This is a genomic window from Leclercia sp. LSNIH3 (genome assembly GCF_002935105.1).
Classification (GTDB): Bacteria; Pseudomonadota; Gammaproteobacteria; order Enterobacterales; family Enterobacteriaceae; genus Enterobacter; species Enterobacter adecarboxylatus.
Genome location: NZ_CP026387.1, coordinates 3,438,701 through 3,496,051, shown reverse-complemented (window position 1 = coordinate 3,496,051; position 57,351 = coordinate 3,438,701). Strand labels below are relative to the sequence as shown.

Genomic DNA, 57,351 nt, shown 5'->3' with positions numbered 1-57,351 from the left:
GGTTTTTTTGGTCGCTATGTAGGGGGTAGCTTGTTCTATACGAGACATGTTTTACCTCATTATTCGAACAACGTGAGTCGTTTTAATTTCGTGTTCAACGTCAATATATCGGCTTGCATTTGAAACACCATGCAATAAAACTCATTTATTGCTGAGATAAATTTGATTCGCGATATACGTCATAAAAATAACGCGGAAATTTGCCGGGATATAATGCGCAGAAAAATGTGGCGGGGATCATGTTTAATCCATTCAGCCCGAATAACATTGCTGGCACCAGGCCAGAATGCTATGTTTTTTTACCGCAACAGATTCAAGGAGAACGGGTTATGCCCGCGCAGGATCGCCAGACGCTACCCTTACCCTCGCTGCGAAATATTCAGTCTTTCCTGGCGGTCGCCAATGCCCTGAGCATTCACCAGGCGGCCGAGCAACTTAACGTCACACCATCGGCGGTGAGCCACCAGATTGCGGCGCTGGAAGCCTGGCTGGGCAAAAAGCTGTTCATCCGCAGCGGCAAAGGCGTACTGCTTACGCAGACCGGGGAAAAGTACCTCCGTGACGTGTCGGCGGCCATGAGCGCGATTGGCCGCGCCACCGAGCAGGTAATGAAGGAAGCGGATAACCCGGTGCTGCGCATTCACTCTTCCCCCACTTTTGGCCTGACATGGCTGCTGCGCCGTCTGGGCAAGTTTCGCGCGCACTATCCTGATATCACCGTTAACCTGACCTGCTCGTATGAAAACCTGCAGTTCGCCCGGGATAACATCGATATCGATATTCGTCACGGCATCCCGGACTGGGACGCCTATCGGGTGATGACCATTAAAAACGATGCGCTGGTGGTGCTGGCCTCGCCGGACTATCTGCGCGAGCACCCGGTCGCGTCACCGCAGGATCTCCTGCAACAGGCGTTGATTTCCTCCACCAGCACCCTGGTTAACTGGGAAAAATGGTTCGCGTGGCACAACATCGACAGGCCCTGGCTCAACTTCAGCCTGAGCTTCGACCGTTCCTATATGAGCTTTGAAGCCGCCCGCATGGGACTGGGGTTTATTCTGGAAAGTAAAATGATGGCCACCGACCACCTGAACGACGGTTCGCTGGTAGAGGTGTTTCCCGCCGAGCCGGGTATTGCCATTAACGCGCATCATCTGGTGATGCCGCATATGAATGAGCGCAGCTGGAAGATCCAGCAGTTTGTCGAGTGGATTGACCGGGAGCTGCGATTATCGGGGTATCACCTGTAGCGCCAATACGGCCTGTTCCTGTGTGCACAGGGAGGCCGCATGTTTCCCCTCACCCCAACCCTCTCCCCAAAGGGGAGAGGGGGCTGACCGTGCCAGTTTTTTGTGGGGATCCCTCGGCCCACCTGAGTCGCATGTTTCCCCTCACCCCATCCCTCTCCCCAAAGGGGAGAGGGGGCTGACCGTGCCAGTTTTTTGTGGGGATCCCTCGGCCCACCTGAGTCGCATGTTTCCCCTCACCCCATCCCTCTCCCCAAAGGGGAGAGGGAGCTGACCGTGCCCATTTTTTGTGTGAGGATCCCTCAGCCCACCTGAGTCGCATGTTCCCCTCACCTCAACCCTCTCCCCAAAGGGGAGAGGAGGCGACCGCGCCCAGTTTTTTGTGGGGATCCCTCAGCCCACCTGAGTCGCATGTTCCCCCCCAACCCTCTCCCCAAAGGGGAGAGGGGGCCGACCGTGCCCATTTTTTTTGTGGGGATCCCTCAGCCCACCTGAGTCGCATGTTTTCCCTCACCCTAACCCTCTCCCCAAAGGGGAGAGGGGGCCAACCGTGCCAATTTTTTGTGGGGAGCCTCAGCCCACAGGGAGGTCGCATTTTTCCCCTCACCCTAACCCTCTCCCCAAAGGGGAGAGGGGGCCGACCGTGCCCATTTTTGTGTGGGGATCCTCAGCTCACCGTGCCCCAGACGAGGTTGCCGTTATGGAAGGTGGCGGTACGCGGGGAGATGCGCGCCACGGCCTCGGCGGAACAGGAGGCATCCACCAGCACAAAGCTGGCGGCATCCTGGGCTTTCGGCCATACCCGCTCGCCGTTGTCGTTCAGCGGCAGCACGTCGCCGGTCGCTATCCCTAATGCGCGAGAAAGCGTCTGCTCGTTCGGGCGGATATAGAGCTGGGCATAGAGGTTGGCTTTTTCCAGCATGTCGCCGAGGCCATACGGCGACCAGTGGTCGATCACGCTGTCGGTGCCGGTCATGACAAATACGCCCTTATCGCGCAGCTGCTTAAGCGGCATATGCAGGGTGCCAATTGGCACCGTGGAGGCGATAGTCACCTGCTGCGCCGCCATGCGGGTGGCGATCTCATCCACCTGCTGCTCGTTCATCGTTGCCAGCGCAAAGGCGTGACTAATGGTCAGCTTGCCTTTCAGCTCGGGGGTTTTCTCCACGGTCTGCACCATGTAGTTCACCGCCGCCACGCCCGCCGGGCTGGTTTCGTGCAGGTGGATATCCACCCCTTTGTCGTAATCCAGCGCAATCTGGAACATGAGGTCGAGGGATTTCTCCATCGCGCCATCGACGCTGGTGGGATCCAGCCCGCCGACGTAGTGCGCCCCGGCCTGCATCGCTTCGCGCATCAGCTTTTCAGCGTTCGAGAGCAACAGCCCGTGCTGCGGGAAGGCGACAATTTCACAATCGAAGCCAGGTTTACGCCGGGCCAGTACCGCCTGTAAATTTTCCAGGTTTTTCAGCCCGGAAACCGGTTCGATATTGCAGTGGCTGCGGGCGATGGTGGAGCCTTTCGACTGGATCAGATCGATTAACTTTTCTGCCCGCTCCTGAGTGTAGGGTTGCAGTTCCGGGAGCAGCTTCTGCTCAAGGCGGATCATATCCTGAATAGTGGTGCCCGCCGGACGGTTAAGCGAGCGCCACGGGCCGCCGTAGAAGGTTTTATCCAGATGGATGTGCATGTCGCGCATCGCCGGTAGCAGCAGCTTGCCGCCAGCATCGTAGTGCGGCAGCGTGGCGTCGGCGTGGCTGTTATTGTCCAGCAGCGCGGCGATTTTGCCGTCCTTGATCTCCAGCGTTTTCAGCTCGGTGCGGGTGCTGACGGCCACGTTGCCGTCAAAGTTAAACCCGGCCTCCAGCAGCACGTTGTCCAGATAGTAGTGTGTCGCGGTGATGTTCATCGGTTTGCCCGTCTCGCAGATCGGTTTCGCTGTGTCAGCAGCATACGCGACGGATCCGGTCGCGCCAAACAGCGCGCAGGCGGTGGCAGCAGTAGCGATTTTGCCGCTCTGGCTGAGAAACTCCCGGCGGCTTTTATTCTCTGTCATTGTCTCTTCCTTTTACTTACCTATTCACAACCAGCGGGCCGAAGCCCGCCGGAGTTAAGTCATAACACTCACAGCGGGCTGAAGCCCGCCGGGGTTAAACCACAACACATGCCGCGAGCTGAGCCCGCCGGAGTTATGTTTCAACACACACAGCAGGCTTAAGCCCCATGGAGTTAAGCCACAACACACGCAGCGGGCGGAAGCACACCGGGGTTAAGCCACAATATGGGTACCGGTTTCCCCGCGCAGCGCTGCGGGCAGACAGTCCGGCGAGGTGATGATCACCCGCGTGCCGCCGTGGTACAGGAATGCCAGGCTGGCAACGATTTTCGGCAACATGCTGCCTGCCGGGAAGTGACCCTCTTCCATGTAGCGCGTCATCTGCGCCACGTTCACCGTCTCCAGCGCCTGCTGGTTGGGTTTGCCGAAGTTAATGCACACTTTCTCCACGCCGGTGGTGATCACCAGCACATCGGCGCGGATCTCCCGGGCCAGCAACGCGGTGGAGAGATCTTTGTCGATCACCGCATCCACGCTCTGGTAGTCGCCCTGCTCGGTACGCACTACGGGAATGCCGCCGCCGCCCGCGCCGATCACCACAAAGCCTTTTTGCGTCAGGGTCTTGATGGCATCGGCTTCGACGATGCACACCGGCTGCGGCGAGGCCACCACGCGGCGGTATCCGCGGCCCGAATCTTCGACGAAATGCCAGTCGGGATGGGCCTGCTGAAGCGCGTCCCGCTGGGCTTCGCTGAAAAACGCGCCGATGGGTTTGGTGGGATGGGTAAAGCCGGGATCGTTTTTATCCACCTCAACCTGGGTGACCACCGTCACCGCCTTTTGCTCGCCGCGGGCGGCAAGGCGGTTGTTCAGCGCCTGCTGGATCAGGTAGCCGATCCCGCCCTGGGTATCGGCCACGCAGTTTGCCAGCGGGGTGAGCGGCAGCCCTTCCCGCTCGTGGGCAATTTCGGCCCGGCGCAGATCCAGCCCCACCTGGGGACCGTTGCCGTGGGTAAGCACGATGTCATAGTCGGAGGCCAACATTTCCAGCACCGACTCCGCGACCGCTTTCACCGCCTGCGCCTGGTGTTCAATCGACTGGCTGGCGTTATCTTTGATAATGCTGTTGCCGCCGATGGCGACGACCATGAGTTGTTTCATACGTTTTCCTTCGTAACGGTGCGGTCTGGGCCCCTCACCCCTGCCCTCTCCCCATAGGGGAGAGGGTGTAATCGTTCCCTCTCCCCTGGGGGGAGAGGGTTAGGGTGAGGGGTCGCTTTTAAGCTTCAGAAACCGGTGCCGCCGCGCTCGCCGCTTCGCGGCTATCCAGCACATGCTTCACAACAAACATGCCGCTCATCATCAGATAGGCCAGCACGAAGGTCAGGGAACTGCCTTCGGCGAAGCCGACCACCGGGGCGTGGATCACCCCGAACAGGGCCAGCAGCGCACCGACGGCGGCAGCGATGGCACCGCGCAGCGGTTTATTGATGATGGCGAAGATGGCGATACAGCCCCACAGCATGCTGGCGAGGGGGGCGCCATTGCCGAGGTGCATCAACCCTTCGTAGTAAATCCCTTTGCTGTGCAGCACGTCGGTGCCGATTTTTGCCGCGTTGGTGCCCGCCGCCCCCATCACGCTGTTCATCATGGTCAGCGCCCAGTTGGCGATCCACGGGAACAGACAGATGAAGATAACCGGCACCTCCACTTTTGGCGTTTCCCTCACCACCTGGTTGGCGGTGACCACCCCGATAAAGACCAGAATCGGCACGATGGCGGTCATCGGGATGATGGCGAGCATAAAAGCCCCCAGCCCGAACAGCGGCACGATGAACATGGTCACGCCGGAGGCCAGCGTATAACCGATGCTCGCCCCCATCGCTTTCCAGCCCGCGTGGCCGACGTAGACCGTCACCGGGAATGGGTTACCCATCAGGCAGCCCAGCATGGAGGCCAGACCGTTGGCCAGCATCACCTTGCGGGTCGGGTACTCATCCCCTGCCGCGTGGGCGCTCTCGATGTTCTCGAGGTCAAAGATGTAGTTCGCCAGCCCCAGTGGAACCGCCGACGCCAGATACGGCAGCGCGTGCGGCAGCCCCTGCATAAAGCTGTCGATATGCACTTCCGGCGGGTTAAAGCCGAAGGAGGACATCGAGGCTTTGATCGCCTCCGGGCTTTGCAGGCCGGAGATCCACGCCAGCGCCGTACCGGTGATCAGCAGCAGCAGACCGGTGGGGATGCGGGCGAAAATCGGCTTTTTGCCAAACCAGTTGATGAAGATCAGCAGCAGCACGATGAACGACACGGTCGGCGCTTCGAACGCCTGCAGCATCGGGTTCATTGCCAGCAGCAGCAAACCTAAACCAGACAGGCACGACAGCAGCACGGTGCGTGGGATCATCTTGCGGATGGTTTCGCCCAGGAAGGAACCGCCCGCGAGGATCATCGCCTCCACGAAGCACCACACCAGGCCGATCTGGATGGCGAAATCGGCATCGCCGGTCTGCTGATAGACCGGCATCAGCACCAGAAAGGTGACGGTGAAAATCGACGGGGCGCTCGGCCCCGACGGCAGTGCAGTCACGTCGTTACGCCCGGTCTGGCGCGCCATCTGCAGGCCAAACCACGCATAACAGACGCTCGCCACCAGTACCGCCAGCCCGAAGGCTGGCGCAATACGGCCATATACAATCTCTTTCGGGATGCCGACGACAAAAATGAGCAGCCCCATCATGGTCAGCAGGTTCGTCAGGTTGTTGGTCATCAACCCGAAGTACGCCGCCCAGTCACCTCTTTTCCACTCCAGTTTCATGCTTTTCATGGATGCTTACCTTATAGGATGTAGCGATCGCGGAAGGTCAACAGCGCCTTTTCAAAACAGCTAAACGGCGGGTGAACGATGCCCGCCCCAATCATGCCGATCCCGGCGTCTTTATGGGCGATGGCGGTGTTGATCACCGGCAGAATGCCGCTGGCGGCCACGCGGGTGATGTCGATCGCCGTCGGAATGCCCATAAACGAGAGCAGCGGGATGGTGACATTCGGGTTTTCGCCGAGGGTGATCTCACGCATCTGGCGTGAGAAGTCGATGGCTTCTTCGACCGTGCCGCCTACCAGGGCAACAATCGCCGGGGCCGTCGCCATCGCAAAGCCGCCGATGCCGTAGGTTTCGGTGATCGCGCTGTCGCCGATATCCAGCCCGGAGTCTTCCGGTTTGTAGCCCGCAAACATCGGGCCAATCACCTGCTGCGCCGGGCCGGTGAACCACTGCCCCGGCAGGCCGGAGATGCGCAGGCCAAACTCGTAGCCGTTGCGCGCCATGGTGGTGACCACGGTGCTGTACTCGATGCCGTGGGCGGCATCCAGCGCGGCTTTGCACATCGCCATCCACGTCGGGCCGGAGAAGTAGTCGCTGCTGGCGACGAACTCAAACACCTCGCGCTGCTGTTCCACCGGATAACCGGCCTGGATCAGCCCCGGCGTCAGCGCCTGAATCAGCAGCGTGGTGCCCGCGTTGTTGCGGTTGTGGCACTCGTCGCCCATGTGCAGCGCCTGAGCCAGCATTAAACGCAGGTCGATTTCGCCGATGATCTTCATGGCATCACGCAGCATCGGGCCGAGCACTTCGCGCATCCAGTTCAGGCGGTCGATCACGCTCTGGTCGTTGGCACCCATGCGCAGGATCTTCGCCATCTGCTCGCTGAGGTTGGTGAAGGCGCGGTTGCCGTAGGTTTTGTTCTCGACGATGTGCATAAACATCGACGCGGAGGTGACGCCCGCCATCGAGCCCACGCAGTCGTGTTCGTGGCATGGCGAGAAGGTGATCTCCCCCGACGCCGCCACGCGCTCCGCGTCTTCGATATCTTTCGCCAGCCCTTCAAACACCAGCGCCCCGGTAACTGCCCCTTTCATCGCGCCGCACATGTTTTCCCACGAGACGGGCGGACCGGCGTGCAGGATGGTGGTGCGGGTCATGCCGGGCACCACGTTGATCGCCTGGTCATACCCCACCAGCACCGGGTGGGACTGAATAATGCGTTCAAGGGCGATTTTGTTGGCGGCGGCAATTTTGTCGGCCAGGGTTTTCTCTGCCAGTTGATCCAGGGCATCGACCACCTGCATATTGCCCTGCCCCGGCGGGGTCCAGTCGAGGTGGGTGACCGGGACGTGCTGCTTTTTCAGGTCGTCGCTGAACATGGCGATACCGACGTTAATGACGTTCAGCGGCTGGTTAAATAAGGTAGTCATCAGGCTTTCTCCCCTTTGCAGACAAATTCACGTGCCAGTAATCCGGTGTTGGTACTGCTGCTGGCCCAGATCACCCCCGCATCGGTCAGCAGCTGGCACTGTTGGGTCAACGACGGGGTATCCTGGTCGGTGCCGAGCACGTAGCCCAGGATCTCAAGCGGCCGGTTGTCGGCACGGGCGATCGCCTGGGCCTCTTTGATCGCCTCGATCATCACCCCCACCGGATCGTCATGCGCGCCGAAGCCGAGCACGAAGTCCATCACGATCACCCCCACTTCGGGATCGCGCGCCTCCTGCAGCAGGCGGCTGATACGGTTGGTCGGGTCGATCATCGGGTGCGGCTTGCCGTTGGTGAAGTCATCATCACCAAAGTCGAGGAAGGTGTGCGCCTGGCTGACGTTAATATCCGCCAGACGTTTAGCCGGATCGGGCTGAATGTTGCTGTACACGTCGTCGTATTTTTCCAGCGCGGCGAACATCGCTTCGTCGCACAGGGTGCCGCCGCAGAACAGGCCGCGAATGTACTTCTGCTGCGGGGTCAGACGGGCACGCACCTCCTCAATCAGCGGCCAGTTGAGCGGGTGCAGATCGAGCGATTCTTGTTTAATGCCGGTGAGCAGAACGGCTTTCAGCGCCGCGTCTTTGGTGCCGCGGGCGAACTGCAGGCCGTTTTCATCGGCAGGCGGTTCATTGCGGCCGAGGAAACAGGCGATGACGGGCTTACGACAGGCGCGGGCGCGGGCCAGCACTTTTTCGGCTACCGCAGGCGCAGGGGGTTTTGAGATCAGAACGATGACCTGCGTGGCGTCGTCGGCTTCCAGCATTGCGATGGCGTCGAGCATCATCAGACCGCCGATTTTTTCACTCAGATCGCGACCGCCGGTGCCGATCAGCTGGGAGATACCGCCGCCGAATTCGTGGATGCGCACGCTCAGCTCCTGGCTGCCGGTGCCCGACGCGCCGACGATACCAATGGTTCCGCGACGCACCGCGTTGGCAAAGCACAGCCCTGCCCCGTTAATGATGGCGGTGCCGCAGTCCGGCCCCATCATCAACAGCCCTTTTTCGTGGGCCAGCTGCTTGAGTGCCAGCTCGTCGTCGAGTGAGACGTTATCCGAGAACAGCATGACATTAAGGTTGTTCTCCAGTGCCTGGCGCGCTTCGCGGGCGGCAAAGGTGCCGTTGACGGAAATCACCGCCAGGTTGGCGTCCGGGCGATGTGTTTTGGCGCTGGCGAGGGTGGCATAGCGCGCTTCGTGGCTACCCGTTTGTTCTTTACGGGCGAACAGGGCTTCGATGGCGGCCAGGGTGTCGTCGTTGGCGGCCTCGCCTTTAATCACGATCATCAGATCGCCGTTTTTGGCGTCCTCTAATTCCGGCGTCAGCAGGCCGAGATTTTTTAGGACGCCTTTATTCATTTCGGTGGCCATGGCGACAAAGGCCTGTTCGACACCGGGCAATTTATTCGCTTTGGTAGAAACCGACATCAGCGAAACAGAATCAAAATACGTATTCTTTTTTATCACGATTTTGGTGGGCATTACGTCCTCCTGAATGCGGGCAAAAGGGGGCCACATCAGGCCCGAAGGCATGATGGAAAAGGCTATTTTTATTTCAGGCCAGCCCGAAACGGCTGGCCGGGGGTATTACGCGCCGGCGGCGATCAGCAGTTCGGCAATCTCGCTGAAGCCTTTTTCCCGCGCCAGTTCGAGGGGGGATTTGCCGTATTTATCGGTCATGTGCGGGTTGGCGCCGTGGTCGAGCAGCAGCTTGACGATCGCCTGCTGGCGGGGACCGCCGTCATTCAGGACGATGGCTTCGAGCAGCGGGGTCCAGCCTACAAAGTTGGTATGGTTAACGTTGATGTCGGTGTGGGCCAGCAGCTCCTGGACCACTTCCAGATGGCCTTTCTCGCTGGCCGGGGTGATCCCCACACCGCCGAAGCGCGTAAGACGATCGAGATCCGGATTGGCTGGCAGCACCAGGCGCAGCAGAGTGAGATCGTTGGTCAGGCAACTGATCAGGAACGGGTTGAAACAGGTCTGATCCTGCTGGTCGATATTCGCCCCGGCGGCAATCAGTAATTCCACGCAGGGATAATGTTTATTCAGGCTGGCAATAATAATGGCGGTTCGTTTCTGACGGTTGGTGGCATTAATATCCACCCCTTTTTCCAGACAGGCTTTTAATGCTTCGGCATTCCCCTGTTCGGCAGCGAGCAGAAATTCGGTAACGAGTTCATTGCTGGACATATCCACACTCCTGATTTTCCTTTCTGATGGAGTGAGCATAGCAACGGCCTGGTCAGAAAAGAATCCGCTTAAAAATGATTCATCGACAGCGAATTCATTGTTGAGTTAAATTTAACAGTCCGGTCAAAATGTGCGTCTGTGCAACCTTTTCCTTATGTTTTACCGCTTTTTAAGCCCTTAAGCTGCATTCTTCTTATGTTTACGCAGCCCTTGCGCTGTGCGGCTCGCAGCAAATTTCCAGAACTGTGACCGGCGTCAAATGAGTTGTAACCGCGTTGTTAAAATATGTTCAAAACTGATGGGTGCCAGGAGCCATGATATGAATTCCATCTTTACCGAAGAGAACCTGCTGGCCTTCACCACCGCGGCGCGATTTGGCAGCTTTAGCAAAGCCGCGGCCGAGCTGGGAGTCACCACCTCGGCCATCAGCTACACCATTAAACGTATGGAGACCGGCCTCGATGTGGTGCTGTTTGTACGCAATACCCGCAGCATCGAGCTGACCGAATCGGGGTTCTACTTCTACCGCAAAGCCATAGACCTGCTGAATGACTTCTACGCCATCAAGCGCGGGATCGACACGATTTCCCAGGGGATTGAGACGCGGGTGCGGATCTGCATCATCCAGTTGCTCTATACCCCGCGCCACACCGCACGCTTATTGCAGGTGCTGAAAAAGCAGTTCCCGACCTGCCAGATCACGGTGACCACCGAGGTGTATAACGGCGTCTGGGATTCGATCATTAATAATCAGGCGAATATCGCCATCGGTGCCCCGGATACCCTGCTCGACGGGGGCGGGATTGATTACACCGAAATCGGCGCGATCCGCTGGGTGTTTGCCATCGCCCCGGAACACCCGCTGGCGCTGGCCCCGGAGCCGCTGGCTGAGAGCCAGCTGCGGCTGTACCCCAACATCATGGTCGAAGACACGGCGCATACCATTAATAAAAAAGTGGGCTGGCTGCTGCACGGCCAGGAGGCGATCCTGGTCCCGGATTTTAATACCAAGTGTCAGTGCCAGATCCTCGGGGAAGGGATTGGTTTTTTACCGGAGCATATGGCCAGAGAGGCAGTGGAGGCGGGGCTACTGGTCACGCGGCGAATCAACAACCCGCGCCAGGACTCGCGCATGCTGCTCGCCACGCAGCATGCGGCTACCGGTCAGGTCACCCGCTGGATCAAACAGCAGTTTGCACCCCAGGGGGTGTTGACCGGGATCTACAGCGATTTACTGTGGCGAACTTAGCTGCGGCTCTGCACCCAGAACGCATGGATAAGGCCAGGAATGTAGCCCAGCAGCGTCAGGATGATGTTCAGGATAAACGCCCAGCCAAAGCCTTTGCCCAGCAGTACGCCAAGGGGCGGTAAAATGATGGTAATTACGATACGCCAGAAACCCATAAATTCTCCATGCAAGCAGTCAGGTCATTGTATAAAAAGAGGTTTTAACTCTAAGCGTAGTGAGTCTACGCACAGCTGCCAGCCTTCGCGTGAAGTTTTACCCTCTTTTACCCTCTTTACACAGGTTTAGGCTGGCGATTTAGGAGTATTCCGCGCGTGGCGCTGTACCGCGGCCTGCGCCTGGGCTACTGTTAGGGACGAAACTATCATGAGGAGATAACTATGTTTTCTGTTGGCGATTATGTACAACCGCGTATGGGTGGTCCAAAACTGAAAGTGATCGAAGTACACGACGATCAGATTGTGGCAGTACAGGCGAGTAACGAAGAAGGGGAAAAATATACCCTGAAGGCAGCGGACGTATCGCTGTATAAAGAAGATGGCGATTTTGGCGTCTGCTAAACAGACGCGACCGGGCGGCGTTAATCCGCCCGGTTGGTACGGATTAAATCAGGAAATCATCCAGTGATTTTCCTTCCGCCAGGGCAAGGGTAATCGGCTTCGGTGTACGACCCTGACCGGTCCAGGTTTTCACCTGACCGTCGGTATCCGTAAAGCGATATTTTGCCGCACGCGCCTGGCGCTTCTTCGGCTGGGCCGGGGTGTTCAACAGGTTGGAACCCAGCAGGTCTTCTGCCGAAATACCGTCAGCTTTCATCTTCTCCAGCAGAGCGTTAATTTTCTGATTCTGCTCAGCGCGCTGCTGTTCAACTTCAGCCTGTTCATTACGCTTTTCTTCGGTGACGATGCGGAGCTTTTCGAGCATATCTTCCAGCACGTCCAGCGAGAATTCACGCGCCGTGGCGCGCAGAGTACGAATATTATTAAGATTCTGTAACAGCGAAGTCATATAAAATGAAAACCTTTTAAGTCGATAAAATAAGCAATAGCGGTCATGGTAATTCATTTGTTTATGAACATCCAGACGACAGTGCAGGAAAATATAATTTATCTCAAATTAAATGAAACAAAGAAATATAAAGTACGACCCCTTACTTTTTGTATGATTTATTCTTATAACCGGTTTAAGGTTTATTTAACTCCTGACCTTTTCCAGGGCTATTAACCCTTCAATTATTTTGATGGTATATCGAATATTCATTCATTCCTGCTGCATAAAGCAAAAATCCCTATTCCGCTATCTTTTGCTTCTCAACCGCAAACTCACAACATAACCCGCCAGCAAAGCGCAGGTGTTATCACGCCGGAACACAGCCCATGCCAGAGGCTGAAAAATAAAAATATAAGCCATTGTTTGTAATGTAAAAATTAAAAGACCGAAGAGAAAATGCCGCCGCGCTCACAAAACCGGTTCGTTTAGAGCATTTTCCCGACAAAACGTCTTTAAATAAAAATTTATCGCTAATTGTAGGTTTTAATGCAGAGAGATACGCTATACACGAAAAATAAAGCAACCTAAAGCACTAGCCTGTCCCGCTTTAGCCTCTCTGATATACGACCCTGAAGGAGTCAGAACATGTTCTCTCGGCAGTCTCGCCTGCGTCACGCGGTAGCGGATACCTTTGCCATGGTGGTCTACTGTTCGGTGGTGAACATGCTGATTGAAATATTCCTCTCTGGAATGACCTTCGAGCAGTCGCTTTCCTCCCGTCTGGTAGCCGTCCCGGTGAATATCTTAATTGCATGGCCGTACGGTTTCTATCGCGATGCGGTGATGCGTTTTGCCCGGCGCTATTCCTCTACCGGCTGGATGAAAAATCTGGCGGACGTCGTTGCGTATGTCACTTTTCAGTCGCCCGTTTATGTCGCGATTTTTTATTAACGGTGGGAGCCGACTGGCACCAGATCGCCGCGGCGGTAAGTTCAAATATCGTGGTATCGATGATGATGGGTGCGGTGTACGGCTATTTCCTCGATTACTGCCGACGTCTGTTCAAAGTCAGCCAGTATCATCAGGTCAAAGCGTAAGGCACGGCGACTGGCGAAAAGCCAGTCGCGTCGTTATTGCGAGTCGCCAAACAGGCCTTTCAGAAAACGTTCCAGCGCCATGCGGGAGCTGAAGCCATGCGGAATACCATAATGTTCCTGGTTATTGCCCCCTAAATAGAGCGGGAACTGTTCATAATGGTCGCTGGTTTTCATCTCTGAGGCAGGCTCCGCAAAGGAAAGACTTCTCTCTTTCAGCGTGGGATGAATGATCAGCGCCGTGCGCCCCATACGTGCTTCGCGGTTCACATAAACATAATTATCGCCACGACGGTACCCGTATGCTTTTTGGGTTACCACATCCACGGTAAATCCCGCTTTTTCAAGTTCGCGCGCAACCTCATCCGGTCGTAAATACATATTCTTTCCTCATTATCATTCCTGCCCGGCAACCTTACCGTATTCAGCAATAGCAGTGCTTTCAGAAAAATCCATAAACGGCCTGATAGGCCGTGACCGGCTTCAGATATTAAAAAGGTGGTCTAAACTGTTAATTACCGCAAATTCAAGGGAGAAGCATATGTTTAACCGTTCAAACCGAAACGATGTTGATGACGATGTTCAGGATATCCATAACGATGTCAGGAAATTAGCGGATTCGCTGGAGAGCGTTTTGAAATCCTGGGGATCAGATGCGAAGGGCGAAGCGGATGACGCCAGACGTAAAGCCAAATCGCTGCTGCGTGAAACCCGTGCGCGTCTGCAGGGTCGCTCCACCGGCAAGCAGGCCGCCTGTGATGCCATCGGCTGCGCTAATACCTTTATTCGTGAACGTCCGATGTGTGCAGTAGGTACTGTCGCCGCGGTGGGGATCTTTATCGGTGCACTGCTGGCTCTGCGCAAATAATCCCCGATTCCGTTCTATCGTCTTCGCCCCCATGCCCTCTGGTGTGGGGGTTTTTCTTTTTTAACCCCTGCGCGCGCCCTCTCCCGCTGAACGCATCCCCGGCAGTAAAATCCCGCATATTTTCCCATATCTTGTATGGTTGAAACTTATAGCAACTACATCTAGTATTTCCTTTAGCAAGAGAGACTCACGGTGACGCAGCAACTGGCGTCGGAATCCCATTCTAGATGTAAATACGAATCATGCGCATTATTATTTACACTCGAGCCGACTGCGTGCAGTGTCATGCCACCAAACGCGCGATGGAGAGCCGCGGCCTGGTCTTCGAGCAGGTGTTTGTTGATCAGGTTCCTGATGCGGCAGAGAGCCTTCGTGCCCAGGGGTTCCGCCAGCTGCCGGTGGTTATCGCCGGTGACACCCGGTGGTCGGGCTTCCGCCCGGACATGATTAACCGCCTGCCGCAGCCAGCACAGGCCGCCCGGGCATGAGCCTTCTCGTCTACTTCTCCAGCAGCTCGGAGAACACGCACCGCTTTATCGAGCGCGTGGGGCTACCCGCCGTGCGGATCCCCCTGAACGAGCGGGAGCGGATCCAGGTAGACGAGCCTTTTATTCTGGTGGTGCCCAGCTACGGCGGGGGCGGAACGGCCGGGGCGGTGCCGCGGCAGGCGATCCGCTTTCTCAACGATCCGCACAACCGGGCGCTTATCCGCGGCGTGATTGCCGCTGGCAACCGTAATTTCGGTGAGGCGTTCGGCCGCGCCGGGGATGTCATCTCACAAAAATGCGGCGTGCCGTACCTCTATCGCTTTGAGCTGATGGGGACGCAGCAGGACGTCGATAACGTGCGTAAAGGAGTGAACGAATTTTGGCAACGACAACCGCAGAGCGCGTAATGCAGCGATCAACCGATTTCCATGCGCTGAACGCCATGCTCAACCTGTACGATCGGGACGGGAAGATCCAGTTCAGCAAAGATCATGAGGCGGTGGACGCCTTTTTTAACGCCCACGTCTACCCCAACACCATGACCTTTGCCAGCCCGCAGGCGCGTCTCGATTACCTGGTCAGCGAGAGTTATTACGATCCGAAGGTCCTGTCGCGCTTCGATCCTGCCTTTGTGCTGGCGCTGTTTGCCCATGCTCACGCCAGCGGTTTTCGTTTCAAGACGTTCCTCGGCGCGTGGAAGTTTTACACCAGCTACACGCTAAAAACCTTCGACGGCAAGCAGTACCTTGAGCACTTTGAAGATCGGGTGGTGATGGTGGCCCTGACCCTCGCCCAGGGGGATGAAAACCTGGCCCGCCAGCTCACCGACGAGATGCTGGCAGGCCGTTTTCAGCCCGCGACGCCTACCTTCCTCAACTGCGGAAAAGCTCAGCGCGGGCAGCTGGTCTCCTGCTTCCTGCTGCGCATTGAAGACAATATGGAGTCGATTGGCCGCGCCGTAAACTCGGCGTTGCAGCTCTCCAAACGCGGCGGCGGCGTGGCGTTTTTGCTTTCGAACCTGCGGGAAGCCGGGGCACCCATCAAGCGCATTGAGAACCAGTCCTCCGGGGTGATCCCGGTCATGAAAATGCTGGAAGACGCGTTCTCCTACGCCAACCAGTTAGGCGCCCGCCAGGGGGCCGGAGCGGTCTATCTGCATGCCCATCACCCGGATATCCTGCGTTTCCTGGATACCAAACGCGAAAACGCCGACGAAAAAATTCGCATTAAAACCCTGTCGCTGGGGGTGGTGATCCCGGATATCACCTTCCGGCTGGCGAAGGAGAACGCCGACATGGCGCTGTTCTCCCCCTATGACGTGGAGCGCCTCTACGGTAAGCCGTTTGGTGATGTGGCGGTTAGCGAGCTGTATGACGACCTGGTGGCAGACGCGCGCGTTCGCAAGACCTGGATGAATGCCCGCGACTTCTTCCAGCGGCTGGCGGAGATCCAGTTTGAGTCCGGCTATCCGTACATCATGTTTGAAGACACCGTTAATCGCGCTAATCCGATTGCCGGGCGCATCAACATGAGCAACCTGTGCTCGGAGATTTTGCAGGTTAACAGCGCCTCAACCTATGACGAGGATCTGGATTACACCCGGACCGGGCACGATATCTCCTGCAATCTGGGTTCGCTGAACATTGCCCATACCATGGACTCCCCCAACTTTGGCCGCACCGTAGAAACCGCGGTGCGCGGCCTGTCGGCGGTATCGGACATGAGCCACATCCGCAGCGTGCCGTCGGTAGAGGCCGGGAATGCCGCCTCGCACGCGATCGGCCTCGGGCAGATGAACCTGCACGGCTATCTGGCGCGGGAGGGGATCGCCTACGGCAGCCCGGAGGGACTGGATTTCACCAACCTCTATTTCTACACCATCACCTGGCACGCCCTGCATACCTCGATGATGCTGGCGCGCGAACACCGTCAGCGTTTCGCAGGCTTTGAGCAGTCGCGCTATGCCAGCGGCGAGTATTTTAATCAGTATCTGGAAAACGACTGGCAGCCGAAAACGGAGAAAGTGCGCGACCTGTTTGCCCGCGCTGGCGTTACCCTGCCGACGCGCGAGATGTGGCAGCAGTTGCGTGACGACGTAATGCAGTACGGCATTTACAACCAGAACTTACAGGCGGTGCCGCCGACCGGCTCTATCTCCTATATCAACCATGCGACCTCGAGCATTCACCCTATCGTCTCGAAAATTGAGATCCGCAAAGAGGGCAAAACCGGGCGCGTCTACTACCCTGCCCCGTTTATGACCAACGACAACCTGGCCCTGTATCAGGATGCCTACGAGATTGGCCCGGAAAAAATTATCGATACCTATGCCGAGGCGACGAAGCACGTCGATCAGGGGCTGTCGCTGACGCTGTTCTTCCCCGATACCGCCACCACCCGCGACATCAACAAAGCGCAGATTTACGCGTGGAAGAAAGGGATCAAGACCCTGTACTACATTCGCCTGCGCCAGCTTGCGCTGGAAGGCACCGAAACAGAAGGCTGCGTGTCCTGCGCGCTGTAAGGAGAGAGGATGAAACTGTCACGGGTACAGGCCATTAACTGGAACAACATCGAAGACGACAAAGATCTGGAGGTGTGGAACCGCCTGACCAGCAACTTCTGGCTGCCAGAAAAGGTGCCCCTGTCTAATGACGTGCAGGCATGGGCCACGCTGAGCCACGCCGAGCAGCAGCTCACCATTCGCGTCTTTACCGGTCTGACGCTGCTCGACACGGTGCAGAACACCGTGGGTGCCCCGGCCCTGATCGCCGATGCGCTGACGCCGCACGAAGAGGCGGTGATGTCGAACATCAGCTTTATGGAGGCGGTGCATGCCCGCTCCTACAGCTCGATCTTTTCGACCCTTTGTCAGACCAAAGACGTGGATGCCGCCTACCGCTGGAGCGAAGACAGCGAAGCGTTGCAGCGCAAAGCCCAGCGGGTGCTGGAACATTATCGCGCCGATGAACCCCTGAAGAAGAAGATCGCCAGTGTTTTTCTGGAGTCGTTCCTCTTCTATTCCGGCTTCTGGCTACCGATGTACTGGTCGAGCCGCGGCAAGCTGACCAACACAGCGGATCTGATTCGGCTCATCATCCGGGACGAAGCGGTACACGGGTACTACATTGGCTATAAGTACCAGAAAGGGCTGGAGAAAGTGAGCGAGGCCGAGCGCGAGGCGTTAAAAAACTTTGCGCTGGATCTGCTGATGGATCTCTATGATAACGAGCTGGCCTATACCGACGAGCTGTATGCCGGAACGGGCTGGGAAGAGGATGTGAAGGCGTTCCTCTGCTACAACGCCAACAAGGCGCTGATGAACCTGGGCTACGAGGCGCTGTTCCCACCGGAGATGGCCGAAGTGAACCCGGCGATCCTCGCGGCGCTGTCACCCAATGCCGACGAAAACCATGACTTCTTTTCGGGGTCGGGGTCGTCGTATGTGATGGGAAAAGCGGTCGAGACCGAGGATGAGGACTGGAATTTCTGAGGGTTATCCAGAATCTGGCTTAGCGAGATGTTGATCGAATGTAAATAAGTGACTAACATCCGTCCTTTCGGATAAAGAAAATGTCTGTCACCGATTCACTTCTCGCTTTCTCCTTCGCCGCCTTACTGCTGACGCTTACCCCCGGTCTTGATACCGCCCTTATCCTTCGAACGGCCTGCGCCGAAGGGGGAAAGAAAGCATTTCAGGCGGCGCTCGGCATTGATGCCGGCTGTTTCATCTGGGGGGCGCTTGTCGCGCTCGGGGTGGGCGCGCTGCTGGCCTGGTCCGAACTGGCGTATACCCTTCTGAAAATCTGCGGCGCGGCTTACCTGAGCTGGCTGGGCTTACAGCTGCTGATGCGCCCCCGATCGTCATTCACTCAGAACGATGAAACGCCCGCTTCCCGGAGCAACTGGTTCGTAAAGGGGATGCTGGGGAACGTACTCAATCCAAAGATGGGCATTTTTTACGTCTCGTTTTTACCGCAGTTCATCCCGGCCGGGCATTCGCCTTTCATCTGGACATTTATTCTGGTCAGCATTCATGTGCTGATCGGCACCCTGTGGTCGGTGACGCTGATCCTGTCCACACAGCTGGCCTCCGGCCTCCTGAAAAAGAAGCGCGTCATCATGGCGATGGATCGGGCCACCGGCGGGCTCTTTTTATGCTTTGCCGCCAGGCTTGCTTTCAGCAATCGGTGAGGCAATGCCGTCCGGTTTAAACGTAGCGATTTATTTATTACGCCCGGCAAAAATAAACGCAGCGCGGCCAGGCTAAATTCAGGCAATAAAAAACCCGCTCAGGGCGGGTTTATTTTTATCAGCAGAGATTAACTGCTCAGGCTATTACCTTCATCGCTATCGTAATAACTACTGATAATTAACGCAGATTACAGAACTGTGACGTTTCCGGCAGCAGGACCTTTAGCGCCATTTTCAATGGTGAAGGAGATTTTCTGCCCTTCATCCAGAGTTTTGAAGCTGTCGCTCTGAATCGCAGAGAAATGTACGAAGACATCTTTGCTGCCGTCATCAGGGGTGATAAAGCCAAAACCTTTATCTGCGTTAAACCATTTTACTAAACCAGTCATTTTATTAGACATAGATAATTCCTTAATTATGAGCCACTTAATCGCGGCAGTGATGGCCTGTATTGAGAGAGTGTCTTACCTGGCACTTAGGAGGAGACTCATGAAGAAGGGTATCTGTGGATAACACCTGAAATGAGGACTGCTTTGCTAAAACTGCTTTCGTAAGGTCTGTTTTCCAAACCGATGGCGCTATTAAGACACAGAAAAATTAGCTAAGCAATGTTTATATTATTTATTTTACCCATTCAAACACCCGGATGGCTGAACGGCTGATAAACGCCTTCGTTATTTTATTTTTCCTGACATTCTGATTGCGCGAATATATTCTCAGCTAAAAAATGCGTTGTCTCTTTTTTAAATTTAATGTGGCCCACAATCAGCGAGATATCTTTTTTTCCTGGCGGCAAAAGCAAAAAAAAGCAGCCCCGAAAGGCTGCTTTTGCAGGGTCTGGCATTACCCTCTTGCCAGCTCCTTCAGGTGCTTTTTCAGCCTGTGATATTCATCAATCACGTACTGCTCGGCACCCTGCTGGTCGGCAATCGGCTCCACGCGCACGGCGCAATACTTATACTCCGGCGTTTTGGTAATCGGGCTGAGGTTCTCCGTCACCAGCTCGTTACAGGCCCCAATCCACCACTGGTAGGTCATGTACACCGCGCCGATATTCGGGCGATCGCTCACCTGCGCGCGGGTAATGACTTTGCCTTTGCGCGACGTGACCCACACCAGGGCTTCGTCCTCAATGCCGAGGCGCTTCGCGTCGGCGGTATTGATCTGCGCATAGCCCGGTTCATCGGCCAGCGCAGCCAGCGCGGCACAGTTGCCGGTCATCGAACGGCACGAGTAGTGGCCGACCTCACGCACCGTCGAGAGCACCAGCGGGTACTCCTCGGTGAGCTTGTCGATCGGTGCCACCCAGTCACAGGTATAGAGTTGCCCCAGCCCGTTCGGGGTAGAGAACTCTTTCTCGAACAGGTAATCCGTCCCCTGATCGGCCTCTGACTCGTCGCGGCACGGCCACTGGATGTAGCCCAACTCGCCCATCTTCTCGTAAGTGGCACCCAGGAAATCCGGGCACAGATGACGGAGTTCATCCCAGATCTGCTGGGTGTTGTCATAGTGCATCGGATAGCCCATCCGGGTGGCGATCTCGCTGATGATCTGCCAGTCGGTTTTCAGGTCCCACTTCGGCTCTACCGCTTTGAAAAAGCGCTGGAAACCGCGGTCGGCGGCGGTGTAAACCCCTTCATGCTCACCCCAGGAGGTGGACGGCAGGATCACATCGGCGGCGGCGGCGGTCTTGGTCATAAAGATATCCTGCACGATGACCAGCTCCAGCTCTTCAAAGGCCTTACGCACCGCAGACAGCTCGGCGTCCGTCTGGAGTGGATCTTCCCCCATGATGTACGCGGCACGCACTTCGCCGTGAGCGACCCGGTGAGGCAGCTCGCTGATGCGATAGCCGGTATGGGCAGGCAGAGACGCCACGCCCCAGGCTTTGGCGAACTTGGCCCGGTTCTCCGGGTTGTTGATGTACTGATAGCCCGGATAGGTATCCGGCAGCGCACCCATGTCGCACGCGCCCTGCACGTTGTTCTGACCGCGCACCGGGTTAACCCCTGCGTACGGCTTGCCGAGGTTACCCGTGAGCAGCGCCAGGCTGGTCAGTGAACGCACGGTTTCCACGCCCTGGTAGAACTGGGTCACGCCCATGCCCCACAGAATGGCGGCGTTTTCCGCAGCGGCGTACATTCTTGCCGCCTGACGGATCTCCTGGGCGCTCACCCCGGTGATGGCTTCCACCGATTCCGGCGTATAGCCTTCGACGATTTTGCGATACTCCTCGAAGCCTTCAGTACGCGCTGCCACAAACGCCCGGTCGTACAGCTGCTCTTCAATGATCACATGCCCCATCGCGTTGAGCAGCGCGATGTTGGAGCCGTTTTTCAACGCCAGGTGCATATCGGCAATGCGCGCGGTTTCAATTTTGCGCGGATCGCAGACGATAATCTTCGCCCCGTTGCGTTTGGCTTTGATCACCCGGTTCGCCACGATGGGGTGCGAATCCGCCGGGTTATAGCCAAAAATAAAGACCATATCGGCTTTTTCTATACCGACAATGGAGTTACTCATTGCGCCGTTACCGACCGACTGGTGCAGACCTGCAACCGATGGGCCGTGTCAGACGCGCGCGCAGCAGTCGACGTTGTTCGTGCCGACTGCCGCGCGGGCAAATTTTTGCATGATATAGTTGGTTTCGTTGCCGGTGCCGCGCGATGACCCGGTGGTCATGATTGCATCCGGGCCGTGTGCGGCTTTGATCGCGTTGAGTTTCGTGGCAACGTAATCCAGCGCTTCGTCCCAGGAGACGGCTTCCAGCTTGCCGCCGCGCTCGCGACGGATCATCGGCGATTTCAGGCGCGGGGTCAGGATCTGCGTATCGTTGATAAAATCCCAGCCGTAATACCCTTTCAGGCAGAGATCGCCCTGATTGGTCTTACCCTGTGCTGCTTCAGCCTTGACGACTTTGCCGTTATTGACCACCAGGTTGATTTTGCAACCCGATGCGCAATAGGGGCAAACCGTGACGACTTTCTTCATCGGTAGTTACTCCGTTAGTAATATGTCCTCAGCGGTATGCATGAAGTGTGCCAGCAAGCAGTTATAAGTTAAGCTGCTGAAAAATAAGAGAAATAGCGGAGGGATAGTGCGGTGCGCTGTCCATTCGTCAAAAATGCCATGACGAACGGACAGCGATGACGAGTAGCGCCTAGCGAACCACCAGCGCGTCGTAGCCTTTGAAGCGGTAGTTAATCAGCGAGGCGATCCAGCAGACGATAAACAGCCCGACCACGATAAACCCGGCGTTACCCAGATTGTCGTTCAGCGCTGCCACGCTATTCCACAGCCCGCCCGTGAGGCCAAATTTATCGGCCAGCAGGCCCAGCGCTTCCAGCCCGCCGATAAACAGCGCCACCACCACCGACGTGCCGGTGATGGTGATGTTGTAATAGAGCTTGCGCTGCGGCTTGTTGAAGGCCCAGCCATAGGCACCCACCATAATCAGGTTGTCGAGGGTATCAATCAGCGCCATGCCGCTGGTAAACAGCAGTGGGAACACCATGATCGCCCACACCGACATCCCGCTGGAGGCACCGGCTGCGGAGATCCCCAGCACCCCGATCTCCGTGGCGGTATCAAAGCCCAGACCAAACAGAAAGCCCACCAGATACATATGCCAGCTGCGGGTCACCAGGCGGAACGCCGAGCGGAACAGCCAGTTCATCACCCCGCCGCGGGCAAACGACACCGTTTCCGGCACCTTCTCACCGCGCTTCATTTTATTAAAGCTGCCCCAGACATCGCGCAGGATCACCAGGTTCACCAGCGCCATCGCCAGCAGGAAAAAGGCCGACACCGCCGTGCCGATCATGCCGCCGGTTTCGTGGAACCATTCCATATTGCGGCTGAAGGCCGTGGCGGTCGCCGCGATGGCGATGGAGGCCAGCACCACGATGGTGGAGTGACCCAGCGAGAACCAAGCCCCAATTCCACACGGGCGTTTGCCCTGCTGCATCATCTTGCGGGTAACGTTATCGATGGCGGCGATGTGGTCGGCATCCACCGCATGACGCAGGCCGTAGCACCAGGCCAGCAGGCTGGCCGCCATCAGCGACGGGGTGGTGTGAAAGAGGTAAAACGCCGTCCCCCAGGCGACAACATTGGTGGCGATCAAAGCCAGCATCAGCGCCATGGCTTTAGGGTGGTTATTGAAGTATTTGATAAACATCGTGATATCCCGATTTAAGAAAAAGACGCGGCAGCGATCACCGCCTGTCCAAATGCAATCGCGCCGTCTCCGGCGGGCAGCCGCCCGGGAAACAGCACGGTAAAATCGCTCAGCCAGAAATGCAGACGTTCCCGCAGGAGCCGGTTATGCAGGACCCCGCCGCTGCAAACGACGGTGTCGAGGTTGCGCATCCGGGCATGCGACGCCGCCAGCGTTGCCAGCCCTTTTGCCAGCGCGTCGTGAAACGCCCAGGCGCGTTGTTCGGCACTGGCCTGCCAGCCCAGCCACTGTTGCCAGAACGTCGCCATATCCAGCTCGCCGTCGCGTACCGGCAACGTGACCGGATGGCTGACCGGCCCGCCACGCAGCGCCAGAGCCTCCAGCCGACAGGCGGCCTCCCCCTCGTAGCTGAGCTGCGCCGGGGCGCAGCCTGTTGCGGCGGCCACGGCATCAAACAGCCGTCCGGTGGATGAGGCCGTTGGGCAATTCACCCCCCGCGCGATCGCCCGGGCCAGCGGCTGCCAGGGTTTATCCCGCAGCGCATCGGCCTCGGGCAGGGTCTGCCACTCGGGCACAAACGCCTGCCACTGGGCCAGCAGGTTGCGCCACGGCTGGCGCGCCGCCAGATCGCCGCCGGGCAGCGCCACTGCGGGCAGGCCGCCGAGCCGGTCACTGCGACGGTAGTTGACCCGCAGGCACTCCCCGCCCCACAGTGCGCCGTTTTCCCCCTGGCCGATACCGTCCAGCACCAGGGCGATCACATCCCCACCGTCACGCTGCCAGCCGTGTTCCGCCAGGCAGGCCGCGGCGTGGGCATGGTGATGCAGCACGCGATAGTGCGGATATGACATCTGCTCCCCCAGCAGGGTGGAGCGATAGCCGGGATGGGCATCGGTCACCACCCCCTCCGGGATAAACTGCCAGAGATCCTGCAACGCGTTCAGGGCCTGCTGCCACTGGCCCAGCGCGTCGTCATCCCCCAGATCGCCCAGATGCTGGCTCAGGATCGCCTCCCCGCCGCGCACCAGGCAAAAGGTGTTTTTCAGATCCGCCCCAAGACATAACAGCGACGGCACAGCGTCAAAACCGGGCGGCAACGGCAGCGCATCCGGGACAAAGCCCCGGGAGCGGCGCAGCATTTCCCCGCTGGCGCGCAGCACCGAGTCATCCATGCGCTGGACGATCTCGCGGTTATGCAGCAGCCAGCCGTCAGCAATGCCGGCCAGATCCTGTAATGCCCGGTCGTTGGTCAGCGCAGGCGGGCAGCCGTTGAGATTGCCGGAGGTCATCACCAGCGGACGATCCAGATCCTGCATTAACAGGTGCTGGAGCGGGTTCGCCGCCAGCATCACCCCCACCTCGTTCAGCCCCGGGGCGATGGCCTCGCAGCAGGCCAGGAGCCGCTTATCCACCAGCACAATCGGCGCGGCCGTTGAACGCAGCAGCGCCTGCGCCCCGGCGGGCAGAGTCCGGGCTAATCGCTCGGGGATCATCACCGCCAGCGGCTTCGCCGGACGCTGCTTGCGCTCGCGCAGGCGGTTGACCGCCTGCGCATCGCTGGCATCGCAGGCCAGATGAAAGCCGCCGAGGCCTTTTATCGCCACGATCCCGCCCTGCTTAAGCATCGCTTCCGCGGCCCGCAGGGCGTGGTCTTTCTCTTCCCGCGCTTCGCCGCACACCCAGCTAAGCTGCGGCCCGCAGTCCGGGCAGGCCACCGGCTGGGCGTGAAAGCGCCGGTCGGCCGGATCGCGATACTCCGCTTCGCAGGCCGGACACAGCGCAAACGCCGCCATGGTGGTGGCCGGGCGGTCGTAAGGCATCGCCCGGATAATGGTGAAGCGCGGCCCACAGTGGGTGCAGTTGATAAAGGGATAACGGTAGCGACGCTCGCGCGGATCGTTCATCTCGGCCAGACAGTGCGGGCAGGTCGCTGCATCCGGCACCACCTGGGTGGTCATCTGCCCCTGCTGGCTCGGCAGAATGGTGAACGCCACCGGTAGCGGCGACCAGTGCCACGGCTGCTCGCTGATATCATCAATACGCGCCAGCGGCGGGCCACCGGCGGCCAGCCGGGTGATGAAGTCCTGCGTCTCACCGCTGAGACGCACCACCACGCCTGCCCCGTCGTTGCAGACATCGCCCTTCAACCCCAGTTGCCGGGCCAGTTGCCAGACCCAGGGGCGGAACCCCACCCCCTGGACTTTGCCGCGAATGCGCAGCAGCGTGCCGTTTGTACACATGCGTTAACTCTCTAACGCCTCGCGCAGGCGTTGTTTCATGGCGCTGTAAGTGGTCTGGGCATAGTTTTCGGCCCAGGATTGATCGGCAATGGTGTCGATCTTCACCGCGCAGTATTTGGTTTCGGGGGTTTTCGAGACCGGGTCGAGGTTGTCCTGGGTCAGCTCGTTGCAGGCCCCAATCCACCACTGATAGGTCATGTATACCGCCCCTTCATTGATGCGTTCGTTGACGTCGGCGCGGCTGATCACCTTCCCGCGGCGGGAGCTGACCCACACCAGCTGGCGATCGCGGATGCCGAGCTTTTCCGCATCCTGCGGGTTGATCTGCACAAAGCCCGGCTCATCGGCCAGGGTTTGCAGCGCCGCGCAGTTACCGGTCATTGAACGGCAGGAGTAGTGCCCCACCTCGCGCACGGTGCAGAGCACCAGCGGATAGTCGGCATCCGGCATTTCTGCCGGTTTGCGCCACGGGGCGGCAAACAACTGCCCTTTGCCGCTCGGGGTGTCGAAGCGGTTGTCCGCGTAAAGCCACGGCGTGCCCGGATGATCGAGTGTCGGGCACGGCCACTGGATGTGTCCCATGTCGCCCATTTTTTCGTAGGTCACGCCGTAGAACAGCGGGCAGAGTTCGCGCATCTCGTCCCAGATCTGCTGGTTGTCGCGGTACGCCATCGGGTAGCCCATCGCGGTGGCGATCAGGCTGATGATCTCCCAGTCGCGCTTGACGTTGCCCTTTGGCTCAACGGCTTTTTCAAAGCGCTGGAAACCGCGGTCGGCGCAGGTAAAGACCCCGCCGTGTTCACCCCAGGAGGTGGCGGGCAGCAGCACATCTGCCGCCTCGGCGGTTTTGGTCATAAAGATGTCCTGCACCACCACGAAGTCGAGCGCGTCAAACCCTTTGCGCACCAGGCCCAGATCGGCTTCGGTCTGGAGCGGGTCTTCCCCCATGATGTAATAGGCTTTGACCTTGCCCTCCAGCGCGAGGTGCGGCACTTCGGTGATCCGCACGCCGACCTGGTCATCCATCAGGGCGGGATCGACTCCCCACGCCCGGGCGAATTTCTCGCGTACCTGCGGGTCCGTCACGTTCTGATAGCCGGGGAACTGGTTGGGGATGACCCCCATGTCGCACGCGCCCTGCACGTTATTCTGTCCGCGCACCGGACCAACACCGCAGTGCTCGCGCCCGAGGTTGCCGGTGAGCAGCGCCAGGGTAGAAAGCCCTTTCACCACGTCCACCGCCTGCCCGAACTGGGTGACGCCCATCCCCCACATCACGGTAGCGGACGGCGCGGCGGCGTAGATGCGCATCGCATCACGGATCTCCCGGGCGCTGACGCCGGTAATCTCCTCGACGTTTTCCGGGGCGTACCCGCTGACCGTTTCGCGCAGCACGTCCAGCCCCTCGGTGTAGCGGGCCACGTAGTCGGCGTTATAGAGGTTTTCGTCCAGCAGGGTGTAGATGAAGGCGTTCACCAGCGCCATGTTGCAGCCGTTGTGGATCTGCAGATGCCGGTCGGCAATGCGCGCGGTTTCGATTTTGCGCGGATCGCAGACGATCACCCGCGCGCCGTTCTGTTTCGCTTTGATCACCCGGCGGGCGACGATCGGGTGTGAGTCGGCACAGTTGTAGCCGAAGATCAGCAGACATTTTGAGTTTTCGATATCGCTGATGGAGTTGCTCATCGCCCCGTTGCCCAGCGTCTCCTGCAACCCGGCCACGCTCGGCCCGTGGCAGACGCGGGCGCAGCAGTCAACGTTGTTGGTGTTGAGCACCCCACGGGCAAACTTCTGCATTACGTAGTTGGTTTCATTCCCGGTGCCGCGGGACGAGCCGGTGGTCATGATGGCGCGCGGGCCATAGTTGGCCTTGATTTCGCTCAGGCGACGGGCGGTATAGCGGATGGCCTCCTCCCAGGAGACCGGCACAAACTTGCCGCCTTTCTGGTAGCGGATCATCGGCTGGGTGAGGCGCGGCGTCAGCAGCCGGGTATCGTTGAGAAAATCCCAGCCGTAGTAGCCTTTCAGGCACAGCTGATTCTGGTTGGTAACGCCCTGCGCGCCTTCGGCACGAACAATTTTATTGTTATCGACGACAAGTTTTAATTTACAGCCCGCACCGCAGTACGGGCAGACGCTGGTGATTTTTTTCATCAGTAACAGACCTGCTAAAAGTGAAAAGAAGGCAGAGGCTTACAGCATCTGCGAGGAAAGTGTGTCCATCGCCGCACGGCGGCGTTTTTCCAGACTCAACTGCTCAAGCTTCTGCCTGTCGATACAGACGATGGCATTGGTCGGGCAGGCCTGAATACAGGCGGGGCCGTCCGGCTGGTGGTAGCAGAGGTCGCACTTGTTGGCCTCGGCCTTTTCGGACATCACATTCAGCCCGGCACCGATGCTGCGCACAACCGGACGCAGCACAACTTCCATCGCGCCGTACGGGCAGGCCACCACGCAGGTTTTGCACCCGATGCAGCGCTCCTGGTGGACGTGAACAAAATCGTTATCGCGGGTGATCGCCCCGTTCGGGCAGACGCTGGCGCAGGGGGCGTCTTCACACTGGCGGCACATGGTGGCCGTGGAGACGTTGACGCCTTTGATGACGTGAATGCGCGGCAGGAAGTTCTGCGGGGTTAGCGAGGCGCAGTCCTGGGTGTCGTGGTGCGACACCACGCAGGCCACTTCACAGGTACGACAGCCGATGCATTTGCTGGCATCGGCGATGATGAAACGGTTCATCCTTAATCTCCGGGAATGATGGTTAGCTTGCCGGAGGTATGCATGAATCGGGCCAGAAATTAATATCTTGAAATTAAAAGGTTTTATTTGGAGGGGTGGGTGTCATCGACATAAGTGACGATGACAGTGTTGACGGGTTTGCTGTAGGGGGTGAAAGCGCCGGGAAGATTATTCATTTGAAAAGCGACGTCATTGGCATGGTAGATCGGGCAAGCAAAGCACCCCCAGCATGGCCTTTCTGGAAGGATGCTCGCAAACCTTAAAGTAACCTTATGTAATTCAGGGTTAAGACTTTTAATCCCGAAATCAGGCTCGTAAAGTGACGGCGTTGCGGCACATCCGCAATCGGGCGTAGGAACCCGTGTTCCACATAGCGATATTTATATGTCGCGACAGTGCTTATCCCGTAAAATCACGGTGGCGCTGGCGGAGCAGCCGAAAGGCTGGCCGTTTTCTATGTGGGCGGTATTCCTACCTCCGTCAGCGCTACCCTCCGAGCGTAGGAACTCACTGGGTAGTTAAATGGACTACACGTAGAGGATGTCATGATGACTACTATTTCAACCCTGACTTACCCGCAATCTGACGAACAGATTATTCCCCCTTCCCTGACTATGCCGCTTTCTGCTGCTGCGGATCTCTTCGAGGTCGCCGATCGCTGCGCCGCGCTGGTGAGCGTATTGATTGAAACGGACGACAGAGCCTCCCGCACTACGCTCTGCGAAGGTCTGCTGCACGCGCTGCACCTGCTGCGTGAACGCTGTGATGCTGAACTTCCGCCACACCTTATCGCCCAGTTGATCCAGGGGGAAACGCTTAACTCCTGTATGCCGGACTGCTGGCAGGAGACCGCGCCCCAGGTGGATTATGCGCTGGCTTTGGTGCAGGCAATTCTGGGTGGAACCTTGCCCGCAAGTGTCGAGAAAGAACTGGCGGGGCTGCTGCACGATCTGGTCTGGCTGCTGAATGAGTTTGTGAAGGAGCCGTATATCAGCGTGCATTGAGTGTGAGTGGAAGTTGATGAAGGCTGACTGATTTCAGGTTTGATAAGGGGCTGCGGTTGGCCCCTGGATGGGTTTGGGGATGGGGTTGGAGGGTAGCAATATTCGATTTTTTTATAGGCTGGCAATATCGATTGTTGCATTCATCAGTTGAACTCACAGCCAAAAGCGGACATACGGACAAGTCGCAAGGTCAGCTAAGAGCGAGATGTTGACAGATCGACTAATAACAGATTAATAACCTACTAAATGGGCATACTAAAACATTTGATATTTTATTCAACCAGAGTTAATTATATTGAAGTAAAACACCTCAACTTCATATTAAATATTTATAACATCAATAATTTCTATATCAGAAAGCTGATTAATACATAAAACAGTGCTATTTGGATAGCTTGACTCCAATGCAAGTTCTCTTTGGTGATGGTTTTTTATATAAACATTATGCACAATGACTTTATAATTTAAGTTCTGCTGTATAATACCCATAATAGTACAATCATCTACTCTTATATCTTTTCTTTTTTTTATAGTGATGTCACGTCTCTTGGCTAATACATCATAGTAATTGTCAATGATGCTATCTCTATGCAAATTATAGATCTTTAAACCAGTAATAGTTCTCAAATCTAAAACTACAGAAGGCTCTACTTTAATCTTAACCTTTATTATGCAGATATCATTATGTTTATTTTTATTTTTAGACCATTCAATTGCGTTTTTAAAAGGGTCTGATATACCATCAGTAAAAAAATATACGCCGTGCCCCAACCAATCCTCATTTGATTGACTTAAATTAAACCCATTATTTATTATAGACAGCATAGCACTCACCGTGGTACCATGATAACAGATAAATTCCTTTAAAGTTAACATCTTATGCTCACTTACTATATTGTCATTGCTGCATCAATTATTATACCGTCTATTATACTATATAAAATAAAACCTAAATATATCTATTACTCATTTTTATTCTATAAGAAAAAAATCAGTCAAGATAAGAATTTATTTGGCAATTGCATTCAATATATAGCCACAATTTTTTTGTTTACAGTCCTATATTTTTTTATAGAATACGTTCCATTCTCAGATTTTCTTGGCAAACTCATGCCATTATTGCCCGATTATGTTAGTGCTTTTTTATTATCTTTAAAAGGGAAAGGTGCTTCAATAACAATCATACTGGCATCAATAGAACTTATTATTTTATTGCTTCTATTTTTTATTTTCATGAAGATGCCATTGTCATCAAAAAATAAGATAGTGAATAAGTTGAGTGTGGAAAAAATTATAAGTTATAGAAAAATAAATTTATTCTCATATTTTGGCTCTATAGAAGACACAAGTGATATTCAATTAATTGTAACTTCTGAGAATAGTGATTTAGAATTAGCAAGCTTTTCAAGCACATCAATATCTGGCAGGGTAAGAAATATGGCATCATCAAAGGATGATGTTGGAAATATTATATCTGATCCATTGCATGAAAATATTATTCACTTTAAAGAAAAACACAATAAATATAATGACTTTAATCTGGGCACATGCGTTCCTTCGCAGCCTTTGAGATTACAGAAGCATGGTGTGAAGTTTGTTATTCACGCGGTCGCAATCAAAAAAAACAGAGACAATACTATAAGTTATGATGATCTAGCCATAAAAAAAATAATTTCTTATTCAATAAAAAAATGCATCAACAACTCTTTTGAAAGTATTTTTATTCCTATCTTTGGTATAGGAAGCGCTCAACAAGATCCTACTGATTTAATTAATAAACAGTTAGAATCAATAAAATCCGTCTTAGATGATGAGTTAATGCATACCACATCTAATTTAAGTTTGAATATTTACTTGGGTGTTTATCGCGAATTAGATTGTTTATTTTTAAAAAAATCATCAATAAAAATATTTAGGTAGCATATGATAATTGGATATACATCTGGAATTTTCGATCTATTTCACCAAGGTCACAAAAACTATTTGATGGCTTGCAAAAAATCATGTGACTTTCTAATTGTTGGAGTCGATTCAGATTATAGAGCAAAAATATTAAAAGGTGACAACAGACCTATCGACGATATATTCACTCGTATAAATCATGTTAACGTTTATTGTGATTACGCGTTCGAAAAAATAGAACAATCTGATATATATATCAACAAATATCACCCTGATGTTTTTTTTCGCTCTAGCGATAACATGACAAAAAATCAAAATAAAAGCCACAAAATCATATACATACCTTATACTGACGGAGTGTCTACATCTATGTTAATATCCCAAAGCCTCATATTAAACTGACACCTTATAATATTTTTTATATTTTAATAAAATATTGACCTTTGCGTTTCAGAGACCAGAAAAAACAGATGACTGAAAAGAATAATTCCTGTAGCAATCCCGTAACGCTACTTAAATTTAATGGGCATATGAATAACCACACCAAACTTTTAATTTTATTAGTGGCAGTAACGTCCGCTCTTAGCACAAATCAGCCACCCAACAATAACTCTCCACCTATCCCTCCATATCAAACCTGAACCTCTGACATCCCAAAACACCTCTGAATTCCTAAAGGCTAGAAACTTCGCTTTTAGAGCAGCCAACTTCACCGCCTCACAATACTCTTTGTTGCCTTTACTGGTTGATACCTTCAACGCCGTACCATCCTGCGCAAATTCCATATGCAGCCGGCATTTTTTGCCCTTCCAGCGTTGCGGCTCAGCAATTTTGTCTTCTATTGCAGCCTTAATACCTCGCGCCTGCGCACCCCATTCATCCTGATCCTCCCAGCGGCCAGAACTACAACTTCCTATTGCCGAGGTTTTTTTATATTCCGAAGTCTTTAACGGTGTGCAACCAGCCGCCAGTTGGCCACAACTGCAAACATAAACATCATCCCGGGCATTTCACGTGCTCCGACTCCCTGAACGCTCATTCCCCTGCACCCATTAAAATTCCTGGCGCGTTATTCCCGCATCCTGGATTATCAGACAACGGTAGTTAATTTTTCCCTGCCCAGCACACACAAAAGAGCCCGCATCTCCGCGAACCCTTTCCCCATAACCCCGTTAACCAGAGCGCCTACAACTCCCCAAACACCAGCACCCCATCCCTGTCCACCAGACTTTCATAAACCCTCTCGACGGCAGCTTTCACCTTCTCCGTCATCGGATAATAAAACCCGACAATATCCGGCTGAATGCCTAAGAAGATCACCTCCCCCACATCCCCCTTTAGCTGATCCACCAGGTAGTTCAGCGGCATATTGTGCGTCGTCATCATAAACATCTCGGCGATGTCGTCCGGGTCGATGCGGCGGATCTCGCCGGGGTTTAACCCCATATCCGTCGCATCGACAATCAGCAGCCGCGCCGGGCGCAGCTCGCGGATTGCCACGATGTCGTTTTCCGGGGCGCTGCCGCCGTCGAACACCACCCAGTCACCGCGGGGTGCTTCGCGGCACATCTCGGCCAGCAGCGGACCGGCGCCGTCGTCGCCCATCATGCTGTTGCCGACGCAGAGTAAAACATCAGTCACGTTGCCTCCGAACCATCAGATAGATGGCGTTTTCCTGGTGAATGGCGTGGAGCATGCCAAGCAATGCTTCGCTCCACGCCTGCTGTTGCGCCGTCTGCCGTGCCATCGCGGCATCAAAGGCGCTGGCCAGCATCACAATATGATTAGCGTCGATGACGATCTCCCCGTAGCGCGGCACACCCTCCATTTTGCGCCGCGCCTCGCTGCCTGTTTCCAGGGTGGCGATCCACGCCAGGTAGTCCTCCCATGAACAGGTCAGCGCCGCCTCCAGGCAGTCGATCACCCCCAGATGGTGACCGATGGCCAGTGCGTAGTAGATCACCTGTTGGGCGTCGTCGGGGGTATTGTCATTTTCATCAATGAACTTGCGGCTGAGCTGGCTGAACACCACGGTTTCGCTCATCAGATACGCTCCTGCCCGACCACCTCAAGGAGGTTCGCCACAATCTCATTCAGGCGCGGGTCGTTCTCCTGAGCCAGCCAGGCCGCCACGCTTTTATCTCCATCCACCAGATGGCGCATAAAGTCGTCGGCGATCTGGCGGCCATAGCGGTAACCCGCCAGACGGCGCGCGGCACGGTCGATACGTACCCGCAGGGGCTGAACCATCTCCGGGTGCAGCAGTTCCGCGGGCTGGTTGTCCAGGTTGCCCGGTTCGCGGGCGTGGATTTTTTGCTCCAGCAGCCCCAGCGCCATGGCAAAGCCATACAGGGTGGCGGCAGGCGATGGCGGGCAGCCGGGGATGTACACATCCACTGGCACGATTTTGTCGGTACCGCCCCACACGCAGTAAAGGTCGTGGAAGATGCCGCCGGAGTTGCCGCAGGCCCCGTAGGAGATGCAGATTTTGGGATCCGGGGCCGACTCCCACGCGCGCAGTGCCGGGGAGCGCATCGCGCGGGTGACTGCGCCGGTAAACAGCAGAATGTCGGCGTGGCGCGGAGATGGCACCACTTTGATGCCGAAGCGTTCGGTATCGAAAATCGGCGACAGGGTGGCGAAGATCTCGATCTCGCAGCCGTTGCAGCCGCCGCAGTCCACGCGGTAAACGTAGGCCGAGCGCTTAATTTTTTTCAGCAGCGAGGCCTTCATGCTGGCGATGGACTCATCCACCGTCACCGGCACCGGGATCCCCTGTTCGTTACGTGGGCCTAAGAGTTCGCTCATCGTGTCGCTTCCTTCATCTCGCGGGTCAGATGGATTTTGTCCGAGGGGGTCAGCCCTTGCAGGCGTTTGCAGTCCGGGCAGGTCTCAAAACTTTCCCGGTGACGTTCCGCGCGTTTGTCGCCGTTGTGGCGCAGCAGTTCGATCACGTAGTCGATCTCTTTCTGCACCGCGTACGGGCGCTCGCACACCCGGCAGTGGCAGATGTCGAAGCGCGACTGCTGGAGGAAATCGGCCTTGCTCCACACCGCCAGCTCATACTCCTGCGAGAGTTTGATGGCGGTAGTCGGGCAGACTTCTTCGCAACGTCCGCAGAAGATGCAGCGCCCCAGATTGAACTGCCAGAACAGCTCACCGTTTTTTAAATCGGTCTCCACCGTCAGCGCATTGGACGGACAGGCGTTCACGCAGGCCGCGCAGCCGATACACTGCTTAGGGTCGTGCTCCGGCTTGCCGCGCATATTTTTGTCGACCGCAATCGGCTGGAGGGGATACGACTCCGTCACCGTGCCGGTTTTGATGACTTTTTTGATAAAGGTAAACATGGGTGCTCCGGGTTATTTCAGCGGCGAGTTTTTGCGTTCGATGCTGTAGCGTTCCAGTTCTTTATAAGGAACCACCTTGCTCTTCTTCTTGCGCACGTCCACCACCGTCATGCGGTCGGTGCAGGAGTAGCACGGGTCGAGGCTGCCGATAATCAGCGGCGCATCGGAGACCGTGTTGCCCCGCAACATGTAGCGTAGCGTCGGCCAGTTGGCGTAGGTGGCCGCCCGGCAGCGCCAGCGCCACAGCTTCTGGTTGTCGCCGGTCATGCTCCAGTGGATATCATCCCCGCGCGGCGCTTCGCTAAAGCCCAGCGCAAAACGGTTCGGGATATAGGTAAAGCCTTCCACCATCAGCTCGCCGCCCGGCAGGTTATCCAGACCAAAATCAATCATGTTCAGGGCGGTGAAGACTTCGTTGATGCGCACTTTCAGGCGGGAGATCACGTCGCAGCCCTGCTCGGTGTGGACCTCCATCGGCAGCAGGCCGTACCCGACAAAGGGGTGATCGGCGCGGGTATCGCGGGCGTGGCCGCTGGCGCGTACCATCGGGCCGACGTTGCTGAAGTCGCGGGCGATCTGCGGGTCGAGACGACCCACGCCAACGGTGCGCTGTTCGATGTTTGGCGTGCTCAGCAGGATATCCACCAGATCCTGCACCTCGCGGCGCATCTGCTGGGCCAGCAGGCGGGTGGCAATCATGTCGTCTTTCAGCAGGTCGCGACGGATGCCGCCGATCAGGTTCAGACCGTAGGTTTTACGCGCCCCGGTGAGGATCTCCGCCATCTTCATCGAGGTCTCACGCACGCGGAAGAACTGCATAAAACCGGAGTCGAAGCCGACAAAGTGGCAGGCCAGGCCGAGGTTCAGCAGGTGCGAGTGCAGGCGTTCCACCTCCAGCAGGATGGCGCGGATCATCTGGGCGCGTTCCGGCACCACGATCCCCATCGCATTCTCCACCGAGGTGGTGTATGCCGTGCTGTGGGCAAAGCCGCAGATACCGCACACGCGATCCGACAGGAAGGTGACTTCGTTGTAGCCCATGCGGGTTTCGGCCAGCTTCTCCATGCCGCGATGGACGTAGAACAGGCGGTAGTCGGCGTCGATGATGTTCTCGCCGTCAACGAACAGACGGAAGTGGCCTGGTTCATCCGAGGTGACGTGCAGCGGGCCAATCGGCACCACGTTGTTTTTCTTATCCCCGAGTTCGTTGATGAACTCGTAGGTCTCTTTGTCGGTGGTCGGGGCCGGACGCTGACGGTAATCCATGCTGTCTTTACGCAGCGGATAGAGTTCGTCCGGCCAGTCATCCGGCAGCACCAGACGGCGCTCGTCCGGCAGGCCGACCGGGATCAGGCCGTACATGTCGCGCACTTCGCGCTCGCCCCATACCGCAGCAGGTACGCGCGGGGTAACGGACGGGAACTCTGGCTTATCGGCGTCCACTTCCACACGCACGGTGAGCCAGCAGCGGGTGCCCTGCTCCATCGACAGCACGTAGTACACGGCATAGCTGCCGCAGAGCTGGCGTTCGTCATTGCCAAACAGTACCGACAGCCAGCCGCCCTGCTTGTAGTACAGGAACTCGACCACTTCCGGCAGGTAGTTCACTTTCACCGTCACGGTGATTTGGTCTTTGGTCTGCCAGGCTTCATCCAGCACCACGCCAGGGAAGGCCTGATGCAGGGCGGCAAGATAGTGTTGACCAACTTTTTCTTCAGACATGGGTATTCTCTACAGTCACGCCGCCAGCAAGGAGACGAAAGCTAAAAATGCCAGACCAAAACCGGTCCAGGTAATCCGGGAGGTGGCGTTAAAGCGCAGACGCGCCATGCTGTTCTCGAACAGCGCAATCACCAGTACGCCCGCCACCAGCTTGATCGCTGCGATGACCAGCGCCAGCAGCAGACCGCCTGCGGAGAAGTGCGTCATCTGCCCCCAGGGGATAAACACCCCGACGAACATCTGCAGCACCACCAGCTGTTTCAGGCTGATGCCCCACTTGAGCAGCGCAAAACCCGCGCCGCTGTATTCCGACAGCGGGCCTTCCTGTAGCTCCTGCTCGGCTTCGGCGAGGTCAAACGGCAGCTTGCCCATCTCGATAAAGGTGGCGAAAGCGCAGGCGCACATCGCCAGAATCAGCGTCAGGCTGTGCGCCACCGGCCAGTGATAAATCGTCGCGGTCACCGCGCTGATGTGGGTCGTGCCTGCCACCTGGGCGGCGACCCACAGACTCAGCAACAGGATCGGCTCCACCAGCACGCCGAGCATCGCTTCACGACTCGCGCCAATCCCGGTGAACGGGCTGCCGGTGTCCAGCCCGGCAATGGCGAAGAAGAAGCGTGCAATGGCAAAGAGGTAGATCAGGGTGATCAGATCCCCCAGCGCAGGCAGTGGAGAGTTAAGGGTGATTACCGGCAGCGCGGTGGCAATGGCGAGCATCACCGCCACCATCACAAAGGGCATCAGACGGAAGACCCAGCCGGAGGCCGCCGGGGCCACGCTCTGGCGGCCCAGCAGTTTGATCAGATCCCGGTACTCCTGGAAGATATCCGGCCCGCGACGGGTATGCAGACGGGCACGCGCCACGCGGGTAATGCCCGCCAGCAGCGGCGCCATGGCAAACAGCACCAGCGCCTGAAGCAATGCATAAATGAGGGTCATGTTCAGGCTCCTCGGGAGATAACGACAACCACCAGCACCGCCAGCTCAATCAGGGCGATACGGTGGAACAACACGGCGGTGCTGCTGCACTGCCAGCCGGGGATAAAGCGGACCGGGTTAAGCCACTTGCGCAGCTTCAGCACCGGGGCAAAGGACTCTTTCACCGGCATCGCAAAGCCGTGGGCGGTGATGACCATCGCAGCTTCGTGATCGTAACCGCAGACCCAGGCAAAGCCGCGGGAGCGGTTCGGCAGGCGATCGCCTTTGCAGAGCACCATCAGGATGAACGGCAGCAGCAGACCGGCGAGCAGCAGGAGGGTAATCATCGGCTGCGACACCGTGGAGATCTCGCCGCCGCTCACCGGGAACAGCTGGCTTACGATGGGCAGGAACCAGGGGGTCGCCACGCCGCCCGCCACACAGCACAACGCCGCCAGCACGGTGCTGGCGGTCATCAGCCAGGGCGCGCAGCAGGCGTTTTCCGCCTCCCTGGTGCGCGGTGCGCCCAGGAAGGTGACGCCATAGACTTTCGCCATACACATCACCGCCAGCGCGCCGGTGATCGCCAGGCCGGTCGCCAGCAGCGGCCCCAGCAGGCGGGCGATAAAGGCGTCGTGGGTACCGAGGTTAAAGAAGGACTGATAGATCACCCACTCCCCGGCAAAACCGTTCAGCGGCGGCAGGGCCGCCATCGCCATCAGCCCCACCAGCATCGCCAGCGAGATGAGCGGCATTTTTTTGCCGATGCCGCCCAGCTTCTCGATATCGCGATGGCCGGTGCGATACCACACCGCGCCCGCGCCGAGGAACAGCGTGGTTTTAAACAGCCCGTGGCTAACCAGATGGTAGAGACCGCCGGTGAAGCCCAGCGCAATCAGCAGATTGCTGTGCAGCGCAATACCGGTGACGCCCGCCCCGAGGCCGAGCAGGATAATGCCGATGTTTTCCAGGGTGTGGTACGCCAGCAGGCGCTGGATGTTGTGCTCCATCAGGGCATACAGCCCGCCGATAAAGGCGGTGAGCATCCCCATCACCAGCAGCAGCACACCCAGCCACAGCGGAGGCAGCGCGCCACTGAGGGAAACGGTGAGCATGCCGTAGAGACCGACCTTCATTACCACCGTTGAGAACAGCGCGGCAGCGGGGGCGCTGGCATTGGCATGCGCCTGCGGTGCCCAGCCGTGCAGCGGGATCACCCCGGCCAGCAGGCCAAATCCCGCCAGCCCTGGTAGCCAGATGCTGGCCCCCGGTGCCTGCGCGGTTGCCAGCGCACTCATCGCCCCAAAGTTCAGGGTGCCGTAGTAACTCCAAGCCTGCCAGCAGGCGATGGCGAGCAGGATCGTTCCCAGACGGCCCAGCACAAACCACAGCTTGCCGGACTGGGCGCAGCCGGTGAGAAACGCGCCACACAGGGCCATCACTTCCGCCATCACCACCAGCCAGCCGAGGTTATCGACCATAATGGCGGCCACGGCGGCGGCCATCAGCAGGTTGGCCAGCAGACCGTTGGCTTTCGCCTGCGGGTGGCGGTGCCAGGCAATGGTATACAGGCTGACCAGGCACGCTGGCAGGCCAATGGCGATAAGCCATATCGCGCGGATACCGGTCATCTGCATGCCGATGTGCAGCCAGGCCATCTCTGCGTACAGCGGCCCGGTTTGCGAAGCGATCAGCGCGATCGCCCCTGCCCCCACCGCCATGGCGCTGGCCATCGCCCCACCGACCCCGGCAATAGCGCCGCTAAGCGGCTTGTGGGCACAAACCACCCACGCCAGCACGGCGCTTATCACATAGATGCCCAGCGCCGGGTTAATTAACGAAAAGGCGTTCATCAAAGCTCTCCTTGTTGCGACTGGAACAGCGACAGATCGCCCAGATCCGTATGCAGGGTGAGTTCGCGCTTGTTCCGGCTGGCGCGCGCGATGTCCTCGTTATTAATCAGACGCAGGGATTTGGTCGGGCAGGTGCGCACGCACGCCGGGCCGTCGGGGTCGAAGTAGCACAGGTCGCACTTCACCCCGATGGCGCGCACGCCGGGCACCCAGTCTAGGAACGGGCTGACGCGGGCGGGTGCCGGAGCGGCCATCGGTGCCTTGCTGGTATTACAGTTGGCAGGAATGGCCCGCGGGCGGCTCCCGGCAAACTCGACGGCGCCAAACGGGCAGGCAATACCGCACAGCTTGCAGCTGACGCACAGGCTTTCATTGAGCTGGATGGCACCGTCAATCCGGGTGATGGCATTGACCGGGCACACCTGGGCGCAGGGGGCGTCTTCGCAGTGATGGCAAAGCTGCGGCGCAGAGTCGGTGTTGTTACGCATCACTTTCAGTCGCGGCTGGCTTTGCAGGCCATGCTGGCGATGGTTTTCTGAGCAGGCTGCTTCACAGGTATGGCACCCGATACACAGCGTGGGATCAGCAATTACAAAACGATTCACCTGGTTTCCTCTGGTGATAGTCATTTTTGACGAAAAATGGCGGAAGTGTCATTTTCGACACCTGACGACATCGCATTCAGACGGCGGCGTGGTGCTGCGCGAGTGTCGCCAGCGTCAGCGATTCGCCGCGTTCGGTTGCGGCGTACAGCGCGGCATAGACCCCGTTGATTTTCTCGAGGAAATGGTCGAGCACCGCCTCGCGCTGGTCGATGGCGATGGTGCCGTCCAGCATCCCGTCGTTGCTCAGTCGGGCACGGCCAATCAGCACGCTCTCCTCGTTGTCACGCGCTTCGATGGTGTAATTGAAGATATGCCCGTTAAACGCCTGCTCAGGCGTCACGCGGATAAGGAAGTGGTCGAACAGCCAGAAACCAAGCCCGCTGTCGTTATTGCAGCCCACACTCAGGTAGAGACTGGCTTTAGAAAGGGTAATGGCCTGAACCAGGGAGTTGCCGTAATGGTTCCAGTGGGCGCGGAGCGTCCGCTGTTGTCCGGCAATAAAATGGGCTTTTTCGCTCAATTCGGTAAGTGTCATGGTGATATACCTGATGCGTCCTGTATAAAGAGTTCGCTTCAATAAGCACATTTCATGCCATTTTTTAAATTGCTGATTTAAAACATATTTAAATTTTAAAGCCCGCCACATCACAGAAAATGACATGTCATTTCGTCATCTTTGTCAGGCCCGTGATTACTTTCCGCTTTTCCCTCTCTAAAAGATGGCATCAATATTGCTTTACCCGGCAAGACTCCACCGGGAATAGCACAATGCACGAAATTACCCTCTGCCAGCAGGCGCTGGAATTGATCGAACAACAGGCCCATCAGCATCACGCGAAACGGGTGACGGATGTCTGGCTGCGCGTCGGCGCTTTTTCCTGTGTGGAAAGCAGCGCGCTGCAATTTTGCTTTGAGCTGGTGTGCCGCGGCACCCTGGCCGAAGGCTGCGGGCTGCATCTGGAAGAACAGCAAGCGGAATGCTGGTGTCAGGACTGTCAGGAGTACGTCCAGTTGCTTACCCATCGCGTACGACGCTGCCCGCAATGCGGCGGCGCAAGTCTGAATATCGTCGCTGACGACGGACTGCATATCACGCGTCTGGAAATTGAACAGGAGTAAACCATGTGTACCACCTGCGGTTGCGATAGCGGCAACCTCTATATAGAAGGTGACGAGCGGAATGCGCATTCCGCTTTTCGCAGCGCCCCTTTCTCCCCGGCACCACGTCAGGCGTTTCACGTCACGCGGATTGGCGGCGGGGACTTTGCCCCCACAGAACAGCAGCCGGGCCAGCTGGATTACGGCCAGGGAGTCGCGGGCACCCATGCGCCGGGCCTGAGCCAGCGTAAAATGGTTGAGATTGAAATCGACGTGCTGAGCAAAAATAATCAGCTCGCCCAACGCAACCGCCAGCGGTTCAGCGCCCGGCAACAACTGGCGCTGAATCTGGTCTCCAGCCCCGGGTCCGGTAAAACCACCCTGCTCACCGAGACCTTAAAGCGCTTACAGCATCGCGTGTCCTGCGCAGTGATCGAAGGCGATCAGCAGACCGTGAATGACGCCGAGCGGATCCGCGCCACCGGCACCCCGGCGATCCAGGTCAACACCGGCAAAGGCTGTCACCTGGACGCACAGATGATCCATGATGCGATGCAGCGCCTGCCGCTGGACGACGGCGGCATTATGTTTATCGAGAACGTCGGCAATCTGGTCTGCCCGGCCAGCTTCGATCTTGGTGAACGCCACAAGGTGGCGGTGCTCTCCGTCACTGAGGGCGAGGATAAACCGCTGAAATACCCGCACATGTTTGCCGCAGCCTCCATCATGCTGCTCAATAAAGTTGACCTGCTGCCGTATCTTAACTTTGACGTGGATAAATGCCTCGCCGCCGCGCGGGAAGTGAACCCGGATATTGCGATCCTGCTGGTCTCTGCCACGCGGGGGGACGGCATGGACGCCTGGCTTAACTGGCTGGAGACGCAGCGATGTGCATAGGCGTTCCCGGTAAAATCAGCGCCATCGCAGACGGTATGCAGGCCAGAGTGGAGGTCTGCGGCGTGCTGCGCGATGTGGATCTCACCCTGGTCGGCGCGTGCGATGAAAACGGCAACAGCCGTCTCGGCCAGTGGGTGCTGGTGCATGTTGGCTTCGCCATGAGCGTGATTAATGAAGAGGAGGCGCTGGACACCCTCGCCGCGCTACAGAATATGTTTGACGTCGAGCCGGACGTCGGCCCGCTGCTGTTCGGCGAGGAGGCCCGCTGATGCGTTTTGTTGACGAATACCGCGACCCGCAAAAGGTGATGCGCCTGATTGAGACGCTTAACGCCCGCGCCAACGCTTTGCCTTATACCCCGCAGCGCCCGCTGCGGATTATGGAGGTGTGCGGCGGCCACACTCACGCCATCTTCAAGTTCGGCCTGGATCAGCTCCTGCCGGAGAATATCGAGTTTATTCACGGCCCCGGCTGCCCGGTGTGCGTCCTGCCGATGGGGCGGATCGACACCTGCATTGAGATCGCCAGCCACCCGGAGGTGATCTTCTGTACCTTCGGCGATGCAATGCGGGTGCCGGGTAAAGACGGCTCTCTGCTGGATGCCCGGATGCGCGGCGCGGATGTGCGGATTATCTACTCCCCTGCCGACGCGCTGAAGCTGGCCCAGCAACACCCGGAACGTAAAGTGGTGTTCTTCGGCCTTGGGTTCGAAACCACCATGCCCGCCACCGCCCTGACCCTGCGTCAGGCGAAAGCGGCCAACGTGCAGAACTTCTTCTTTTTCTGCCAGCACATCACCCTAATCCCGGTGCTGAAAAGCCTGCTGGAACAGCCGGAGAATGGTATCGACGCCTTTCTGGCCCCCGGCCACGTCAGCATGGTGATTGGTACCCACGCCTACGATTTTATCGCAGATGAATATCAGCGCCCGCTGGTGGTAGCCGGGTTTGAACCGGTGGATCTGTTGCAAGGGGTGTTAATGCTGGTTGAGCAGAAAATCGCGGGCGTGAGCGAGGTAGAAAATCAGTATCGCCGCATCGTGCCGGAAGAGGGCAACCCGCTGGCGCAGGCGGTTATCGACAAGGTGTTTACCATCGAAGGCGAAAGCGAATGGCGCGGGCTGGGGGTAATTGATCACTCCGGCGTGCATCTCACCGACGCGTATCGCCAGTTTGACGCCGAGCGCCACTTCAGCACCCGCGCACAAGACATCTGCGACGATCCTCAGGCACGCTGCGGCGCGGTGTTGACCGGGCGCTGCAAACCGGCCCAGTGTCCGTTATTTGGTAATAAATGCACGCCGCAAAGCGCCTTTGGCGCGCTGATGGTGTCATCAGAAGGGGCGTGTAGCGCCTGGTATCAGTACCGTTCTCAGGAGTGTGAAAGTTGAAACAGATAACCCTCGCCCACGGGAGCGGTGGACAGGCCATGCAGCAGCTGATCGGTGAGCTTTTTATGCGCGCCTTCGCCAACCCGCTTTTGAACGAGCAGGAAGATCAGGCCCGCATTCCCCTTCAGGAACTGACCGCCCAGGGCGATCGGCTGGCCTTTTCCACGGACAGCTACGTTATTGACCCGCTGTTTTTCCCCGGCGGCGATATTGGCAAGTTGGCTGTCTGCGGGACAGCTAACGATGTGGCCGTCAGCGGCGCAATTCCGCGCTGGCTCTCCTGCGGCTTTATTCTGGAGGAGGGGCTGGAGATGGCGACGCTGGAACGCATCGTCGCCAGCATGGCCGCGACAGCCGCGGCGGCGGGTATTACCATCGTGACCGGCGATACCAAAGTCGTCCCCCGTGGGGCGGCGGATAAAGTGTTTATTAACACCGCCGGTATCGGTTCGATTCCCGCAGGCGTAAACTGGGGCATGCGCCAGATTGCGGCGGGCGATGTGCTGCTGGTCAGCGGCACGCTGGGGGATCATGGTGCCACCATCCTGAATCTGCGTGAAGGTTTAGGTCTGGATGGCGATCTGCACAGTGACTGCGCCGTACTGACGCCGCTCATTCAGGCGCTTCGGGCAGAGCCGGGCATTAAAGCCCTGCGCGATGCGACCCGCGGCGGTGTGAATGCCGTCGCCCATGAGTTTGCCGCCAGCAGCGGCTGTGGCATTGAATTACAGGAGAGCGCCCTGCCCGTGAAGCCCGCCGTGCGCGGCGCGTGCGAGTTGCTGGGACTGGATCCGCTCAACTTTGCCAACGAAGGCAAGCTGGTGATTGCCGTCGGACGCCATGAAGCGGAGCGCGTGCTAGGCTTAGTACGTCAGCATCCTCTGGGCCAGGACGCGGCCATCATTGGCGAGGTGGTAGAGCGCAAAGGCGTCCGGCTTGCCGGGCTTTACGGCGTGAAGCGAACCCTGAATTTGCCGCATGCCGAACCGCTACCGCGCATTTGTTGACCCCGGCAGCACCTATTCGCTTCTCATTTTTCTGGATATAACGCATGTCGTATACACCCACGAACGATCCCCTCGATCAAGGATTGTTCGATATTACCCGAACCCTGCTGCAACAGCCGGATCTCTGCGCCCTCGCGCGGTCACTGGCCTGGCATGCCCGGCAGATGAACCTGGCCGATCGCGCGAACATTCTGCTCTGGCAGCCAGAGCAGCGTCGCGTGTATCTGTACAGCACCGACGAGCAGGATCGGGATATCCGCTATGAAGATGAGCCGCTGCTGGCGAACGGGCCTTTTCGCCGCATGCTGTCGCGCCCGGACGTGCTGCACTGCCAGGCAGAGACCTTTAAAGAGACCTGGCCGGCGCTGGCCCGCCTGGATCTGTACGCCCCCCTGGCCCACTATTGCCTGACGCCGCTGGCGGCCGACGGTCGGATCTTTGGTGGCTGCGAGTTCCTGCGTAACAACGATCGTCCCTGGAGCGACAGCGACTTTTCCCGGCTGCAAACGCTGACCCAGGCGGCGGGCCTGGCAGTCGAGCAGCTGATGGCCCGCCAGAATAGCAGCGACAGCTATGAGGTGCTGTGCCGGGAACGCAACGACTTTCGTCTGCTGGTTGCCATCACTAACGCGGTGCTGTCTAAACTCGACCTCGACGAGCTGGTGACGGAGGTTTCCCGGGAGATCCAGCGCAACTTCGGCATTGATTCCATCAGCATGGTGTTGCGCAGCGAGCGCAAGGGCAAGCTCCTCGTCTATTCCACCCATTACCTGGATAAAAACGCCCCGCTGTACGATCAGAGCGAGGTGGACGAGAAAGGCACGCTGTCTGAAAAAGTCATGCGTAACAAAAAGATGCTGATGCTTAATCTGCACAGCCGGGATCAGCACGCCCCTTACGAACGCATGCTGTTTGATATGTGGGGCGAACAGGATCAGACCCTGTGCCTGTTCCCGCTGATCTTCCGCGAGCGGATCCTCGGCACCCTGAAGCTGGCGCAGTGCAAGGCGCAGGTGTTTACGGCTTCGAATCTGGAACTGCTGAACCAGATTGCCGAACGCATCGCCATTGCCGTGGATAACGCCCTCTCCTACCGCGAAATCAGCCATCTTAAGGAGCGGCTGATCGACGAGAACCTCGCCCTCACCGAGCAGATCAATAACGTCGCCACCGATTTTGGCGAAATTATTGGCCGCAGCTCGCCGATGATGACGGTGATGAAGCAGGTGGAGATGGTCGCGCACAGCAACAGTACGGTGCTGATACTGGGCGAGACCGGCACCGGCAAGGAGCTGATTGCCCGCGCCATTCATAACCTGAGCGGGCGTAGCGATCGCCGGATGGTGAAGATGAACTGCGCGGCAATGCCCGCCGGGCTGCTGGAAAGCGATCTGTTCGGCCACGAGCGCGGTGCCTTTACCGGTGCCAGTGCCCAGCATATTGGCCGCTTTGAACTGGCGGACAAAAGCACGCTGTTTCTCGATGAAGTGGGGGATATGCCGTTAGAGCTTCAGCCCAAGCTGCTGCGTGTGCTCCAGGAGCAGGAGTTCGAGCGGCTCGGCAGCAACCGCACCATCCACACCGACGTGCGCCTTATTGCCGCAACTAACCGCGACTTAACGCAAATGGTCGCCGATCGTGAGTTTCGCAGCGACCTTTACTACCGGCTCAACGTGTTCCCGATCTTCCTGCCGCCGCTGCGGGAACGCCCGGAAGATATCCCGCTGCTGGTGAAGTCGTTCACCTCCAAAATTGCTCACCGCTTAGGGCGCAATATCGACAGCATCCCGGCGGATACGCTGCGTCAGCTCAGCAAGATGGAGTGGCCAGGCAACGTGCGCGAGCTGGAAAACGTGATTGAGCGCGCCGTGTTGCTCACCCGCGGTAATGTCCTGCAACTGTCACTACCGGATATCGATTACCCCCGGTTTGTCAGCGCTACGCCGCCGGAGACGGCAGTCAGTACGCTTCGTGAAGGCGAAGAGGAATATCAACACATTATGCGCGTACTGAAAGAGACCAACGGTGTGATCGCCGGGCCAAGAGGGGCGGCCCAACGCCTGGGCCTGAAGCGCACCACACTTCTGTCGCGCATGAAGCGTCTGGGCATTGATAAGAACGATCTTTTGTAAGGCGCAGGGGGGGGAATATCACCGGCATGAGAGCAATATTATTCTCATGATTTTGGGGTGATATTTTCCGGCCCTCACCGGCATCATTCTCCTGTCATATTCTTCTGCATTTTTGTTCTCTCTTCGCGAATTTCTCCTCAATAAGACATTTCTCAAGAAAAACTCATACCGCCCCCAGCCCTTATCTCATGGGAAATTGCGCCGGTTCGCGCGCGGCAAAAATCATGCCACAAGCCAATTCAGGGTTGTCTCAGATTCTGAGTATGATAGGGTATGGCCGGTTAATTATATTCACTGGTAAATATATCGACGTAAATAAATAACGGGACATTCTTTATTGCATGGCAATTAAATTAGAAGTTAAGAATCTTTATAAAGTATTTGGCGAGCACCCGCAGCGCGCATTCAAATATATTGAAAAAGGACTTTCAAAAGAACATATTCTGGAAAAAACCGGGCTGTCGCTTGGCGTTAAAGACGCCAGTCTGGCCATTGAAGAAGGCGAGATTTTTGTCATCATGGGGTTATCCGGTTCGGGTAAATCCACTATGGTTCGCCTTCTCAATCGCCTGATTGAACCCACCCGCGGACAGGTGCTGATAGATGGCGTGGATATCGCCAAAATATCGGACGCCGAGCTTCGCGAGGTGCGCAGAAAAAAGATCGCGATGGTGTTCCAGTCGTTCGCTTTGATGCCGCATATGACGGTGTTAAATAACACCGCCTTCGGTATGGAATTAGCCGGTGTACCGGCCAGTGAGCGTCAGGAAAAAGCGCTGGATGCCCTGCGTCAGGTCGGGCTGGAAAATTATGCCCACGCCTACCCGGATGAACTTTCTGGTGGGATGCGTCAGCGCGTGGGATTAGCCCGCGCATTAGCGATCAATCCCGATATATTATTAATGGACGAAGCTTTTTCGGCGCTCGACCCGTTAATTCGTACCGAGATGCAGGACGAGCTGGTAAAACTGCAATCGCGGCATCAGCGCACTATTGTCTTTATTTCCCATGATCTTGATGAAGCCATGCGAATTGGCGACCGCATTGCCATTATGCAAAACGGCGAAGTGGTGCAGGTGGGAACCCCGGATGAAATTCTGAATAATCCGGCGAACGATTACGTGCGCACCTTCTTCCGTGGCGTGGATATTAGTCAGGTATTTAGCGCCAAAGATATTGCCCGCCGCACGCCGAACGGCATTATCCGCAGAACCCCAGGCTTCGGCCCACGCTCGGCGCTGAAGCTGTTGCAGGATGAAGACCGCGAATACGGCTATCTGGTTGAACGCGGTAATAAATTTGTTGGTGTTGTCTCCATCGATTCCCTGAAAACCGCCCTTGGCGAAAACCAGGGTATCGATGCGGCGTTGATTGACGCTCCACTTGCCGTGGACGCCGAAACGCCGCTCAGCGAGTTGCTCTCTCATGTCGGCCAGGCGCCTTGCGCGGTGCCGGTAGTCGGAGAAGAACAACAGTACGTCGGCATCATCTCAAAACGGATGCTGCTGCAGGCTTTAGATCGCGAGGGGGCAAACAATGGCTGATCAATCTAACCCGTGGGGCACCACAGACGCCGCTGACAACGCGGCACAATCCGCTGATGCGTGGGGTTCCACCCCGGCTACGCCAGCACCTGGCGCTGACAGCGCGGCACAATCCGCTGACGCATGGGGTTCTTCCCCGGCTGCGCCAGCACCCACCGATGGCGGCACGGCTGACTGGCTGACCAGCGCCCCGGCACCGGAACCTGAGCATTTCAACATTATGGATCCGTTCCATAAGACGCTGATCCCGCTCGACCGCTGGGTTACCGAAGGGATCGACTGGGTGGTGACCCACTTCCGTCCGGTTTTCCAGGGCATTCGTGTGCCGGTGGATTACATCCTTAACGGCTTCCAGCAGCTGATGCTGGGCATGCCAGCGCCCGTGGCTATCGTGCTGTTCTCGCTGATTGCCTGGCAGTTTGGCAGCGCGGGGATGGGCGTGGCGACGCTGATCTCGCTGATCCTGATCGGCGCGATCGGTGCCTGGTCGCAGGCGATGATCACCCTGGCGCTGGTGCTGACCGCCCTGCTCTTCTGCGTGGTGATCGGCCTGCCGATGGGGATCTGGCTGGCGCGCAGCCCGCGGGCGGCCAAAATTATCCGGCCGCTGCTGGATGCGATGCAGACTACCCCGGCGTTTGTCTATCTGGTGCCGATTGTGATGCTGTTTGGCATCGGCAACGTGCCGGGCGTGGTGGTGACCATTATCTTCGCCCTGCCGCCTATTGTGCGTCTGACCATTCTGGGGATTAACCAGGTACCCGCCGATCTGATTGAAGCCTCGCGCTCGTTTGGTGCCAGCCCGCGTCAGATGCTGTTTAAGGTTCAGCTCCCGCTGGCGATGCCGACCATTATGGCCGGTGTGAACCAGACCCTGATGCTGGCCCTGTCGATGGTGGTGATCGCCTCGATGATCGCTGTGGGCGGTCTTGGCCAGATGGTTCTGCGCGGCATTGGCCGTCTCGATATGGGGCTGGCCACCGTGGGCGGCGTGGGGATCGTGATCCTCGCCATCATTCTTGACCGCCTGACCCAGGCTGTCGGTCGTGATTCACGCAGTCGCGGCAACCGTCGCTGGTATACCACCGGCCCTGTCGGGTTAATCACCCGTTTTTTCCCTAAATAATTCGGGTTGCAGGAAGGCGGCCAGAGAGCGAATCCCCGGGCACACAGATCACGCTGTGGCTGGGGTAAGCGATCAAAGCCAACGCACCTGCAACGTAAATGATGACGGGTACATTTCTAAAATAAGGAACAACGATGCGACATAGCGTAATTTTTGCCACAGCGTTTGCCACCTTTGTCTCTACCGGCACATTCGCCGCTGAACTGCCTGGCAAAGGCATTACCGTGCAACCGGTACAGAGCACCATCTCCGAAGAGTCGTTCCAGACCGGGCTGGTTAGCCGGGCGCTGGAGAAGCTGGGTTATACCGTCAATAAGCCCAGCGAAGTGGATTACAACGTGGGCTATACCTCGATTGCCTCCGGCGACGCCACCTTTACTGCCGTGAACTGGCAGCCGCTGCATGACGATATGTACGCCGCGGCGGGCGGTGATAAGAAATTCTACCGTGAAGGGACATTCGTTTCCGGTGCGGCACAGGGTTATCTGATCGACAAGAAAACTGCGGATCAGTACCACATCACCAATATCGAACAGCTGAAAGATCCCAAGATTGCCAAACTGTTTGATACCAATGGTGACGGCAAAGCCGACATGATGGGCTGTTCCCCGGGCTGGGGCTGTGAGGCGGTGATTAACCACCAGAACAAAGCCTTCGATCTGGCCAAAACCGTGGATGTTAGCCACGGCAACTACTCGGCGATGATGGCCGATACCATTGCCCGCTTTAAGGAAGGCAAGCCGGTCATCTATTACACCTGGACGCCGTACTGGGTCAGCGACGTGCTGAAGCCAGGTAAAGATGTGGTGTGGCTGCAGGTGCCGTTCTCCTCTCTGCCGGGCGAGCAGAAGGATATCGACACCAAACTGCCGAACGGCATGAACTATGGCTTCCCGGTTAACACCATGCACATCGTTGCGAACAAAGCCTGGGCTGAGAAAAACCCAGCCGCAGCGAAGCTGTTCTCGGTAATGAAGCTGCCGCTGGCGGATATCAACGCCCAGAACGCGATGATGCATGCGGGCAAATCGTCTGAGGCCGATGTTCAGGGTCACGTTGATGGCTGGATCAAAGCCCACCAGCAGCAGTTTGATGCGTGGGTAAATGAGGCGCTTGCAGCGCAGAAGTAAGTGCGCGCGGTTTCCCCTCACCCTAACCCTCTCCCCTGAGGGGAGAGGGAACCTGATTACCCTCCCCCCTTTGGGGAGAGGGTATCTGAGCATCTTCTAACCTCTGAAGGGAGAGGGAATCTGAACACCTTTTATCCTCTGAAGAGAGAGAACCTGAATACCTTCTCTCCTTTGAATGGAGAGGGAGCCTGAACACCTTCTCTCCTCTGAAAGAAAGACCGGAATGAGGGGGAAGCCCAAACCGCACAATCCATCACTCACCAGTTCTCCTCCTTTCTTATTCATCCGTTATTATGTTTTCTGAAAAAATAATCACTCAACTAATGATTTCAAAAACCTAATGACAAAATCGACTCAGGGGCTTAGCCCCGCACTTATTCTTCTGATGTCCGTGGCAACCGGTCTGGCGGTCGCCAGTAACTATTACGCCCAGCCGCTACTGGAAACCATCGCGCGTAACTTTTCACTGTCAGCCAGCTCGGCCGGTTTTATCGTTACCGCCGCGCAGCTGGGGTATGCCGTTGGTCTGCTGTTCCTCGTCCCGCTGGGGGATATGTTTGAACGCCGGGCCATGATTGTTTCCATGACCCTGCTGGCCGCTGGCGGGATGTTGATCACCGCCTCCAGCCAGTCGCTGGCGATGATGATCTTCGGCACCGCCCTGACCGGCCTGTTCTCGGTAGTGGCGCAGATCCTGGTGCCGCTCGCGGCCACTCTCGCCTCGCCGGAAAAACGCGGCAAAGTGGTCGGCACCATTATGAGCGGCCTGTTGCTGGGGATTTTGCTGGCACGTACCGTTGCAGGTCTGCTGGCGGGCATCGGCGGCTGGCGCACCGTGTACTGGGTGGCGTCGGTGCTGATGGTGGTGATGGCCCTCGCCCTGTGGCGCGGCCTGCCGAAGGTGAAATCCGAAACCCACCTCAACTACCCTCAGCTGCTGGGGTCCGTTTTTAGCCTGTTCACGCACGATAAACTGCTGCGTACCCGGGCGCTGCTGGGTTGTTTTACCTTCGCCAACTTCAGCATCCTCTGGACCTCAATGGCCTTTCTGCTGGCCGCTCCGCCGTTTAACTATTCCGAAGGGATGATTGGCCTGTTCGGCCTGGCGGGCGCAGCCGGGGCGCTGGGCGCACGTCCGGCGGGGGGGCTGGCGGATAAGGGCAAGTCGCACATTACCACGACCGCCAGTCTGGTCCTGCTGCTGCTCTCCTGGGCGGCGATCTGGTACGGGCATGTCTCGGTGCTGGCGCTGATTGTCGGCATTCTGGTGCTGGACCTCACCGTACAGGGGGTGCATATCACCAACCAGACCGTGATTTACCGCGTCAAGCCGGAGGCCCGTAACCGCCTGACGGCGGGCTACATGACCAGCTACTTCATCGGCGGTGCCGCCGGGTCGCTCATCTCGGCCTCAGCGTGGCAGCATGCTGGCTGGGCGGGCGTATGTGCAGTTGGGGCAGTTATGGCTATCCTTAATCTGCTGGTCTGGTGGCGCGGCTACCATCGTCAGGACGCTATTCAATAAGGTTTACATAAGTTTGGGGTTTCTTAGGGTGTTAAGGAACCCCTCAGTCTGTTATGGTGACTGGAATCATTTATTCTGGAAATTTTTATGTGGGTAATATATTAGAATACCGCATGAATAACTTACGCCCGAAGACCCATCCCCGTTTTGCCAGTGCTCCCTCCTCTTTTCTGTGCTTACCGGGTCACGGATCTACCCGGCTCTTGATGACGGTGAAATTTGTCTGATGGATTTTAGTCGCACAAATAATTCATTTACATTATTTGTCACTGTCGTTACTATATCGGCTGTAATTAATGAGGTTATGCCCAAATGGATAGTTCGTTTACGCCCATTGAACAAATGCTTAAGTTTCGCGCCAGTCGCTACGCAGATTTCCCTTATCAGGAGATCCTGTTAACCCGTCTCTGCATGCACATGCAGGGCAAGCTGCTGGAAAATCGCAATAAGATGCTGAAAGCTCAAGGGATTAACGAGACGTTGTTTATGGCGTTGATTACGCTGGAGTCTCAGGAGAATCACAGCATCCAGCCTTCCGAGCTGAGTTGCGCCCTGGGTTCGTCTCGTACCAATGCAACCCGTATTGCCGATGAGCTGGAAAAACGCGGCTGGATTGAACGCCGTGAAAGCGATAACGACCGCCGTTGTCTGCATCTGCAACTGACCGAGAAAGGTCATGAATTCCTGCGTGAGGTGCTTCCACCTCAGCACAACTGCCTGCATCAACTCTGGTCGTCTTTAAGTGGTACCGAGAAAGAGCAGCTCGAGCATATCACCCGCAAGCTTCTCACCCGTCTTGACCAGATGGATGAAGATGGCGCCGTTCTTGAGGCGCTGCGCTAACGCGACGACACGCTCCAAAAATCCAGATTCATAAGAAAACCGACAGGCCAGCACATCACAGTGCTGGCCTTTCTGATAACAGGTCGGCTCAGCCGATGTGAAATAATAAGATCGTGGAGAAAATCATGAGCGCAAATGCGGAGAACACAACCCCGCAGCAACCGGTCAACAAGAAGAAAGGCAAACGCAAGCGCGCCCTTCTGCTGCTGACCTTGCTCTTTATTATCATTGCCGTGGCATATGGGATCTATTGGTTTTTAGTACTGCGTCATACTGAAGAGACGGATGATGCGTACGTGGCAGGGAACCAGGTTCAGATTATGGCGCAGGTGTCGGGCAGCGTGACGAAAGTCTGGGCTGACAATACCGACTTTGTGCAAAAAGGCGACGTGCTGGTCACGCTGGATCCGACCGACGCCCAGCAGGCGTTTGAAAAAGCACAGACCGAGCTGGCCTCGAGCGTGCGTCAGACCCGTCAGCTGATGATCAACAGCAAACAGCTGCAGGCCAGCATCAATGTGCAGAAGACCGCCCTCGCCCAGGCGCAGACCGATTTCAATCGTCGTGTTCCACTCGGTAACGCTAACCTGATTGGCCGTGAAGAGTTGCAACACGCCCGTGACGCGGTTGCCAGCGCGCAGGCCCAACTGGATGTCTCTGTTCAGCAATATAACGCTAACCAGGCGATGGTGCTGGATACGACCCTCGATCAACAACCTGCGGTGAAACAGGCGGCGACGGAAGTGCGCAATGCCTGGCTGGCGCTGCAGCGAACCAAAATTGTCAGCCCGATGACCGGCTACGTTTCCCGTCGCTCGGTGCAGCCTGGCGCGCAGATTAGCTCCTCAACCCCGCTGATGGCGGTCGTGCCCGCGACCAACCTGTGGGTGGATGCTAACTTCAAAGAGACGCAGCTGGCGCATATGCGTATCGGCCAGAGCGCAACGATCGTCAGCGATATCTACGGCGACGAGGTGAAATACACCGGTAAAGTTGTCGGGCTGGATATGGGTACCGGCAGCGCCTTCTCCCTGCTGCCTGCGCAGAACGCCACCGGAAACTGGATCAAAGTGGTACAGCGTCTGCCGGTGCGTATCGAGCTGGATGAGAAACAGCTGGCGGATCATCCGCTGCGTATTGGCCTCTCCACGCTGGTCACGGTCGATACCGCGAACCGCGACGGTCAGATGCTGGCGAACCAGGCCCGTTCTAACCCGGCTTACGAAAGTAATGCCCGCGAGATCAGCCTTGAGCCTGTGAATAAGCTGATCGATGAGATCGTGAAGGCGAACGCCGGTTAATCCAAAGGTGAGCGTTATGCAACAGCAAAAACCGCACAAACCGTTGGAAGGCGCGCAACTGGTCATCATGACCATTGCGCTGTCGCTGGCGACCTTCATGCAGGTGCTGGACTCCACCATCGCCAACGTGGCGATCCCGACCATCGCCGGGAACCTTGGCTCCTCCCTGAGCCAGGGGACATGGGTAATCACCTCGTTCGGGGTGGCGAATGCGATCTCCATTCCGATCACCGGCTGGCTGGCAAAGCGCGTCGGGGAAGTGAAGCTGTTCCTCTGGTCCACCACCGCCTTTGTCATCGCCTCCTGGGCGTGCGGGGTGTCCAGCAGCCTGACCATGCTGATCTTCTTCCGCGTGATTCAGGGGATTGTTGCCGGGCCGCTGATCCCGCTGTCGCAAAGTCTGCTCCTCAACAACTATCCGCCAGCCAAACGGTCTATCGCGCTGGCGCTGTGGTCGATGACGGTGATTGTCGCCCCGATCTGCGGCCCGATTCTGGGCGGCTATATCAGCGATAACTATCACTGGGGCTGGATCTTCTTTATCAACGTGCCGATTGGCGCAGTGGTGGTATTGCTGACCCTGCAATCGCTGCGTGGCCGCGAAACCCGCACCGAGCAACGGCGTATTGATGGCGTGGGGCTGGCACTGCTGGTGCTGGGCATCGGCAGTCTACAGATCATGCTCGACCGCGGGAAAGAGCTGGACTGGTTCGCCTCGCAGGAGATCATCGTCTTGACGGTCGTGGCGGTGGTGGCGCTAAGCTTCCTGATTGTCTGGGAGCTGACGGATGATAACCCGATAGTCGATCTGTCGTTGTTTAAGTCGCGTAACTTCACCATAGGCTGCTTGTGTATCAGCCTTGCCTACATGCTCTACTTCGGCGCGATTGTTCTGCTGCCGCAGCTGTTGCAGGAGGTATATGGCTACACTGCCACCTGGGCGGGGCTGGCGTCAGCACCGGTCGGGGTGATCCCGGTCCTGCTGTCACCGATTATCGGCCGTTTCGCCCATAAGCTCGATATGCGTCGGCTGGTGACCTTCAGCTTCATTATGTATGCGGTGTGCTTCTACTGGCGTGCCTATACCTTTGAGCCGGGCATGGACTTTGGTGCCTCCGCGTGGCCGCAGTTCATTCAGGGCTTTGCGGTGGCGTGCTTCTTTATGCCTCTGACCACCATCACCCTCTCCGGCCTGCCGCCGGAACGGATGGCGGCGGCTTCCAGTCTGTCGAACTTTATGCGTACGCTGGCGGGTTCTATCGGTACGTCGATGACCACCACCATGTGGACTAACCGCGAGTCGTTGCACCATGCGCAGCTGACAGAATCGGTGAACGTGTTCAATCCGCAGGCGCAGGAGGTCTACAGCCAGTTGCAGGGGATGGGTATGTCCGAGCAGCAGGCTTCAGGCTGGATAGCGCAGCAGATCACCGCTCAGGGGCTGATAATCTCCGCCAATGAGATCTTCTGGCTATCGGCTGGGGTGTTCATTGTGCTACTGGGGCTGATCTGGTTCGCCAAACCGCCGTTTGGGGCGGGTGGCGGAGGCGGAGGCGCGCACTGAGTCGCCTGCCTGAAAACAAAAACGGATCTGCATGCAGATCCGTTTTTTTATGCTCGCGATTCCCGCAACTGCCTTGTGGCTAGATGTGCAGTTCCTGCAGTTTATCTTTTGGCAGCGCCAGCTCTTCGTTGCTGTTAACGCGAACGTCACGCTCAAGAATATGACGTGCAATCTCCTGGGCTTCTTCCAGGGAGTGCATCTGGTATGTGCCACACTGGTAAACGTTCAGTTCCGGGATCTGGTTCTGCTCTTTGACCTTCAGCACGTCGGCCATCGCTGCTTTCCAGGCATCGGCAACACGCGTCTCTTCCGGCACACCAATCAGGCTCATATAAAAGCCGGTGCGGCAGCCCATCGGCGAGATATCGATGATCTCAACGCCATTCCCGTTCAGGTGATCGCGCATGAAACCTGCAAACAGGTGCTCCAGGGTATGGATGCCTTTCTCTGGCATGACTTCCTGGTTCGGTACGCAGAAACGCAGGTCGAATACAGTGATCGTGTCGCCGTGCGGGGTATGCATGGTCTTCGCAACGCGTACAGCAGGTGCTTCCATACGGGTATGGTCGACAGTAAAGCTATCTAATAACGGCATACGTCACCTCCGATAGTGATTTTTTTATAAAAAAATGAACTCTTCTGTTCAACGCGAGTCTGACTATATGAAAGACGCGCATTTGTTATCATCATCCCTGTTCTTCAGAGATGTTATTTTGGCCACAGCGATGTGGCCTTTTTCTTTTCTGTCAGGCCTGTTTCGCCAGAAACGCTTCAAACGACTCAGTATCCGCCGCTTCAATCTCACTCTGACGCACCACGGACGCATCGCGCTCCGCAGCAAACTCGGCTTCGCTTAATACTTCCAGCGGCTCCTGTCGCAGCATATCCCGATACTCCGCCGAAAGCGCACGACCGGTGCCGCCAATCCCCTGATCGATCATCGAACGCAGAATACGCGCCGAGAACGTCAGCTCAGGGTTATCAAAGCTTTCGACCAGTTGGTCACACACCTGCTGATACGCTTCGCCACCGTACACGCTGTCCAGCGTTTGGGCGACACGTTTAAGGTCGCGGAACAGATCTTTACCCACCTGCTGTAACGGGAACTGCGCCGTTTGACACCCGATGCCCAGCGTCAGGCCAGGCTTGCGCCCTTCGAGGATGACCCGGTTCCAGTTGGTGCGGGTGCAGAGCAGTTCGTCAGCGCTCATCTCCGGCGCATCGGCCAGTACGCACCAGACCATAAACAGATCGAGGAAGCGTACCTGCTGCTCATCCACACCAATCGGTGAGAACGGGTTGATATCCAGAGAACGCACTTCGATGTACTCAATACCGCCGCGTTGCAGAGCGTCTGACGGTGTCTCGCCGCTGCGGGTGACACGTTTTGGCCGGATCGGCGCGTACAGTTCGTTTTCGATCTGCAATACGTTGGTGTTGATTTGCAGGCGTTTACCGTCTTTCACAAGTCCGATGTCGCTGTACGCTTCCGATGGCGTTTTGATCGCCCGCTTCAATCCTGCCACATACTCGTGCAAGTCGTTAAACGTAATTCCGAGATTTCTTTGCGACTTATTGGTATATCCCAGGTCGCTGAGACGCAGAGAGGTGGCGTACGGCAGGTAATACATACCGCAGTCAGTCTTCTCAAACGGCAGCGTGGTGGGTTTGCCCTGCAGGAAAGAGGAGCAAATCGCCGGCGATGCGCCGAACAGATATGGGATGACCCAGCCAAAGCGATAGTAGTTACGGATCAGGCGGAAATAGCCTGCAGAGATGGCCTCTTTGTCCGTCTCGCCGCACTTCGCCTGCCAGAATGCCATCGGCAGCGAGAAGTTATAATGCACCCCAGAGATGGTCTGCATCAGTGCGCCATAGCGGTTCTTCAGCCCTTCACGATAGAGGGTTTTCAGACGACCAACGTTAGAGGTGCCATACTGCGCCAGTTCGATGTCCTGGCCCTGTTCGATATAGCAAGGCATGCTGAGCGGCCACATACGTTCATCGCCCAGATTGCGGGCGCTGTGGCGGTGAATATCTCGCATAACCTTCAGCATGTGGTCAATATCGCCATCAACTGGCGTAATGAACTCAAGCAGCGCTTCAGCGAAATCAGTAGTGATCCACTTATGGGTCAGCGCGGAACCCAACGCCTGTGGATGGCCCGTCGTTGCAAGACTGCCATCCGCGTTTACGCGCAGCGTTTCGCGCTCAAGACCACGCTGAATACCCTTCAGAGCCTGAGGGTGGTTTTCCAGCCAGGCCAGTGCCTGTGATACGTCCGGGATCAATTCGACCTCCCGCCTGTCAAAATCATTTTATTTAGCATAATTGTAATGGTTCATGGTCACAAACAGTCCAATTAGTGCCACCACGTCATGCCCTGCATCGTCACCACTGCCACGAGAACGTAGCGCAGCGCCTTGCCCAGGCATAAAAAAAAGAGCACAGGCCCCCAGGAGATGCGCATCCATCCCGCCAGCAGGCACAGTAAATCACCGATTACCGGCATCCAGCTTAATAACAGCGTGGCAGCGCCATAGCGTTTTAGCCAGCCGACTGCCTTTTCCTGCCAGCGCGACGTTTTGCGTAGCG

Annotated in this window: 55 protein-coding genes and 2 pseudogenes (2 of these 57 only partly in view); 26 read left to right on the top strand and 31 right to left on the bottom strand. The window is 57.0% G+C overall.

Annotated elements, in window-relative coordinates; all coding sequences use genetic code 11:
* Positions 1-48: the 5' portion of an MFS transporter gene (locus tag C3F35_RS17010; RefSeq protein ID WP_103792515.1), read on the bottom strand. 1,284 nt of this gene lie to the left of the window's left edge; the window shows 48 of its 1,332 coding nt (coding positions 1-48); it begins with the start codon at positions 46-48; the stop codon falls past the left edge of the window.
* Positions 49-329: 281 nt separating this feature from the next.
* Between C3F35_RS17010 and C3F35_RS17005 the strand changes: the two genes are divergently transcribed.
* Positions 330-1,250, top strand: coding sequence for a LysR substrate-binding domain-containing protein (locus C3F35_RS17005; RefSeq protein WP_059307340.1), 921 nt, complete (start codon positions 330-332; stop codon positions 1,248-1,250).
* 664 nt (positions 1,251-1,914) lie between these two features.
* Here the strand turns inward: C3F35_RS17005 and C3F35_RS17000 are convergent.
* The 6 genes from C3F35_RS17000 to C3F35_RS16975 all read right to left on the bottom strand — a co-directional run bounded on the left by C3F35_RS17000 (position 1,915) and on the right by C3F35_RS16975 (position 9,806).
* Positions 1,915-3,303: an amidohydrolase family protein gene (locus C3F35_RS17000; protein WP_103792516.1), complete on the bottom strand. Its 1,389-nt coding sequence runs from the start codon at positions 3,301-3,303 to the stop codon at positions 1,915-1,917.
* A 213-nt stretch (positions 3,304-3,516) separates the two neighbouring features.
* Positions 3,517-4,464, bottom strand: a complete 948-nt coding sequence (locus C3F35_RS16995) for a carbamate kinase family protein (RefSeq protein ID WP_103792517.1) — start codon at positions 4,462-4,464, stop codon at positions 3,517-3,519.
* A gap of 118 nt (positions 4,465-4,582) precedes the next feature.
* On the bottom strand, positions 4,583-6,127 hold the full coding sequence (locus C3F35_RS16990) for a xanthine permease (protein ID WP_103792518.1): 1,545 nt from the start codon (positions 6,125-6,127) through the stop codon (positions 4,583-4,585).
* An 11-nt stretch (positions 6,128-6,138) separates the two neighbouring features.
* The gene (locus C3F35_RS16985) at positions 6,139-7,554 is read right to left on the bottom strand and encodes a DUF1116 domain-containing protein (protein WP_199186144.1); all 1,416 of its coding nucleotides are present in this window, start codon (positions 7,552-7,554) and stop codon (positions 6,139-6,141) included.
* A complete protein-coding gene (gene fdrA, locus C3F35_RS16980) occupies positions 7,554-9,095 on the bottom strand; it encodes an acyl-CoA synthetase FdrA (RefSeq protein ID WP_103792520.1) in 1,542 nt (513 codons plus the stop codon). Before fdrA ends, C3F35_RS16985 begins: the two co-directional genes overlap by 1 nt.
* Positions 9,096-9,200: 105 nt before the next feature.
* The gene (locus tag C3F35_RS16975) at positions 9,201-9,806 is read right to left on the bottom strand and encodes an ankyrin repeat domain-containing protein (RefSeq protein ID WP_032613474.1); all 606 of its coding nucleotides are present in this window, start codon (positions 9,804-9,806) and stop codon (positions 9,201-9,203) included.
* Between the two features lie 319 nt (positions 9,807-10,125).
* Here C3F35_RS16975 and C3F35_RS16970 point away from each other — a divergent pair, with 319 nt between their 5' ends.
* On the top strand, positions 10,126-11,055 hold the full coding sequence (locus C3F35_RS16970; RefSeq protein ID WP_103792521.1) for a LysR substrate-binding domain-containing protein: 930 nt from the start codon (positions 10,126-10,128) through the stop codon (positions 11,053-11,055).
* Here the strand turns inward: C3F35_RS16970 and C3F35_RS16965 are convergent.
* Entirely contained in the window at positions 11,052-11,210 is a 159-nt protein-coding gene (locus C3F35_RS16965; protein WP_032613478.1) for a YqaE/Pmp3 family membrane protein, read from the bottom strand. The genes C3F35_RS16970 and C3F35_RS16965 overlap by 4 nt on opposite strands.
* A gap of 222 nt (positions 11,211-11,432) precedes the next feature.
* Between C3F35_RS16965 and C3F35_RS16960 the strand changes: the two genes are divergently transcribed.
* Positions 11,433-11,612 carry a hypothetical protein gene (locus C3F35_RS16960; RefSeq protein WP_059307334.1) on the top strand — a complete coding sequence of 60 codons (180 nt, stop codon included), beginning with the start codon at positions 11,433-11,435 and terminating at the stop codon, positions 11,610-11,612.
* A 43-nt stretch (positions 11,613-11,655) separates the two neighbouring features.
* On the opposite strand, the gene stpA is transcribed toward C3F35_RS16960, so the two are convergent.
* Positions 11,656-12,060 (bottom strand): DNA-binding protein StpA, encoded by a 405-nt coding sequence (stpA, locus tag C3F35_RS16955; protein ID WP_032613482.1) that lies wholly within the window; start codon positions 12,058-12,060, stop codon positions 11,656-11,658.
* A 627-nt stretch (positions 12,061-12,687) separates the two neighbouring features.
* On the opposite strand from stpA, the pseudogene alaE reads away from it, so the two are divergent.
* Positions 12,688-13,139 (top strand): annotated as a pseudogene (gene alaE, locus C3F35_RS16950) (L-alanine exporter AlaE).
* 33 nt (positions 13,140-13,172) lie between these two features.
* Here the strand turns inward: alaE and C3F35_RS16945 are convergent.
* Positions 13,173-13,517: a DUF2002 family protein gene (locus tag C3F35_RS16945; protein ID WP_032613486.1), complete on the bottom strand. Its 345-nt coding sequence runs from the start codon at positions 13,515-13,517 to the stop codon at positions 13,173-13,175.
* A gap of 160 nt (positions 13,518-13,677) precedes the next feature.
* Between C3F35_RS16945 and C3F35_RS16940 the strand changes: the two genes are divergently transcribed.
* From C3F35_RS16940 to C3F35_RS16915, 6 genes are all read left to right on the top strand, one after another.
* Positions 13,678-14,004: a DUF883 family protein gene (locus C3F35_RS16940; protein ID WP_032613488.1), complete on the top strand. Its 327-nt coding sequence runs from the start codon at positions 13,678-13,680 to the stop codon at positions 14,002-14,004.
* Between the two features lie 242 nt (positions 14,005-14,246).
* Positions 14,247-14,492, top strand: coding sequence for a glutaredoxin-like protein NrdH (nrdH, locus tag C3F35_RS16935; protein WP_032613491.1), 246 nt, complete (start codon positions 14,247-14,249; stop codon positions 14,490-14,492).
* Positions 14,489-14,899 (top strand): class Ib ribonucleoside-diphosphate reductase assembly flavoprotein NrdI, encoded by a 411-nt coding sequence (gene nrdI / locus C3F35_RS16930; RefSeq protein ID WP_077226180.1) that lies wholly within the window; start codon positions 14,489-14,491, stop codon positions 14,897-14,899. The genes nrdH and nrdI overlap by 4 nt, the downstream gene beginning before the upstream one ends.
* On the top strand, positions 14,872-17,016 hold the full coding sequence (gene nrdE / locus C3F35_RS16925) for a class 1b ribonucleoside-diphosphate reductase subunit alpha (protein WP_103792522.1): 2,145 nt from the start codon (positions 14,872-14,874) through the stop codon (positions 17,014-17,016). The genes nrdI and nrdE overlap by 28 nt, the downstream gene beginning before the upstream one ends.
* A gap of 9 nt (positions 17,017-17,025) precedes the next feature.
* Complete coding sequence (gene nrdF / locus C3F35_RS16920; RefSeq protein WP_103792523.1) at positions 17,026-17,985, top strand: class 1b ribonucleoside-diphosphate reductase subunit beta; 960 nt, start codon at positions 17,026-17,028, stop codon at positions 17,983-17,985.
* 80 nt (positions 17,986-18,065) lie between these two features.
* A complete protein-coding gene (locus C3F35_RS16915) occupies positions 18,066-18,686 on the top strand; it encodes a LysE family translocator (protein ID WP_103792524.1) in 621 nt (206 codons plus the stop codon).
* A 188-nt stretch (positions 18,687-18,874) separates the two neighbouring features.
* Here C3F35_RS16915 and cspE read toward each other — a convergent pair whose 3' ends face one another.
* From cspE to hydN, 7 genes are all read right to left on the bottom strand, one after another.
* Positions 18,875-19,087 carry a transcription antiterminator/RNA stability regulator CspE gene (gene cspE / locus C3F35_RS16910; protein WP_032613504.1) on the bottom strand — a complete coding sequence of 71 codons (213 nt, stop codon included), beginning with the start codon at positions 19,085-19,087 and terminating at the stop codon, positions 18,875-18,877.
* 278 nt (positions 19,088-19,365) lie between these two features.
* Positions 19,366-19,530 (bottom strand): hypothetical protein, encoded by a 165-nt coding sequence (locus C3F35_RS26700; RefSeq protein ID WP_158251929.1) that lies wholly within the window; start codon positions 19,528-19,530, stop codon positions 19,366-19,368.
* Positions 19,530-21,677: a formate dehydrogenase subunit alpha gene (gene fdhF / locus C3F35_RS16905; protein WP_103792525.1), complete on the bottom strand. Its 2,148-nt coding sequence runs from the start codon at positions 21,675-21,677 to the stop codon at positions 19,530-19,532. The genes C3F35_RS26700 and fdhF (C3F35_RS16905) overlap by 1 nt, the downstream gene beginning before the upstream one ends.
* A 169-nt stretch (positions 21,678-21,846) precedes the next feature.
* Positions 21,847-22,866, bottom strand: a complete 1,020-nt coding sequence (locus C3F35_RS16900; RefSeq protein WP_103792526.1) for a HoxN/HupN/NixA family nickel/cobalt transporter — start codon at positions 22,864-22,866, stop codon at positions 21,847-21,849.
* 14 nt (positions 22,867-22,880) lie between these two features.
* Positions 22,881-25,106: a carbamoyltransferase HypF gene (hypF, locus tag C3F35_RS16895; protein ID WP_103792527.1), complete on the bottom strand. Its 2,226-nt coding sequence runs from the start codon at positions 25,104-25,106 to the stop codon at positions 22,881-22,883.
* Positions 25,107-25,109: 3 nt separating this feature from the next.
* Positions 25,110-27,260 carry a formate dehydrogenase subunit alpha gene (gene fdhF / locus C3F35_RS16890; protein WP_103792528.1) on the bottom strand — a complete coding sequence of 717 codons (2,151 nt, stop codon included), beginning with the start codon at positions 27,258-27,260 and terminating at the stop codon, positions 25,110-25,112.
* Positions 27,261-27,299: 39 nt separating this feature from the next.
* Positions 27,300-27,845, bottom strand: coding sequence for an electron transport protein HydN (gene hydN / locus C3F35_RS16885; protein WP_032613517.1), 546 nt, complete (start codon positions 27,843-27,845; stop codon positions 27,300-27,302).
* A gap of 548 nt (positions 27,846-28,393) precedes the next feature.
* On the opposite strand from hydN, the gene C3F35_RS16880 reads away from it, so the two are divergent.
* Positions 28,394-28,849 (top strand): hypothetical protein, encoded by a 456-nt coding sequence (locus C3F35_RS16880; protein WP_103792529.1) that lies wholly within the window; start codon positions 28,394-28,396, stop codon positions 28,847-28,849.
* Positions 28,850-29,170: 321 nt separating this feature from the next.
* On the opposite strand, the gene C3F35_RS16875 is transcribed toward C3F35_RS16880, so the two are convergent.
* Positions 29,171-29,725: a hypothetical protein gene (locus tag C3F35_RS16875; RefSeq protein WP_146054041.1), complete on the bottom strand. Its 555-nt coding sequence runs from the start codon at positions 29,723-29,725 to the stop codon at positions 29,171-29,173.
* Between the two features lie 234 nt (positions 29,726-29,959).
* Between C3F35_RS16875 and C3F35_RS16870 the strand changes: the two genes are divergently transcribed.
* Positions 29,960-30,769 carry a hypothetical protein gene (locus C3F35_RS16870; protein ID WP_146054042.1) on the top strand — a complete coding sequence of 270 codons (810 nt, stop codon included), beginning with the start codon at positions 29,960-29,962 and terminating at the stop codon, positions 30,767-30,769.
* Positions 30,770-30,772: 3 nt separating this feature from the next.
* Positions 30,773-31,153, top strand: a complete 381-nt coding sequence (locus tag C3F35_RS27375) for an adenylyltransferase/cytidyltransferase family protein (protein WP_103792532.1) — start codon at positions 30,773-30,775, stop codon at positions 31,151-31,153.
* Positions 31,154-31,374: 221 nt separating this feature from the next.
* Here the strand turns inward: C3F35_RS27375 and C3F35_RS16860 are convergent.
* The 10 genes and pseudogenes from C3F35_RS16860 to C3F35_RS16815 all read right to left on the bottom strand — a co-directional run.
* Positions 31,375-31,722 (bottom strand): annotated as a pseudogene (locus tag C3F35_RS16860) (cell envelope integrity TolA C-terminal domain-containing protein); the annotation flags it as partial.
* A gap of 214 nt (positions 31,723-31,936) precedes the next feature.
* Complete coding sequence (gene hycI, locus C3F35_RS16855; RefSeq protein WP_103792534.1) at positions 31,937-32,392, bottom strand: hydrogenase maturation peptidase HycI; 456 nt, start codon at positions 32,390-32,392, stop codon at positions 31,937-31,939.
* A complete protein-coding gene (locus C3F35_RS16850) occupies positions 32,385-32,795 on the bottom strand; it encodes a formate hydrogenlyase maturation HycH family protein (protein ID WP_103792535.1) in 411 nt (136 codons plus the stop codon). The genes hycI and C3F35_RS16850 overlap by 8 nt, the downstream gene beginning before the upstream one ends.
* Entirely contained in the window at positions 32,795-33,559 is a 765-nt protein-coding gene (gene nuoB / locus C3F35_RS16845) for an NADH-quinone oxidoreductase subunit B family protein (RefSeq protein ID WP_103792536.1), read from the bottom strand. The genes C3F35_RS16850 and nuoB overlap by 1 nt, the downstream gene beginning before the upstream one ends.
* Entirely contained in the window at positions 33,556-34,101 is a 546-nt protein-coding gene (locus tag C3F35_RS16840) for a formate hydrogenlyase complex iron-sulfur subunit (RefSeq protein WP_103792537.1), read from the bottom strand. Before C3F35_RS16840 ends, nuoB begins: the two co-directional genes overlap by 4 nt.
* Before the next feature lie 12 nt (positions 34,102-34,113).
* Positions 34,114-35,823 carry a formate hydrogenlyase subunit HycE gene (hycE, locus tag C3F35_RS16835; protein ID WP_077226166.1) on the bottom strand — a complete coding sequence of 570 codons (1,710 nt, stop codon included), beginning with the start codon at positions 35,821-35,823 and terminating at the stop codon, positions 34,114-34,116.
* A gap of 15 nt (positions 35,824-35,838) precedes the next feature.
* Positions 35,839-36,762, bottom strand: coding sequence for a respiratory chain complex I subunit 1 family protein (locus tag C3F35_RS16830; RefSeq protein ID WP_103792538.1), 924 nt, complete (start codon positions 36,760-36,762; stop codon positions 35,839-35,841).
* A 2-nt stretch (positions 36,763-36,764) separates the two neighbouring features.
* Positions 36,765-38,594 carry a formate hydrogenlyase subunit 3 gene (gene hycC / locus C3F35_RS16825; protein ID WP_103792539.1) on the bottom strand — a complete coding sequence of 610 codons (1,830 nt, stop codon included), beginning with the start codon at positions 38,592-38,594 and terminating at the stop codon, positions 36,765-36,767.
* On the bottom strand, positions 38,594-39,199 hold the full coding sequence (locus tag C3F35_RS16820; RefSeq protein ID WP_032613540.1) for a 4Fe-4S dicluster domain-containing protein: 606 nt from the start codon (positions 39,197-39,199) through the stop codon (positions 38,594-38,596). Before C3F35_RS16820 ends, hycC begins: the two co-directional genes overlap by 1 nt.
* A 76-nt stretch (positions 39,200-39,275) precedes the next feature.
* Complete coding sequence (locus C3F35_RS16815; RefSeq protein WP_103792540.1) at positions 39,276-39,734, bottom strand: transcriptional regulator; 459 nt, start codon at positions 39,732-39,734, stop codon at positions 39,276-39,278.
* A 233-nt stretch (positions 39,735-39,967) separates the two neighbouring features.
* Between C3F35_RS16815 and hypA the strand changes: the two genes are divergently transcribed.
* The 13 genes from hypA to emrB all read left to right on the top strand — a co-directional run bounded on the left by hypA (position 39,968) and on the right by emrB (position 54,756).
* Positions 39,968-40,318, top strand: coding sequence for a hydrogenase maturation nickel metallochaperone HypA (hypA, locus tag C3F35_RS16810; protein WP_032613544.1), 351 nt, complete (start codon positions 39,968-39,970; stop codon positions 40,316-40,318).
* A gap of 3 nt (positions 40,319-40,321) precedes the next feature.
* Positions 40,322-41,194, top strand: a complete 873-nt coding sequence (hypB, locus tag C3F35_RS16805) for a hydrogenase nickel incorporation protein HypB (RefSeq protein WP_077226162.1) — start codon at positions 40,322-40,324, stop codon at positions 41,192-41,194.
* Entirely contained in the window at positions 41,185-41,463 is a 279-nt protein-coding gene (locus C3F35_RS16800) for a HypC/HybG/HupF family hydrogenase formation chaperone (RefSeq protein WP_103792541.1), read from the top strand. The genes hypB and C3F35_RS16800 overlap by 10 nt, the downstream gene beginning before the upstream one ends.
* Positions 41,463-42,584: a hydrogenase formation protein HypD gene (gene hypD / locus C3F35_RS16795; RefSeq protein WP_103792542.1), complete on the top strand. Its 1,122-nt coding sequence runs from the start codon at positions 41,463-41,465 to the stop codon at positions 42,582-42,584. Before C3F35_RS16800 ends, hypD begins: the two co-directional genes overlap by 1 nt.
* Entirely contained in the window at positions 42,581-43,591 is a 1,011-nt protein-coding gene (gene hypE, locus C3F35_RS16790) for a hydrogenase expression/formation protein HypE (protein WP_032613552.1), read from the top strand. Before hypD ends, hypE begins: the two co-directional genes overlap by 4 nt.
* A gap of 44 nt (positions 43,592-43,635) precedes the next feature.
* A complete protein-coding gene (flhA, locus tag C3F35_RS16785) occupies positions 43,636-45,723 on the top strand; it encodes a formate hydrogenlyase transcriptional activator FlhA (protein WP_059307312.1) in 2,088 nt (695 codons plus the stop codon).
* A 341-nt stretch (positions 45,724-46,064) separates the two neighbouring features.
* Complete coding sequence (proV, locus tag C3F35_RS16780) at positions 46,065-47,267, top strand: glycine betaine/L-proline ABC transporter ATP-binding protein ProV (protein WP_032613556.1); 1,203 nt, start codon at positions 46,065-46,067, stop codon at positions 47,265-47,267.
* Positions 47,260-48,393, top strand: a complete 1,134-nt coding sequence (gene proW, locus C3F35_RS16775) for a glycine betaine/L-proline ABC transporter permease ProW (protein WP_032613558.1) — start codon at positions 47,260-47,262, stop codon at positions 48,391-48,393. Before proV ends, proW begins: the two co-directional genes overlap by 8 nt.
* Before the next feature lie 134 nt (positions 48,394-48,527).
* Positions 48,528-49,523, top strand: a complete 996-nt coding sequence (gene proX / locus C3F35_RS16770; protein WP_077226157.1) for a glycine betaine/L-proline ABC transporter substrate-binding protein ProX — start codon at positions 48,528-48,530, stop codon at positions 49,521-49,523.
* A 340-nt stretch (positions 49,524-49,863) separates the two neighbouring features.
* Positions 49,864-51,048, top strand: a complete 1,185-nt coding sequence (locus C3F35_RS16765) for an MFS transporter (RefSeq protein ID WP_032613562.1) — start codon at positions 49,864-49,866, stop codon at positions 51,046-51,048.
* Between the two features lie 312 nt (positions 51,049-51,360).
* The gene (mprA, locus tag C3F35_RS16760) at positions 51,361-51,891 is read left to right on the top strand and encodes a transcriptional repressor MprA (RefSeq protein WP_032613564.1); all 531 of its coding nucleotides are present in this window, start codon (positions 51,361-51,363) and stop codon (positions 51,889-51,891) included.
* Positions 51,892-52,016: 125 nt separating this feature from the next.
* Positions 52,017-53,192 (top strand): multidrug efflux MFS transporter periplasmic adaptor subunit EmrA, encoded by a 1,176-nt coding sequence (gene emrA, locus C3F35_RS16755; RefSeq protein ID WP_032613565.1) that lies wholly within the window; start codon positions 52,017-52,019, stop codon positions 53,190-53,192.
* Between the two features lie 16 nt (positions 53,193-53,208).
* A complete protein-coding gene (emrB, locus tag C3F35_RS16750) occupies positions 53,209-54,756 on the top strand; it encodes a multidrug efflux MFS transporter permease subunit EmrB (protein ID WP_032613566.1) in 1,548 nt (515 codons plus the stop codon).
* 79 nt (positions 54,757-54,835) lie between these two features.
* Here emrB and luxS read toward each other — a convergent pair whose 3' ends face one another.
* The 3 genes from luxS to C3F35_RS16735 form a co-directional block, all read right to left on the bottom strand.
* Positions 54,836-55,351 carry an S-ribosylhomocysteine lyase gene (gene luxS, locus C3F35_RS16745; RefSeq protein WP_032613568.1) on the bottom strand — a complete coding sequence of 172 codons (516 nt, stop codon included), beginning with the start codon at positions 55,349-55,351 and terminating at the stop codon, positions 54,836-54,838.
* A 151-nt stretch (positions 55,352-55,502) separates the two neighbouring features.
* Complete coding sequence (gshA, locus tag C3F35_RS16740; RefSeq protein WP_103792543.1) at positions 55,503-57,047, bottom strand: glutamate--cysteine ligase; 1,545 nt, start codon at positions 57,045-57,047, stop codon at positions 55,503-55,505.
* A gap of 71 nt (positions 57,048-57,118) precedes the next feature.
* Positions 57,119-57,351 carry the 3' portion of a YqaA family protein gene (locus tag C3F35_RS16735; protein ID WP_032613573.1) on the bottom strand. 196 nt of this gene lie beyond the right edge of the window, so 233 of the gene's 429 nt are visible here — the last part of the coding sequence; the start codon falls outside the window, past its right edge; the stop codon is at positions 57,119-57,121.

Coding starts and splice junctions, on each gene's coding strand:
- C3F35_RS16995 (WP_103792517.1), bottom strand. CDS start 4,464: ATGAAACAACTCATGGTCGTCGCCATCGGCGGCAACAGCATTATCAAA.
- mprA (WP_032613564.1), top strand. CDS start 51,361: ATGGATAGTTCGTTTACGCCCATTGAACAAATGCTTAAGTTTCGCGCC.
- hycE (WP_077226166.1), bottom strand. CDS start 35,823: ATGTCTGAAGAAAAAGTTGGTCAACACTATCTTGCCGCCCTGCATCAG.
- C3F35_RS16800 (WP_103792541.1), top strand. CDS start 41,185: ATGTGCATAGGCGTTCCCGGTAAAATCAGCGCCATCGCAGACGGTATG.
- C3F35_RS16965 (WP_032613478.1), bottom strand. CDS start 11,210: ATGGGTTTCTGGCGTATCGTAATTACCATCATTTTACCGCCCCTTGGC.
- emrB (WP_032613566.1), top strand. CDS start 53,209: ATGCAACAGCAAAAACCGCACAAACCGTTGGAAGGCGCGCAACTGGTC.
- cspE (WP_032613504.1), bottom strand. CDS start 19,087: ATGTCTAATAAAATGACTGGTTTAGTAAAATGGTTTAACGCAGATAAA.
- hypF (WP_103792527.1), bottom strand. CDS start 25,106: ATGTGTACAAACGGCACGCTGCTGCGCATTCGCGGCAAAGTCCAGGGG.
- flhA (WP_059307312.1), top strand. CDS start 43,636: ATGTCGTATACACCCACGAACGATCCCCTCGATCAAGGATTGTTCGAT.
- fdrA (WP_103792520.1), bottom strand. CDS start 9,095: ATGCCCACCAAAATCGTGATAAAAAAGAATACGTATTTTGATTCTGTT.
- C3F35_RS17005 (WP_059307340.1), top strand. CDS start 330: ATGCCCGCGCAGGATCGCCAGACGCTACCCTTACCCTCGCTGCGAAAT.
- C3F35_RS16830 (WP_103792538.1), bottom strand. CDS start 36,762: ATGACCCTCATTTATGCATTGCTTCAGGCGCTGGTGCTGTTTGCCATG.
- emrA (WP_032613565.1), top strand. CDS start 52,017: ATGAGCGCAAATGCGGAGAACACAACCCCGCAGCAACCGGTCAACAAG.
- C3F35_RS17000 (WP_103792516.1), bottom strand. CDS start 3,303: ATGACAGAGAATAAAAGCCGCCGGGAGTTTCTCAGCCAGAGCGGCAAA.
- fdhF (WP_103792528.1), bottom strand. CDS start 27,260: ATGAAAAAAATCACCAGCGTCTGCCCGTACTGCGGTGCGGGCTGTAAA.
- C3F35_RS16870 (WP_146054042.1), top strand. CDS start 29,960: ATGCCATTATTGCCCGATTATGTTAGTGCTTTTTTATTATCTTTAAAA.
- nrdI (WP_077226180.1), top strand. CDS start 14,489: ATGAGCCTTCTCGTCTACTTCTCCAGCAGCTCGGAGAACACGCACCGC.
- C3F35_RS27375 (WP_103792532.1), top strand. CDS start 30,773: ATGATAATTGGATATACATCTGGAATTTTCGATCTATTTCACCAAGGT.
- C3F35_RS16945 (WP_032613486.1), bottom strand. CDS start 13,517: ATGTATTTACGACCGGATGAGGTTGCGCGCGAACTTGAAAAAGCGGGA.
- C3F35_RS16900 (WP_103792526.1), bottom strand. CDS start 22,866: ATGTTTATCAAATACTTCAATAACCACCCTAAAGCCATGGCGCTGATG.
- proW (WP_032613558.1), top strand. CDS start 47,260: ATGGCTGATCAATCTAACCCGTGGGGCACCACAGACGCCGCTGACAAC.
- hypD (WP_103792542.1), top strand. CDS start 41,463: ATGCGTTTTGTTGACGAATACCGCGACCCGCAAAAGGTGATGCGCCTG.
- C3F35_RS16975 (WP_032613474.1), bottom strand. CDS start 9,806: ATGTCCAGCAATGAACTCGTTACCGAATTTCTGCTCGCTGCCGAACAG.
- nrdF (WP_103792523.1), top strand. CDS start 17,026: ATGAAACTGTCACGGGTACAGGCCATTAACTGGAACAACATCGAAGAC.
- C3F35_RS26700 (WP_158251929.1), bottom strand. CDS start 19,530: ATGCCAGACCCTGCAAAAGCAGCCTTTCGGGGCTGCTTTTTTTTGCTT.
- hypB (WP_077226162.1), top strand. CDS start 40,322: ATGTGTACCACCTGCGGTTGCGATAGCGGCAACCTCTATATAGAAGGT.
- C3F35_RS16765 (WP_032613562.1), top strand. CDS start 49,864: ATGACAAAATCGACTCAGGGGCTTAGCCCCGCACTTATTCTTCTGATG.
- hypA (WP_032613544.1), top strand. CDS start 39,968: ATGCACGAAATTACCCTCTGCCAGCAGGCGCTGGAATTGATCGAACAA.
- hycC (WP_103792539.1), bottom strand. CDS start 38,594: ATGAACGCCTTTTCGTTAATTAACCCGGCGCTGGGCATCTATGTGATA.
- stpA (WP_032613482.1), bottom strand. CDS start 12,060: ATGACTTCGCTGTTACAGAATCTTAATAATATTCGTACTCTGCGCGCC.
- C3F35_RS16840 (WP_103792537.1), bottom strand. CDS start 34,101: ATGTTTACCTTTATCAAAAAAGTCATCAAAACCGGCACGGTGACGGAG.
- C3F35_RS16990 (WP_103792518.1), bottom strand. CDS start 6,127: ATGAAAAGCATGAAACTGGAGTGGAAAAGAGGTGACTGGGCGGCGTAC.
- hydN (WP_032613517.1), bottom strand. CDS start 27,845: ATGAACCGTTTCATCATCGCCGATGCCAGCAAATGCATCGGCTGTCGT.
- C3F35_RS16850 (WP_103792535.1), bottom strand. CDS start 32,795: ATGAGCGAAACCGTGGTGTTCAGCCAGCTCAGCCGCAAGTTCATTGAT.
- C3F35_RS16940 (WP_032613488.1), top strand. CDS start 13,678: ATGTTTAACCGTTCAAACCGAAACGATGTTGATGACGATGTTCAGGAT.
- C3F35_RS16880 (WP_103792529.1), top strand. CDS start 28,394: ATGACTACTATTTCAACCCTGACTTACCCGCAATCTGACGAACAGATT.
- proX (WP_077226157.1), top strand. CDS start 48,528: ATGCGACATAGCGTAATTTTTGCCACAGCGTTTGCCACCTTTGTCTCT.
- C3F35_RS16985 (WP_199186144.1), bottom strand. CDS start 7,554: ATGACTACCTTATTTAACCAGCCGCTGAACGTCATTAACGTCGGTATC.
- nrdH (WP_032613491.1), top strand. CDS start 14,247: ATGCGCATTATTATTTACACTCGAGCCGACTGCGTGCAGTGTCATGCC.
- proV (WP_032613556.1), top strand. CDS start 46,065: ATGGCAATTAAATTAGAAGTTAAGAATCTTTATAAAGTATTTGGCGAG.
- nuoB (WP_103792536.1), bottom strand. CDS start 33,559: ATGAGCGAACTCTTAGGCCCACGTAACGAACAGGGGATCCCGGTGCCG.
- luxS (WP_032613568.1), bottom strand. CDS start 55,351: ATGCCGTTATTAGATAGCTTTACTGTCGACCATACCCGTATGGAAGCA.
- C3F35_RS16970 (WP_103792521.1), top strand. CDS start 10,126: ATGAATTCCATCTTTACCGAAGAGAACCTGCTGGCCTTCACCACCGCG.
- C3F35_RS16960 (WP_059307334.1), top strand. CDS start 11,433: ATGTTTTCTGTTGGCGATTATGTACAACCGCGTATGGGTGGTCCAAAA.
- C3F35_RS16875 (WP_146054041.1), bottom strand. CDS start 29,725: ATGTTAACTTTAAAGGAATTTATCTGTTATCATGGTACCACGGTGAGT.
- C3F35_RS16815 (WP_103792540.1), bottom strand. CDS start 39,734: ATGACACTTACCGAATTGAGCGAAAAAGCCCATTTTATTGCCGGACAA.
- C3F35_RS16915 (WP_103792524.1), top strand. CDS start 18,066: ATGTCTGTCACCGATTCACTTCTCGCTTTCTCCTTCGCCGCCTTACTG.